Below are 57671 nucleotides of genomic sequence, written 5' to 3' on the forward strand. Positions count from 1 at the left end.
TTGACTTTTTAGGTTTGGTTGTCAAAATCGAATTTAGACCGTCAGATCAGGGCTTACCATGGCATTTCCGTCCATACAATCGTTGCCAATCTTCTCAAATGGGGTCCACTATGATCACTATCCGTATGAGCAGCTGAATGAATACCAAAGGGCAATATTTACCGACGCAACGTCGAGCCGTGGTCGGCTATGTTCATCGGTGAAGCAGATTACGCTTAAAAGTTTTGAGTGCTACCTCCAGATAACCCGTCAGCTGGCAACTCCGCGATCGCAATCGAAATTCCGAAAGGTGGCGGAAGGCTTCCTAGGTTTTTTATATTCAGAAAAACATATTGAAACGACTCCGCTACTTCGCGCCCAACGAGCGAAGTTTTTCATATCAATAATTCCTTTCCTATCAGAGAAATACCCCAGCAAGAAAGAGTATTCATTTCCCTTGACTATCGAAGCAATAAACAAATACATAAGTGTGCTGAATAGCTTAGAGCAATGCCCCAAAAAAATAGAATATTGGCGAGGATGGCCGTTGCTGAATGTTTCTGGAGGAATGCATTTTCTTCCCTTATGGGCGTTTTACCGAAAGCTTGGTGCCGACTTTACAAGGAAACTCTATTCTGAAACTCATATCTTCCTATCAGGAAGGCGTTATCGAGCAATGCCAATGCTATCGAATCTAGGAGATTTTATAGAGACTCAACCATCAGATATCACACCTACACACTTAACTTCAGACGTATTCATGAGCGAATTCTGGGATCGTTTTGTGAAGTATTACGTTACAACAGCATATGATAGCGGAAAAGGACAGAAACTAAGCACCATCGCATCGGCCTGGAACGTACAATTCTCAGCTTTCGTGCGCAACCAACTTATTCCAGCATCCCTACTAAGCGGGGGGTATGCTGGATTACCCGTGTTACCAAAGAGACTTTATACCGACGCGGCTTCAAGAATCAGCACTGGAAATGACGGAACACTCGTTCATTCAAAATTATTGCACGATATTCCACTAGAGATTACCGACCAAGCGGCTATCTACCACATCTTTGACAGCCTAAACTCATCCATGAACGACTTAACAACCTGGGCTAAAGCTGAAGTCGCAGATCTGCATGCCAGACTAAATCGTCGATTGCGAGAAGCACCGAATGGAACACTGCGCTGGATCGGTGGATCTGGAGAAAACGAGGGAGGCCAAATTCAATGGATGAGAGATCGGAATAATCCAGCGTGCTTTGCTAATGCAGCACGAAATATCGAAGAGCACTCCTATTCATATATAATGGAGCGAGCCGTCCAAATTTTTGCTCCGCCATTTGCAGAAACAGCATATGAGCTAGGATTAGCAACAACAAGCTCATTGTACCCACACTGTCTACTACTCGTTAGTCTGTATCCAAAAATCACCGTTGGTTTCTTGGAAAACTTGGAGATATATGATGAGCATGGGAAAAAAATTGGATTCATCCCAACCGACAACGGGTATCAATTAGTTGGATATAAACTTCGTAGAGGGCACCGTGAAGCTGAGCAGGTTATTAGCCTTTGCGAGTACGGTGCATATCTTGTTCAACAAATAATGGACGTCACCGACTACGGCAGACGATACCTACAATCTATTGGAGATGATAATTACAGATATTTATTATTATCCGCAGTTAGAAGCTTCGGCAAATTTCAGCGACCAAAGTTAGCTTCGGTTACCACATCACCCATCCCAATAGAAAGACTGGTATCCGGCTTAAAGAAATACACGAACCTAGATCATGCTGAAGCTACGTACCTCGCACAACGCGCTAATCTCTCCACAATTCGCGCGACCGCTGGAGTAATGATCTATTTAGAATCAAAAAGCGCAAAAAAAATGTCCGAAGCTCTTGGCCATAAATCATTTGATCCATCGTTGTTAGCGCGCTATCTCCCAGCACCCATTTGGGATTTCTTTCAAGATCGATGGATTAGAATTTTTCAAGCAGGAATAATTATCGAAGCGATGGATGGGAGCCCATACAAACTGAAGGCTTCAGGTTTTGACACCTTAGAACAGGTTGAGGAGTTTTTATTAAACCACTCGATACAACTCCCCCCTGAGGAATCAAACACTCGCTTTAGCGAGGTGCGGCCCGACAGCTCTATATTGGTATCACTGAATGAACAAATTTTTGAAGAACTATTAAAGCTTAATGATTCAAGGTACAAATCTAGCAGCCATATACAATCAAGTCTTTGGAAAGATCTGAGCTCTAAAATAATCACTCACGTTGACTCGTGCCTTAGTGATCGACCAGACATTCAGCTTGCACTCTCTAACGCTAAAAACAAACTAGGGATAACCATTTAAATGAACGCGAAAGAAAATATTCACGCGTTGGCCTTTCTGGAAGAAATGTTCCCCTCCCAGAAAACTCGGTTTGAAAGCGAATGGTTGACCTCGGACTTTGATTCCAACGTATGGTGCTTTGATTTCGCGCGCGGGTATAGATTTTGTGTAAATTTCAACGTGGAGCTCGAGGACGGGTCTAAACTTTCCGCCCCCAAAAACAAAAAATTATTGAAATTATTCAAAAACTGGATAACCGTTCAGAATACCCAGAATTTAAATCAAGGTGTAAAACCAGGTAGTATCACCGCGTACGCTAACACGCGAAGAGCGATAAACATCATTGACTACCTTTTGCTGAACAGTTCGCGCCTTAAGCTCGCTAGCCATGGATTAAACCTTCTAACAGAAAACGATGTCGCAGCGTTTTTTTATCAGTTGTCGAGTTCGGAAAAAATTGCTGAAGGGGTCTATAACTGGCGACAAACTGTGGTCGATTTCCTAAGAAGATCCAGTGAATGTAGCGATCAGATTGTCTCACGTTTCGCTGAAAAAAATCCCGATCTCTATTTTTTAATGATTCAAAATGAAACAGCATATGGCCTTTCGCCAAGCGAAACTCTTAAAGTCAAAATATGGCTACATGAGAACGATTATTATAGCCCCATTCTCAGCTCGGGGTACAGGTTAACGGTAAGCATCACCCGACTGGCATCACACATCTATAAAAATACCCTTGTGGGGGGCGCTATAAAAAGTGCTTTACCTGAGCTAAATCTGGCCCCTTATCCAGGGATGACAACTGAGTACAATGTCGTTGGCGTTCGTACGGCAAATGAAGACTCGATGTCAGATCGACAGTTTACCAAATATTATGCAACTTTTATGGCGATAAACAAACTGCCAGAATTAGGAATTGAAATTCCCAGTCATGCTTTTACTAAGCTCAGTTTGAGTGCTTTGAAAGCGCACCTAAATTTAGCGCAAACCATGCGTTTTAAGACATTGAGGCCGAGTATCCTATTACCTGCGCTGCAGAAGGCTATCGATTTTATTTACGAGTACGGAGAAGACATTTTCCAATCTGCTTCTGCTGTCATTGCTGCTCAAGCAAAGTATGGTGAGAGCGTAAACGATCCTGATTCGGATTGGTGGGTTCGCAAAGCTATCACACCTCGTTTAGCTGGGTTAGGAGTCCAATGCTGGAGTCTTAGCACCAAGATGCTGGCTGGCAAAAAACTCTCTAAAGAACTTAGAGAAAACAAAGTTCAGGAGTATTTTAACAGGCTCCGCAGTAACGAGGGGCTGTGGGAACTGTTACGAGTATATTATGGCGCAGCGCAATTGATCATCGGATTACTGATGGCGCGGCGCCAATCGGAACTTAAAAGCCTGATGCCGTTTGAGTGCCTTGATGACTCAAAGCGAAATTTAATATTTTTTAACGCAAAATCCGGATTTTTATCCAATAAACAAATTTTAAAAAGACCCATTCCAAGTATCGGCGTTCACATTATTGAAACATTGGAAAACTTCCAAAGCCTGCTGCTCAAAAATAAACTTATTATTGAGTATACATATTTGTTCGCCCCGCCTGACAGATATGCAAAAGGACTAAAAAAGAGCTTACATTCGCCTGCCTACAATAGAAGTATTGATTTTTTCTGCGACTACATTGAGGCACCTCGAAACAGCGAAGGATCAAGATTTTATTTCCGCCAGCACCAACTGAGGCGCGGCTTTTCGATGATATTTTTTTGGGGCAATTCATTTGGTGGCCTCGACACATTAAGATGGTTCTTGGGCCATGCGGATCTTGAACACCTCTATCATTACATTACTGAAGCCACTCCTGGAGAAGTACTTCGCGGGGTAAAAGCAGCTTATTTGGCAGACTCCTTAGCGGCTGGCGATAAAGAGGTATCCAATGAACTCGCGGCAGCTCTACTTTCACATTTTGGAACATCTGAATTTACCATACTGGATTCTCAAGAAGTAGAAATCTACTTGGAAACACTAATCGAAAACCACTCGCTAACTGTCGAGCTGCATTTTATCAAGATAGACGACGTAACTACCTATAGGCTGGTAACCAAGCTGATAAAATCAATATGAACAAAAAACTTCATTCGACTATCAACCTTTACAATTTACTTCTCGATATTGCCTCTCATCCACACAAATATCAGAAATCAGCGATAGGAGCTTTCTTAAAATCACAAGGCTCATTAGCTCGACACTCAGCTCCGGATAAAAACATCTATCCTTGCTCTTTAAATACGTTGAAGACCCGTGCTGATTGCTTTCTTGCAGGAGGCTTTGAGGCTATGGATCATGCAAGAATTTCGGCACTAAAAGCGTGTTCCCCAGTAGTGGTTCTGATTTCTGCTCAAGACAAACCTAGAACGTTAAAAGACGACGTCATTGCTCTTAAAAAAGAAATACAGTTTCTCAACGAAGAAATTCTTTGCTACACCATCGCATTAGAAACAAGCATGGAACAGGCAAGAACGTACGCCAAGAAGACAAACAATATAGTAAATATTCAACTCTGCGAGAAACAACAATCGGAAATTTATGCACTATTGAAATACCCCAGAGTAACGACCAATGACTAAACTTTATCGTTTGACATCAGCACACTTTCAGCTACCTTTAGCGCTACTTTCCGATCAAACATATATTTTCAACCCAGCTTCGTACATCCCGATGCTTCGCTATCCTAACGGCACATGGTGTCACTACTCTAATTGCTACATGCATTCTCTTTATAGAAAAGGATTGTCTCGCAATAACAAAGGCGGAACATTAAAAACCTATGCGGGCAACATAAGCCATTTACTGCGCTTTTGTTCGGATAACGCGATTGATGTTGCGCAAATGACCGACAGCCTCTTTATACTATTCATGCAGACGTTGCTTAACGACAAGAAATCACTGTCTACAACACACACACTTCGGTCGACAACTTCAATACTTACGATAGGGAAAAACTGTATCGACTTACTGGTCTATATCGGAAAAATCACCGGTAGAGATGAGTTTGTCGGTAAAGATGGAGTGATCAAAGCTGAAAAAAGAAAAGCTGAAATCGATATTGGGAACGGAAGAAAGCGCATCACCAAATACTATTGGCATCACCGTTCATTTCCTGAGCCATCTCCTGACAAAAAAAGATTCCCGATTACTGACGCTCATTCTAATGCCATTATCGAAGCAGCCGCTGGTACTGAGGACCTTTTTCTCAGAAAGCGTAGATTCGTGATGCTTAAACTACTTGCCCATACTGGTTGCCGACGTTCTGAATTGGTTTCGATAACGACGCATGATGTATATGCAGCGCTTCATGAGCCAACCATCGGCTTAAAATTGATGACGGCGAAAAAGCGCGGAAACTCAATCCATCATCGATACTTGCCCATCTCAATTCCGGATTTGAAATTCATCGCCTCTTATATTGAATTTAACCGACTCCCAAAAATTAGATCTCTGGGAGTTGAGGACGATGGCATGCTGTTTATCAGTGCACGCACTGGAAAGGGCCTTATGCCAAATACGATCACACAGGAGATCTCGGAGTTGGCGGGACTAGCTGGCATCAATGAGCGCTTATCTCCACACATGTACAGACATCGCTTCATCACTCAATATTTCATAAAATTGATTATTCAGCATGACTTTAATAATTCTGATGAGTTCAGGAACTTACTAATCAACACTGAATCCTTCAAACGTGAGGTGCAACAATGGACAGGTCACACAAACATTAATTCTTTAGACAACTACATACATCTTGCTTTCTCGGATATATCCAACAGAAAAGAAGTTGTGGAGGCGGCAATCCGCAGCGAGCACCTTTCATCGTTACTACAAACTGTCAAAATGGCCCAAGCAGAAATAAAAGCGGGATTTACCTCATCATCAGTTAATGAGCTGTTGAATACGATATCCGAATATCTAAATGAGCTTCAGCACTCGGCCTAACAAGCGTTATTTGGAATTATCAGTTTTCTACTAGCACACCAAAATCAAAAGTAAATGAGATCAGGGTTGATATTGTCGAGTGGCCGTTCACGTACTTTGCACAGCGATTAGCTGATCCGAATTGCTTGCCCCCTCCTTAACCATTGGCTTAAAATTCGAAGGTCGCATGCCGACCCTGAGGTTGGAGAGAATTGTCAGGCCTCCATATCTTCTGAAGATATGCATTTAGGTGAATGTTTGCTTGCACCAGCCAGGCCCCCAACTGGCTCAAAATCTCGGTCAAAGCTTGCTGCGCGTTCCAAGAATCTGCTCTGTTTGAGAGACCGCTTTTCCAGAACCGAGCGGGCTATCCGCCTGTATTCGACAATCTGCTTAAGCTTTAAACGTATCTTCTTTGGTCTTCTCATGATGATCCTGGGGGTATCGATGTAGGCGTTTATGGAACGACTTGCTATAGACGATGCGAATTGCAATCGGTATGCCTATCATGCACCACAGCAGCCTTAGAGACATTCCCTGAGCGGTTTATCAGCCTTGAGGAGCCTTATGCCTAGCCCAAATCTTTCTGAACTACTTGCTCAAGTAACAGAGATCGTTCAACACGCAGGCGCTCTCCTCGCGGCCGAGTGGAGTCTTCCAGAGGGTCCTCGAGGCATTGGTGACAAGGCCGCGATCGATGTCGAAATAGAATGTTTTTTGCGACCAGAACTTCTCAGCGTGTTCGACTGCGATTTTTGGGGCGAAGAGACCGGGCATGTTCTGACAGGACAGTCGTGGTGTTGGGTTGTAGACCCTAACGATGGCACCAGTGATTTTTTGAATGGCATGAAGGGATCAGCGATATCAGTGGGGCTACTGCATAACACCATTCCCGTGATGGGGGTCGTATACGCACCAGTGACTTCTGAGGGGCGCCCCGACTGCATCGGTTGGGCTGAGGGCACCCCCCATTTGATTCGCAACGGTCGAGCTGTGTCTGTACGCCTCGAAAATAAACAGCTTTCGAATCAAAGCACGATCATGGTGAGTGCAGCTGCGGTGACAAAGGCAGAACTCAATCGTGAACTGTGTGCTCCAGGACATTTCCATGCAATGCCATCGATCGCGTACAGACTGGCAAGAGTGGCTGTGGGTGACGGAATTTGCGGCATCTCTCTCTACGCTGTTTCAGCGCATGATGTTGTGGCTGGTCATGCGCTGTTGAGAGGTGCCGGAGGCGTCTTATTGGATGAAAATGGGTCCGAGATTCGCTATGCGACAGAGGCACAGATGACGGCTGTTTCGCAACGCTGCTTTGGTGGATCACCTTCAGCATGTCGCGAGTTGAAAGCTCGTGAATGGAATCTGGTGCTCGGGGGTTCAAACGCTATTGATTAGAAGCCTGACTATTGACCACCAGAATCGGTCAAAACCATGCTCTACGCGAGTAATTGAACTCCATCGGGTCACCCGATCGCGCCACACAGGACGGGGCGCTCTCCGAGCGGTATATGTCCAGTTATACCTGGACTAAGCGACGAGCTTCAGACGAGGAAAGATGGCCACAACATCGTCTGGGATGGTGGAAAGTATGGCCGTCACTTTCTCTTGTGGGAGACTGGTGGCCAGCATGGCTTCGAGTCTTTCAACTCGTTGGCGTATTGAGGCTGCACGATCCCACTGAATTGCGTATTTCTTTGCGACTTTCTGTTCGATGAGCACCAAGTTGCGACTACTGTCGTAGGTGTATCGCATCGCCACTTTCACAGGACAGTCGTTTTCATCGATCTCGAGAAAGGTGATCTCAAATATCACACCATTCGATGTCTTACGGGATGCTGATTCGACGTAAGCGTCTTCGAACAGGTTGTCGATGAGGTCGCTAGGCTGAACGCCTCGGCTGATATGGAGAGTCGTCAGTTCGTCAACGAGTAATTTGATAGATTCGAGGCTCATCTCAGCATTTTCCTCAGTTCAGCGATGACTACTTCCACGTGCGAGATCGACTCGGAAAGCGAGCTATTATCACGCTCAGCAACCTTGCCGTACTTCTTAGCAAGCTTGGTATTGATAAAGCTCACCAGTATACCGTCGTTGGGCGTATTCGGCTTTGCCATCGGAACGTGAGCTGCGAATTTCCGATAAAGAGTAGAGCTTTTATCGTCGACCCCTAAGTCGCTGAGCAGCGTGGCAACTTCATCTTGGGCCTTTTTTGTAAGAATCTCTCGAAGCTGCTTCCGCGCGATCTCTGGTCGCTTTTCCATGAGTGTCGGGTCGATGACCTGGGCGGCTTTCTTCATCTCGGCGTTTCGGATGACGTTCGTCAACTGTGCAAGCACGTCAGCGTCGTAACCCTCTATGCCCGGCAATTCTTTGACTTTCTGGGCCGCAAAAGCATCGATTTCAGCTCGCTTGTCAGAGAAAATCTTGTTGAAGTCCAAGTCTTCCAAATAGGAGTCCTGATCGCTCACAAACGCTTCGGAGGATCCAACACCCGCCAGGGACTCCTCTCTTCGAACGTATTCCTCGTCAGTGATTGTGTATTCCTTGGTGCGTTGATGTTTTGCTCGATCAACCTCCTTCTGAAACGAGCTCCACATCGCATCCAGACCGGTTTCCTCGTGGTAGATCACAACGGCGTTGTTATCAATCTCGAACGCAGTGATTTCCTCTGGGGGGATTGCGCGTAGCACCCGGCCGACGATTTGAGCGAAAGCATTCAGGCTTCGATAGGGCCGAAAAAGCGCAAGAACCGTAAGGTACCTGTGGTCATAGCCTTCCATCAGCATGTTCACTGAGATGACCACGTCGCACTGATTGTTATCGATCGTTCTAAAAGCTGCATCGATGTCCGGCTGTTCCATGTAGCTATGAACAATCGCCGCTCTTAAATTTTTGGCCTCGTACCAAGTACGTAAATCCTCGGCGTGGGCAATACTGCAGCCCACAGCAAGGATTTTGTGAGGCACTTCAGGTGATGATTTCTTCAGCTCCGTGAGGTTGTGAATGCTCTGGTCAATCACGTCCAATGAGCACTCTTTGGACAATGCAACGCTACGCTGGACCCACTCAGGGTCTTTGAAACCCAGCACTTCCTCCTTTGATAACCTAACGCCTGGCTGGTCAGCCAACGTGAAATAGAGCTCATGAGCATTGACCGTTTCTTTCCTGAGCCATTTGACGTAGCGGTCCCTCATCACCTCAGACAGTGGCGTTTTGTGAATCAGCTTTCCGGGCACTTCCTGGTTGTCACCACGAAATGGGGTTCCAGTTACAAAAAGTTTTTTAGCCTTGGCGAAGTAGCCAAGTGTCTTTTGCCAAGTGTCAGCCGGCGCGTGATGCCCTTCATCGACGATGATCAGGTCGAAGAAGTCGGGCGGGACTCGCCTGGTCAGGCACGTAGCGCGGTCGCTGTGAATTTGCTGAATATTGGAGTAAACGATATGGCTTTGCTCCAGGCTGCGCTGAAGCGTCAGCGAGCTGAATTCGCAGGTGACGGGCAGGTCATTTCCACTGAAGATCACATCAAAGTTAATCCAGAAATTGTCTTCCAAGAGGTCTTGGGTCTTCCGAATGCTCTGCTTGGTCACAAGACCAGGGGTGATGATCAAGACACGCCCTTTCGCCATTCCAAACGGCACGATGGAAATCAGCCCTGATTTGCCCGTGCCCGTAGGCAGCACGATCAGCGCATCCTGTTCAGGATTGCTTGCAAAATGCTCTTGGGCCTTCATGTAGGCTTCGATTTGAGGCGTCCGCAGCTTACTGTTGCCTAAAATGTTAACGGCAGTGTCGGTAAAGTAATTCATGAAAAACTCTCTGGCGTTTTTCGAGAATCCACGACAAAAACGCCGCTCGAACGAGCAGCATGCGCTTGCGCAGATTGCGATAGAAAAAGAACTGTCGACAGCAACGAAGCTGTGGCGGGCATCGAAAATCCTTATTTCTGAATCAACTGGATCAACAAAGGCGGTTTAGAGGGCTGAACACGCTTTTAATCATAATAGCCGAATGATATTGCTCAAGGTGCCTTGAATTTTCGAGCCTGCTCATGCCGACACTGCCGAAGACAGTTCATAGCCACGATACTCTTACTTTGAAGTCTCGCTTAGAAACATCAATTCGATCCGGACGTAATTTGGACCCCGGCTTTAGTAAGCAGCTCGTACAGGGTCGCAATTTTTGTTCGTGTGCCACGCGAGGCACAGTAAGTAAATATGACCCGCTGCTTGGCCCGGGTGAAAGCCACAAAAAATCCTGCTGTCGCCTCAATTTCATCCTGGGAAAAACTCCACCACGCGCCGTCATCCAGTCCGACAAAAATGACGGTGTGATACTCAAGGCCCTTGCTCTTGTGGATCGTCATCAATGGAACTGCGTGGACGCCTTCGTACATGTCGAGGGCGTAGGACCAGTCCGTACTGTGGAGCGAGGTGGACAGAAGATGTTCCGCGGTCGCGTCTAGCACTTTGTCTAGCCAGGTTCCCTGGTCATAGGCGGGGTTGGAGCGTATTACATGCTCTGGACCCACGAAATTTAGGATGTCGTCAACAAGTGCGCGTGAGGCCGCCTTGCTTTTTGGGGGATGCGAGTAACGTGCAGCAAGTTCGGTTGTATAGGTATCCAACTCACGAGCGAGCCTACTCTGCCTGATTGCGTCATCGACATCGATCCCTCTCATTGAAGCGAGCCAATTCTGGCAGCTCGACCAATAACCACCAGCTCGCGGAGTCATTGCGAGGCGGAGAACGGTGACCAGCAACTTTGAGATTTCCTCGGCCATCAGCTCTTGCAGCATTACTTTGCCGACCATTCCAGCTTCGTTACGCAGCGCCAGATTTTCGCTCGCGAAAGCAGGTTCTAAAAGTTCGGCATACTCTCCCGCCTTTTGTCGAACCAGGATGACGAAATCTCGAGGAGCCAGTTTCAGATCGGCAATGTATGTCGCTACTGATCGTGCCAACTGACGCGCTTCAATTTTCGGACTTGCGAAATCGAGAATTGAGCAACTTTCCCCGTCAATTGTGCCATCAGTCTGAGATACCGGCTGTACAGCTCGTGCGTCTAAGGCCTGGGCCAACACGTGCTGGATACGTACTAGCTCCGGCGAAGATCGGTAGTTGTTGAAGAGCGAAGTCCGGACACCTTCGAAATCGGCATCGAAGGCAGAAAAAGGATCATCCATCGCCATTGCCCAACGCATGATCTGCTGCTTGTTATCTCCGACAGCAGTCACGATGGTTTCTGTGCCTCGAAAAATCGTGCTGACCAGATCGTACTGAACCCTTGTGGTGTCCTGGAATTCGTCCATGAACAAATGCGAATAAGTGAGGCGCAGGGCATCCCGCGCCATCGGATTGACTCGCAACAGCAATTCAGCGAGACGGCCAATCATCGCGAAGGACAGCACACTTTTGCCGCCGTCGTGGAGCGACATTTTCCAGAACGCATCTGCCGCCCATTCTGCGACAGTTGGGGCTGGCCATCCGTCAACAGGCAGCGGTAAGCCGGCCAGGTGCCGGCGCTCAAATATTTTTGGCCCAATCTCACGCACGTCATTTTTCGTTCCAACTATCGAAGGCGGCGTTGGAAGGTCATGGAGAAACTCGCGAAAATCTCGTTCATTGTGAGTCGCGATCTCGTAGTCGGGTCTTGGCCGCCAGCGGTCAGGCAATGCCTGACCGAAGCGGTCGACCAATCCTTTTGCAAACGCATCAAACGTCATGGAGTCGAAGCGGCTCGCGTGGGTGTGGTGGCAGCGCTGACGTACGCGTGCTGCCAGATTTGACGCAGCATCGCGCTTGAAACTAATAGCTAGAATGCGCCGAGGAGATGGGGCCGCATCAGTTTGAAGGAGAAAGGCGGCGCGCTGCGCGAGCAGTTCTGTCTTGCCAGCACCCGGACCCGCAATAACGGACCGATTTTTTCGCGAACGAGCCACCTTCAGCGCATTCGCCTCTAGAGCTTTCACTCCTACGGGCTTCCAGTCCTCGGGACGTATTCGGCGTGACGAAACGGCCATGATTAGTCTCGCCTTAAGGAGTTGGCAATATGTCGAACAACTTCGGCTAGAACTGCTGGCATTTCTGCGATCAGACTCGCCTTGCTAATGCGTGTCAATGCCGCCAGATGTGTAGCTGGCTTGCTGTGGGTGAGAAAGTGGTACCGATAATTCGGAAACAATGGTGGGTAATTCTCATAGGGTCCCGTATATATCGAAAGTCCCGGACCTGACGTCCCCAGCACAACCTCCGCAGCCTTGTCAGCGGCCATACGTGGACCACCCCCTTTAGGGATCACGGCCGCATAGTCATCGGGGAAAGCATCTAGCATCGCCAGATCAAGGTCGAGCGGAGCCGAAAAGTAAACCCCGTATTCCTTCAGCCTATTGATCCAGCTCAACTGAGTGGAGTGATCTGATGAATTGTTCCAACCATGCATCCCGAGCAATGCTGCGTCGGTCAAAACGCCGGTGGTGGTTTGTAGCAATTTGGCCTTGGGTGCGCCGAATTCAATAAGCTTCTCAATCGCTGTTTTCACTCGCCCCCAACCACCACCATCGCGGCCGAGATCCAAGTCCAAGAGAGTTGCGTAAGGAATACCTAGACTCTTAAGTAAGCGCCAGAAATATTGGACGTGTCGTCCGCCGAGAGGGACGATCGCGACGAAAGCTGGGTCGATGAGAAGATCAAGTGCCTCGGCGAGATGAGGGAGGACGATCCTTTCCGAGTCACCCTCAACGAGCAGGACAAACCGCGCGAAGTAAAGCTCGGGATAGGCCAAGATGGCACCACGTACGAACTTGCTGGCTTCAACATCATCAGCCGGCAGCTCAATTCGCTTCACAGTAGATACGCGCGTCTTTGCGCTACAGCGACAGTAACGGACCTCGCTTGGCTCGACGCGGCTAAGGACTGCTGGCGAATGGCTCGTAATTATGGCCTGCGCCCCGCTGGCCTCAGTCAACGATCTAACCTGGCGGATGATTCGAGCAAGGAAGTAGGGTGAAAGATGGTTTTCAGGTTCCTCAAGAGCAAACAGTGTGAGCGCGGGAGTATGGAGTGCATCCTCTCTAAATCCGGCCACAGAACCTTCAACAACCTCGCGCTCTAGGTCAAAAACGGCGGCGGCCAATGCAAAATAAAATAGCGACTGCTGTCCGTCGCTGAGGGCTTCAATACCTCTTTCTCGCCCGTCAGGTCCCTGCTCAAATATGACCGCGATCTTATTGATCACTTCCTCAAACCGTCGGCTCACCAGACTGAGCCTAGGCTTGGTATTGGAAACGTCGTCATGCAGGTCTGCCCAGCGTGTTTGCAGAGCCTCGGTGATTGCGGTGATCGCAGACTCGCCTTCAAACGCAGCGGTCAGACTCTCAGTCGCCTCTTGCACTTTGTCTTCGGTTTCGGAGGACCATTCAATAGCCCTTAGGAGTCGGGCGGCCAGGGTACCGGCAGTTGCACGGATTTGGCCGGCGGCATCCCGGCTAGCTGGGGTGTAATAAAGTTGTATAAGACCCCGATCGGTTACAGCCACTGGTTGGCATTTGTCCTCTGCGGGCTCCTTATCCAGGCTATCGATCCAATAGAGATTCTGTGATACCTCTCCCTCAAGCGTACCATCGTCGTCCCATTGTGCTTCAAGCCGCATTCGGCAAACGGGCGCTTGGGCCGCTCTCGTAATCAGCATGTGCCGAAATGAAGGGGCGATGGTTTCTGGGGTTGCAGACCCGTCCAGCAACTCTGGAAAGGCAATAAGCGCCTCTATGTAGAGTTCTTTGGAATCGCGGCTCTCAGGATCCTCTCCGGGGGCGAGGTGGAAGTCCGAGAATGATACGGTGCGCTGCGCCCGCGTGACCCCAAACATCTTCGACATAGCCTGAAGAAGCGCAGTTTTACCCGCAGCGTTAGGACCAACGATTGTGGTGACCTCATCTGAGATTGGGATTGCAATCTCATTCGGGCCGAAACAGCGAAAGCCAGATACCGTGATCGACTCGATGCGCATAGGTTCCTTCCTCAATGCGGTAACGGGCACACATGCTCGTTACAATCCGGCGAGGTTAGCGCAGTATCCCTTCGCGCACAGCCCTCTAACCTCGAATTTTTGGGCCACTCTGGCCAATTAGGTACTCAGGCCATGGCTAACAGCTACGGGATAGCAGCAAGCTGATTTCAGCCCGCCAAACACCAGTGCAAGCATCCCCCTCGATCCATCGGCGAGCCTTGCGAAAATCGGTTCAGTGCTTCTTCGGAGAAGGGTCGATCTAGAGTTAGGGCTCTAACGACTGATGTATGGCAGCAGCGTGTGTGGTTGGCAATCCAGTTGGTATGCGATGCGGTAGAGCTTCTCGATCGTAAGGTTGACTTCGCCTCTCTCGATCCTACCGACATAACTGCGATCCATCATACATACGTGCGCTAAAGCATCTTGAGATAGGCCTACCGATATCCTTCGCTCACGGATGTTCTGCCCGAGATCCTTTGCCAACTGCTGCATAACCGCCTCGACTTACTCAAGGCGAAACTATCCGTCGTTTGCGGACTAGGTAGCGACGGATTATAATCCGCATTTGTATAGCTATTTGCATTCCTAGGTGCCTGCATGAAACCGGCTACATTTAAGTTAAACAGGCACATCTTCGAGTTACTCCAGGAAGGGAAACTCCAACGATTCACCACTCTCGACCTTCGTGATGCCTACGCTCAGAAAATAGCCCCATCAGATATCGGTCTCGGTGAGCTCTGGAAATATGTATATGAGCAGGTCCGTCGCTTGAAGCATGTCGGCTGGATTCGGCAGGACGAAGTGCGTCGAAAACGAGGACAGGTCTTTCACGTGCTAGACAAGCCAGAGCTTCTCTCAGTTGAACTCGTCGACTGCAATTTCATGAGTTGTTCCCCTCTGCTAGGGCAAAACCCTACCGCGGGTATTCTTAAACCGGTTGAAGCGCCTACCCAACGGCTTGAGACGCTAGCCAAAGAAATTCGGTTGGATTTGCTCACATCGATGGGCGAGGCTGAGCGGTATAAACAGCTCTTGAATGAAATGCCAGAACTGAAAGTCTGGGTTGAAGATAATTACGTTGAGGCCCGCGATCGAAGCTCTCGGCTTCTTGGTCACCTAAAGGCTGTCGAGAAGACCTTAAAGTCGCTAGCCGCATGAGTATTTCTCTGCGCGCCTGGCAGGCTGCATGCGTTGATGCTGCTTTGTCTCGTTATAAGCATTCTCCGCATTTCTTTTGCCAAGCAACCCCTGGTGCGGGAAAAAGTAGAATGGCGGCGGAGATCGCCCGTCAACTATTGCTCACCGGTGAGATTGATCTTGTGCTCTGTTTTGCCCCGTCCTGCCAAGTAGCAGAGGGATTGAGGAAAACATTTTCAGGCGTGTTAAACCGCCAGTTTGATGGCCTATTAGGCTCTGTTGGTGTCGCTACCACTTATCAAGGCATGCATCATCAAGGTGAGGAATTCTGGAGGTTGCTTGATAAATATCGAGTCTTCGCAGTCTTCGATGAGATCCACCACTGTGCGGGCCATGACCCCCTTTTAAGCAATTCTTGGGGGCAGATCATTTTACAGAGGATTCAAGACAGAGCTGCCTATACCCTTGCGTTGTCAGGCACACCTTGGCGGTCGGATGAGAGAGCCATCGCATTGGCAAGGTACTCAAATCCGGAGGGCCGCTTGATCTGTGACTTTCGCTACGGCATCGAAGAGGCGATATCAGACAAGGTATGCCGTCCCCCCCGTATCGTGCTGATCGATAACAATGCGATAAGGCTGACAGAGCAAGTGGGTAACAGCTCAACGGACGTTGTATATCCCAGTATTGCTCAACTCCTCACTGAGTCTCCCGTTAATTTTGAGGACTTACTCTCTAACGATGAGATCGTTCAGCAGACCATCGAATTGGGCAGTGAACGGCTAAATGAGATCCGGAAGGTCACCCCAAATGCCGCAGGCTTGGTGGTAGCGACTAACGTCCGGCATGCCAATCAGATTGCCTCTATTTTGAGGGCCCGCGGTGAAAGTTGTCTGGTCGTCACAAACCAGACTCCTGGGGCTCAAGGGCTTATTGATAAGTTTCGCAATAGCAATGATCGCTGGATCGTGGCCGTGGGAATGATTAGCGAGGGCACCGATATTCCAAGACTGCAGGTTTGCTGCTACCTCAGTAGGATTCGCACAGAACTACATTACCGGCAGGTGCTGGGTCGGGTGTTGAGACGCATGGGAGATATTGATGAGCATGCATGGCTATATGCGCTTGCAGAGCCCCTTTTGCAACAATTCTCCCAGCGGATTGCCGAGGATCTTCCAGAGGATCTGGCCGTTCTAGATTATGTTCAAGGCGCCAGCTCGCGTCTTGCATGGACAAAAAATAGTGAGCTCGACGCACCCTTCGATGGCTCAACTGAAATTTCGATACACCGGCGAGTTCCTCAAGTAGAGGGTGAAATATCGTTCGTAGGGGATGTAGAGAGAAAAGGCCTCTACGAACTGGATATCTCGTCAAGCTTTCGAACAGAGATTCTTGCTTATTATTGAATTCGGTACTTCACGATGATTGCTAGATCCTTCAGATCAGCCAGAGCTGCCTGGACCGGAACCCATAGCTGCCAGTCATTTGTGTCTACAGAGTCAGGGGCAATTCAATCAGAGGGCAGTTCAGCGGCACGCTCTGGGGCTCTGTAAATATTCTATAGGGAGGGATGGTGGTGCCATCGTACGTGTTTGTCGGTTCGTGAAGATACCTACGATGAGGAAGTATACCCGGCCTTCGAATGACTGACTGATGGCTTGCCGATTGCCTTCCTGACCGGCAGCTGTTGGCCGTTTGTTTTCTGTCGCGAAGGACGGCAACTGACCGTGAAGCGGTCAGTCATGACAGATAAAAAGCGACTAAGTGAAGTCGTTCGCTATGGGGATATGTAATTTCGAATAAGAGGCTCGTAGATACTCAATATGGAATTCGAGCGAGTTCTGATGCTGGTACGATACAACGTGCTCCGCCAAAAAATTAAACTCCTAAGAGTTGCGTTCACAAGTACAGGGGGAAAGGGGGAAAGGGGGAAAGGGGGAAAGCTTACACATAAGTAATATTCGCGGCAGCTTTCTGAAAGGCTTCAGTGGTTATGCTCTATTCAGAAGTTAGTGAGAACCAGGAGATAATCATGAAAACACTCAAAGCACTTTTTGCCGTCACTATTTTGACCTTGTCGTCATTGGCCATGGCTGAAGGCGGAGGTGACCGCGTTTACGGTCGGATGATGCAAGAAAACCAACAGGCGATGGAGCAATATGCCTTGAAAAATGGTAAGGCCATCCCTGAGATTGTTCATTATGAATATGGTATGAACCTCGATATTCAGAAGGTGGTCAGTGTCACGCAAGCCAACAAAACCTGTGGTGTTGCGCCTTCGCGCATGACCTATGAAGACACGGCGGGCAGGCTTAATACCGTTGAGTACAAGATTATGGGTACCAACTGCCCACACGGAAGCTAACCCCTAAAGGTCATATCTACGTCAGTCAGATCATTCATTAGGCTTTTTAAGCATGCTTACTGGTCGCTGACATAGAAGTAATTTTCAGGTCACGCTGGAGTTATCTTTTGTATGAAATTATGTCTGCCGGCACTTAGAGGAAATCTCTACGTGCCGGTGGCTTTTTTATAATGATAAAAATATTTCATAAAGAAACTCTGCCAAGCTAAAGCCTGGAGTGTTAAATGAACAATAAAAGCTTTTATGGTCTTTCTCTCATTGCCCTTGGCATGAGCATGGGGCAAGTTGCAGTGGCCGTTGAGCAAAAGCCTGAGGGGTTCATTGAAGGGAGCACCTTTAGTCTTCTCAATCGTAATCTCTATTTCAATCGTGACTATCGAAAGGGCCAGTCAAGTCCTACAGGCAATGGCTACGCTGAAGAATGGGCTCATGGGATTATTGGACGTTTTGAGTCGGGCTTTACCCAAGGCACCGTCGGGTTCGGCATTGATGCATTTGCAATGGTAGGACTCAAGCTTGATTCGGGTGATGGACGCTCGGGGGCTAGAAGCTCAGTGGATGTCATGCCCTATAACAGCAAAGGCCAACCTGAAGACTCTTACTCAAAAGTAGGCGGAGTCGCGAAGGCTCGCTTTATGGATACGGTGGTCAAAGTAGGTGACGTCTTTCCATCCACGCCTGTCGTGGCATATGGCGATTCTCGACTGCTGCCAGAGAGCTTTAGGGGGGCAACGGTTACCAATACAAGCATTAAAGACCTGACTATTCAGGGGGGCCGGCTGCATGCGATGAGCCAACCCAATTCGAGCAGCATGCGTGACGGCTTTTCGACTTTCTATGCCGGTGCTGTTGATGCTCCGTGGATTGCTTACCTAGGGGGCGATTACACCGTTAATGAGCATGTTGGTGTGAGTCTTTACTCCAGCCAATTTAAGGACGTTTGGAATCAGTATTACGCTGGCACTTCCTTTAGTTATCCGCTCTCAGACAACGTCGCGTTGATCGGTGGATTTAATTACTACCGCGCGGTCGACGAGGGTAAAAAACTCCTAGGCAGCTTTGATAACAATATCTGGAGCGGCAAAACCGGGGTCAAATTCGGCGTCCACACGGTGACCGTTGGCTATCAGCGCAGCAACGGCAATGACGACTTCGATTACCTGCGCCAATCGGACTCGATTTTTCTGGATAACTCCATCCAGTACAGCGACTTCAACTCACCGAAAGAGCAATCCTTGCAGCTACGCTACGACCTGGATATGCAAGCTTTCGGCATTCCGGGCCTAAGCTTCATGACTCGCTACGCGAAGGGGTGGGACGCTGATTATTCCAACGCGAACAGCGTGTACATGCGTCGCGGAGCAGATGGAGCGCCCTTGCAAGACCAAAAGCGTTGGGAGCGAGACATTGAGGCTAAGTACATCATCCAGTCAGGCTCTCTGAAGGACATGTCTCTGCGTGTTCGCCAAGCAACCACGCGTGCTACCGATTTCGAATCTGATTTGGATGAGGTCCGACTGATTGTCGAGTACCCACTGCAACTGCTTTAACCAGCGCAAACCTGCGGCACCAATTGTTCGATTACCAGATACACCCCGTCTCCTTGTTTCTCCTTTGGTTTGGGAGGCGGCTTAGGCGCCCTAGTGGCGCCTTTTTTTATGTGGATTGACATAAGGGCGGGACGTTCTGTTGTCAGTACTTGTGTTTGCCCCGCTTGGGAAATCTGCTAGCTAGGTTCTTTTGATCTGCTGATGGGTAATTGCACTGACTTGACCACCCGTTTGCATTTGACCTGACCAGCCATTTGCATCGGATTCGACCAGTACGTTTCTTGGCCATGGCCGGCAGAGAGCGACCAATTGCTGCCTTCGAGATTTTCACACAAGTCTTTGGACCGTCAAACTCGGTTGCCGCAGCCCGGCAGCACAAACCAGCGGTCGTTTGCGGCTCACTCGGGCACTTGGTAGCTAATGCCATTGGGGCCGGCCCCGACTTTATGGCTGGCCACCACTGTGCGACTGGCAGTATCGATCACAGAGAAGGTGCCGGCCTCGATATTGCTAACAAATACATAAGCGCCGTCGCTGCTGATGGCCACGCCGTGAGCGCCCTTACCGGTGGTCAGGGTGGCGACAACGCTCAAGGTCTGCGGGTCAATCACCGAGATGCGGTCATCCGGCTCACTGCTGCTGCCCTGATTGGCTACGTAGACCTGGCGACCATCTGCCGTGGCATACATCTGAATCGGCGTTCTGCCGACGGCAACTTTACCTATCAAGCGTTGTTTTTTCGTATCGATGATTCCGAGCTTGTTCTCCGCGCTCAGCGACACATAGGCCTGCTGTCCATCTGGGGCGAAGCCGACTTGCACGGGGCCGTTACCAACGGCAATTTGCGTGGCTTCTTTCAGCGTTGCGGTATCGATTACTGATACGCTGCCACTGCGCATATTGGCGACATACAGCATCTTGCCATCCGGGCTCAGGCGTAAACCATGGGGGAAACTACCGGTCTTGACAGTGCCGAGCTGAGTGCGTGCTTGTAGGTCAAACACCCGCACCAGATTAGCGGAAGAGTCGCTAACGAAAGCCCGCTGTCCGCTCAGGTCAGTCACCACGTGGGCAGGATGTTGCCCCGCCGGCAGGCTAAAGGCCGGTTTATCTAGCGTGGCAGTGCTGAACACCAACAACTCACCCGCCTTCATGGCTCCTGTTTGATGTTCAGCATGCGTAGGCATGCCCACCACCAGTAGCAAGCGTCCATCGGCGCTGATTTGTAAATTATGCGGTGCAATATTCAGGGCCAGCGTTTTGACCACACCCGTGTCGAGCCTGACTTGGCTGATCGAACTGTCGCGCTCATTGGCCGTGTACACGGTGCCAACTGGTGCTGCCAGCGCTACGTTTAAAGCCAGAGCGAGACTGGACGCCAAAAGCAGTTTGAACTTGAGCATGAGCGCTGATCCTTTTAGCAAAACAGTGACTATTGCGACTGTTGTTCGGCGAGCAATCGCCTGCCTACCATGCTGCGCCGTTGCAACCAGTCGCTCATTGATCATGATCAACTACTCGGCATTGAGCACTACGGAAAAAGTAGTTATTGCTTACGGTAAGACGAAGCGAAACAGCTCAGCCGACTTGCCGGGAAACGTCAGTCTGAGCCCAGCTTTGCTGCCTGCTGCGGCTTGGTAAGAGCCTTCGGCCAACATCGCGTTGTCGCCGGAGGGTTCCAGCGGCAAGACCTGCTTGGCACTGCCGTTTAAGAGCGTGACTTCGCCCAACGCACCGTTGCTGGTGATCGGGTTATAGGTAGCATCATGGCGCAAGCATTTTGGTTTGCTCGTCAGAAACGGACACATCGATCACGGTCCAGTCAGCTACCAGGCAATACGCTTTGCCCGGAAAATGCGCCTCAACAAACGACACCGCTTCGGCATCTCAGAACACTGCCGATCAAGCTGTTTCCTTTACCAACGAGTAAATCGATCAAGCCCGACATTTCCATACATTCCTCCGGGTTTGCCTAAGAAGAAATATGCCTTCGTTCTTACAACCTATCCGCATCGAGAAGGACTTATTAGCCTCCGGCGTCGATCTCTATCAGCTGTGTTTTGGCGCATTGCCGATAGAGTTCGATCCCGGATTGATTATAAGGCCCGTCCTCTGTCCAATCAGAAAGCCAGACCGCTGGATGATATTGCGCATGCAACCAGGAGCCGTGCAGCAGTGGCGGACACGATTACTTCATAGTCCGCTTCCTTGCGAGAGTTTAGATTCAACAGCGAGGCGCCGGCGGCGCATCAAGCGGTAAGCTGCCGGAATAACAAACAGGGACAGTAAGGGCGCGGTAACCATGCCACCGACCATGGGCGCGGCAATGCGGCTCATTACTTCGCTACCGGTACCGCTACCCAATAGGATCGGCAACAGGCCAGCAATGATGACGGCTACGGTCATGGCCTTGGGTCGAACACGCTGCACGGCTCCTTCGCTAATCGCTGCGATTAGTCCACGCTCAGTACTGTCGCCGGCCTCTACACGCTCGGCCCAGGCGTTTTTTAAGTAGAGCAGCATGATCACACCGAATTCGGCAGAAACACCCGCCAGAGCAATGAAACCGACGCCAGTAGCCACCGACAGGTTGAATCCCAGCAGGTAGAGGAACCACGCCCCACCGGTAAGGGCGAACGGCAAGGTGGCCATGATCAGCAAAGCCTCGTCGAATCGGGCAAACGTCAGGTACAGCAGTACGAAAATGATCAGCAGCGTGGCGGGCACCACCAGTTTGAGCCGTGCGTTGGCTCGTTCAAGAAACTCGAACTGTCCCGAGTAACTCAGGCTCATGCCTGGCTGCAGCTTGACCTGCTCACTCACAACCCGACGCAGATCGGCAACCACGGAAGCAATGTCCCGGCCACGCACGTCGATATACACCCATCCGGAAGGTCGGGCATTTTCGCTCTTGAGCATCGGCGGGCCTTCACTGACTTTGACCTTCGCCACGGTACCAAGAGTGATCTGACTCCCCAAAGGGGTGTAGATTGGCAATTGCTCCAGGGCGCCGAGCGAGTCACGCCACTCACGGGGATAACGTACGTTGATAGGGAAGCGTGCGAGCCCTTCAATGGTCTCGCCAACGTTCTCACCGCCAATAGCACCGGCCACGATCGACTGCACATCAGCGATATTCAATCCGTAGCGGGCAGCGGCTTTGCGGTCGATATCCACATCGACGTAACGCCCACCGGTTAATCGTTCGGCCAGTGCCGAACTGACACCGGGCACGTCCTTGGCCGCGCGCTGGACGGCCTGCGTGGCTGCATCGATCTCCATCAAGTTGCTGCCGGCAATTTTTACTCCGATCGGACTCTTGATCCCGGTGGCGAGCATGTCGATGCGGTTGCGGATCGGTGGTATCCAGATATTAGTCAGGCCAGGGACCCGTACCACTCGATCCAGCTCTTCCACCAATTTTTCCTGGGTCATACCAGGACGCCATTGCTCGCGAGGTTTGAACTGGATAGTGGTCTCGAACATCTCCAGCGGCGCGGGGTCGGTGGCAGTTTCAGCGCGGCCGGCCTTACCGAAGACGTGTTCAACTTCGGGTACTGTCTTGATCAGACGGTCAGTCTGTTGCAGCAACTGCGCTGCTTTCTGCGCCGACAATCCCGGCAGAGCCGAAGGCATATAGAGTAAATCGCCCTCGTCCAGCGCAGGGAGGAATTCGCCACCCAAACGGGAGATCGGCCACAACGCGCTAAGGAAGACCAATAAAGCGATCAACAGGGTGACTTTGGGCCGATGTAACACCGCATCCAGGGCCGGTTGATAGATCCTGATCAACCAGCGGTTCAGAGGATTCCGGTCCTCTTTGGGGATCCGTCCACGAATCCAGTAGCCCATCAGCACCGGCACCAGGGTTACCGATAGTCCTGCCGCCGCAGCCATGGCATAGGTCTTGGTGAAGGCCAATGGACCAAATAGACGACCCTCTTGGGCCTCTAGGGTGAACACTGGAATGAATGACAGGGTGATGATCAGCAGGCAGAAGAACAGCGCCGGTCCCACCTCCGCCGCCGCTTCGGTTATCACATGCCAGTGACGTTCGCCCTTCAACTCTTCCCCTGGATGGGCCACATGCCAGGCCTCAATCTTTTTGTGGGCGTTCTCGATCATTACCACGGCGGCATCGACCATGGCGCCGATGGCGATGGCGATCCCGCCCAAGGACATGATGTTGGCGTTGATCCCTTGGTAACGCATAACGATGAAGGCAATCAGCACCCCCACCGGTAAGGAGATGATTGCCACCAGGGATGAACGCAGATGCCAGAGGAATACTGCACAGACCAACGCGACGACGATGAACTCCTCGAGTAGCTTGTAGCTGAGGTTTTCGACGGCGCGATCGATCAGTTTGCTGCGGTCATAGGTGGTGACGATTTCCACCCCCGCCGGCAAACTGCTTTTCAGGTCGTCCAGTTTGGCCTTGACCGCCGCAATGGTCTCACGAGCGTTCTTGCCGCTACGCAGAATAACCACGCCGCCGACAGTCTCACCCTCGCCGTCGAGCTCGGTGATACCACGACGCATCTCCGGGCCCAACTGGATCGTTGCCACGTCGCCGAGGGTCACCGGCACCCCGCCGGCACCGAGCTTGAGCGGAATCGAACGAAAGTCATTGAGCGTCTTCAGGTAACCGGAAGCGCGCACCATAAACTCGGTCTCCGCCATCTCCAGTAACGCACCACCGGTTTCCTGATTGGCCTTGCCGATAGCCTCAGTCACCGCTGCTTGAGTGATGCCTAGGTTGGCCAGTTTCAGTGGGTCGAGCTGCACCTGATACTGCTTGACCATGCCGCCCACGGTGGCCACTTCCGCAACATTCGGTAGGGTCTTGAGTTCGAACTTGAGGAACCAGTCCTGCAAGGCGCGCAGTTGCGCCAAGTCGTGTCCGCCACTGCGATCCACCAGTGCGTACTGATAGATCCAGCCCACGCCTGTGGCGTCGGGTCCCAAGGACGGTTTGGCGGAAGCCGGTAGGCGGCTTTGGACCTGACTCAAGTATTCCAGCACCCGCGAGCGGGCCCAATATAAGTCCGTGCCGTCTTCGAACAACACGTACACGAAGCTGTCGCCGAAAAAGGAATAGCCGCGTACGGTCTTAGCCCCCGGCACCGAGAGCATGGTGGTGGCCAACGGATAGGTCACCTGGTTCTCAACTATCTGCGGCGCTTGTCCCGGATAAGGGGTGCGGATAATCACCTGAACATCGGAAAGGTCTGGCAATGCATCGATGGGTGTGCTCTGAACCGACCAGACGCCCCAAACCGTGACGAAGATCGTCGCCAGCAGCACCAGAAAGCGGTTTGCCACTGACCAGCGAATCAGGGCGGCGATCATGGCTGGCCCCCTAGTTTTTCCAGGTGTTCAACGCGCAAACCATCATCGGTTTGGCTAACCGAGACCCTAACCTTCTCGCCAGTCTTGAGACCTTGAATGAGAGCAGGGTCAGCCAATGGGAGGGTCATGGTCATACCCGGCATGCCCAGCGTCTTGAACGGACCAAGGGCAATTGTTACGTCTTGGTTGTTGATCTCGACGATCTTCCCATCCGCCTCATGAAAGCTGGAGGCTGCTGCGCTGGGTGGTGACATTTCCAGCGTGCTCGCAACAATGCCCTTGAGACTGGCCTCAGAGTCGAGCAGAAACTGTCCAGAGCTGACTACCTGCTGACCTTCTTCCAACCCCTTTAAAACCACCGTCTTGCCTTCGTTTTCCTGCCCGAGTTGCACTTCTATGGGGCGGTAGCGACCAGCGTCTTCGGCGAGCATCACCAAGACTCGTCGGCCGGTGCGAATGATTGCCTCGCTCGGCACCCACAGCACACTTTGTTCGGTCGAACGATTCAGGTGCACTTGGGCCGTCATACCCGGCCTGAGTCGCCCATCCAGGTTGGGCAGTTCGACCCGCACACGCACAGTTCGGCTGTCGGGATTGGTTTCGGGCAAAATCGCACTGACCGTGCCCTTAAGCACTGTGCCCGGAAAGGCTGGCAGACGTGCTTCGACCGCTTGCCCCATGATGATCGATCCAGTCTCCGACTCTGGAACGGCCACTGCCAGCCAGACGCTGCTCAAGCCATTGACTCGAGCCAGAGTCTCGCCGGCCGCCACGGTCATACCCGAACGTACATTCAACTCTTGCAGCACACCGCTTATGGGGCTGGTGAGCGTCAGGACCGGCTGGGTCTTGCCGCTTCGCTCCACTTGAGCAATCAACGTCGCTGGCATCCCGGTCAAGCGCAAGCGTTGGCGCGCTGCCGCCAGCAAGTCGGCATCGCCACTGCGTTTGAGTGCGAGAAACTCTTCCTGAGCAGCGGCCCACTCCGGGACCAGGATATCGGCTAAAGCCGCATGGGCTTTGAGCACATCGCCTGGAGCACGGGCATACACCCGCTCCACAAAGCCAGCAGTACGCGATTGAATCACCGCAACATCCCGCTCGTCGAATGCCAGCACACCGACCACGTCCAGGCTGGAAGCAAGCACGCCGCGAGTGACTGTGGCCAGTCGTAAGCCGAGATTCTGGGTCAGGCTGGGGTCAATACTGATGGCAGCACTGTCCGCTGCAGCATCAGCGTAGCGGGGCTTCAACTCCATATCCATAAAGGGAGATTTGCCTGGTTTATCGAATTTCTGTTGCGGCTGCATCGGGTCGTACCAATACAGTACTTTGCGTTCGTCTTGCGTTTTAGGGGCCTGTTCGGAGGTGGTCTCAGGCATTGCACTCATGCGCTGCTGAGCGAACCAATAACCGCCGGCAGCGCCCAAGGCAATCGAGAGGCCTGTCAGCAAAGCCCCTTTCCAGATTCGAGTGCTCATTGATTGGCGTCCCCATAAGCAAAATACAGGCGAGCACTGGTGAGGGCGCGCTGTTCTTCGAAGTCGATCTGTTTGAGGCGGGTCTCGATGAGTTCCCGTCGGGCCGCGATGACCGCCGCCAAGTCGCTTTTACCGGCGCGGTAGCTGGCCATGGTCAGCGCCACCTTTTCCTTGGCCAGGGGTAGCAGACTGTCCTGGCTGCGGCGCATGGCACGGTTTAGACGCTCGTACTCGGCCAAATCGTCCTCCAGTTGCTGGGTATGTTCACGTATGAGAGCCTCGCGCTCGGCCTCCAACTGATTCAGTTCGGCGTGTTTGGCGGCGATCTTCGGGTTTTGTCGGGAGTCGGGGAACAGTGGCAGGTCGAACGTGAACTGCACGCTGACCATGTCGCCGAACTGACGGCCGCGCCGCTGGTAATCAAGCTCCCAACTCCAGTCGGACTGCTTTTCCGCCTTGGCTTCACGGACCTTGGCCTGCGCTTCGCGAGTCATTGGAACGAACGCCGCCAGTGCGGGGTGATGTTGCAGCTTATGCGGGTAACCCGAAGCGTCGATGGGCCACTCGGGCAAGCTGCCGACGGGCTGGTCATTGGCGGCCGGACCTATCCAGCGTCTGAGAGCTGCTCTGGCTTGAGCCCGCAAACGGATCAGGTCGTCTTGTTGTTCCGCCAACTGAGCCGCCTCCTGTTTCGGCGTTACTGCATCGGCAGGCTGACCACGGCCTCCGGCGATCTGCGCCCGGACGGTATCAGCCAATAGACGGTTCTCCCGGTAAAAATCCTGAAAAAGCGCCTCTTTACGTTCGACGGAGTAGCTGCTGATCCAGGCTAATGCCGTGGCCTGACGAACGTTCAAGCGCTCGACACGGCTTTCGGCCGCGGCTCGATCTATTGACGCTTCCGCAACTTCAATGCGCGCCCTACGCTTGTCACGGTTGGGTACCTCCTGCATGACGCCGACCATCTGCATGGTCATGAAGTCCTGCTCGAGGCGCCAGCGGTCAGGGCCGCCGATGGGATAGTTTTGTACGCCCAGTAGGAGCTTCGGGTCGGGTAGTTCACCGGCTGGAATGGCGGCGCTGCTGGCGGCTTGCAGTTTGGCTGCTTGGGCGGTCAGTGATGGTGCATTGTTTTCAGCCAAGCGTAAGGCTTCGTCGAGTGTCAGGGGCGCAGCAAGACTTGGCAACGCCAGCACGCTTGCCGCCAGGGCCGCCACGAGGGGCCAACCGGTGCAGTAGCACTTGGAATTCATGTTCACGATTCCTGTGATGATCCACTGCGCGCCTCTCTAAACATGCGCACAGATATGCCATCCCGCGCCAGAGCAGGATGAGGCTCAGTGTGGTACAGGAATCAAGCGCGAGGCGGTCGCCACACCCCGGACGGGGTCTGAGTAGGCAGGGAGTCGCTGAAGATTGTCAGCATCTGAGGACTGGACAAACGGGTGGCAGGTTTCCCAAACGACACCTGTAGCAGACTGGCGCTCCTGCATTCCTGACCAGGTTTGCAGGGTTTGCCATGGTCGGAGGAGCTGCTCATCTCGACGCAGCAGTCCTGGTTCATATCAGCCATCATGGTCATGCCCGTCGTTTTCATCGGGCAAGGTTCTATCGGTGACTGAATACCCGCCATCCCGCTGAGGGGAAGCGCCAAGCTGATCAGGAAAATGAGGCAACACCGCAGATAGCGTTTCATGCGAAGGAGTTTAGTCGCAGGTAAAGGGATAAACCATTACGAATCTGTCAGGAGGAACCAGCCAGATAGCCCAGCAGGTCAACATGAGTCTCCTTGCCTAGAAACAAGGACTCGCTAAACAGCGAAGCCTGACTCCCTGAGCATGGAAGTAGTTAAAGCTCACAGAATACCGTTCGGATCACGTTTGATTGGTTTTACTATTAGTGTGGCCTCGGTAGCTGCCGTAGCTGCCGTAGCTGCCGTAGCTGCAAAGTAAGGGAGCCCACTAGCCTTTGTTTACACGGCCATGCTCAAAGGGTTCGATGAGCTGTCCAAGGTAATTTTTGGGGTAATCCTTTCCATGCAATCCGACCTCGGCTTGGCCTAGTTTCCCCAGACTGTCATAGAACGTGCCAAATATTCGGTCCCACACCATCAGAAACTCACCATAGTTGACCTGGGCGTCTTCAAAGTCGCGTTTGTGATGCCAGCGATGAATTTCGGCAACACCGATAATGTGGCGCAACCATCCCACCCGGTAGTCCAGGTTCGAATGCTGGAAGGCCAAGTGCACTGTTAGAACTCCAAACCAAGTGGCCACAACTGCGGAGGGTGCGCCTGATGCGAACAGGATCACCAGCCCCGGACTCGCCATAAGCACCGCGTGCAACGGATGTCGTCGCTCCCCGTTCATCCAATACAACCGCTCGGCGCTGTGATGTGGCATGTGAAAACGCCACAGCCAATGCACTCGGTGACTGATCCGGTGCATGACATATAGGCTCAGATCGAGTACGGCGATGACTAGTAGCAACTGCAGCCACAGCGGGCTCTCGATCGGAAAGAGACGAACCGAAGCTGGCACCGCATCACCAAGCTTGACCAGGACTCCAGCTGTGAATTGAATGACAGAAAGGTTCACCAACATGTGCAGCAGGTCTGTCGCGGTGTCGTGATGATCCTCAAGCCAAGCTTCTCGGAAAGGTTGGATGCGCTCCAAACCAGCAATGATCAAAAGTCCCACTGCAGCAACTAGGGGAGTCGTGGGCCAATACGGTACGCCGGTATACAGCGTCCAGATCATGAAGGCAGCAGAGCCGCCAAACACGAGTGGATAGCTCACCCACCGTAAGGCGAATCGTAGAAAGGAAGGCATTGCTCAGCTCCTAGATATGGAACCATCACAATATGTTAAGAGGTGAGCTTTCGACTTGAACGAAAGAGCTAAACCTCCTGGAGATGAACATCTGCCAAGGCGGATGACGGATCGATACCCAGTAGCGCCCGGAATGTCCGGGAGAAATGAGCCGAGTCTGAAAAGCCCGCCTCATGAGCCGCGTCGGTCAGCCGTGCACCTTTTGCCAAATGCTGCAGGGCTTGCGTGAGACGTAACCATCTCGCGTAACTGCGAAGCGGCAGCCCCGTCTGCTCCACGAACCAATGAGAAAACCGCGTGGGGGATAGATGCACCACCGCGGCCAACTCTTCGCGTCCCATTTGGCCTCTGCTCAGCGCCTCAATGACCTTGATCAAGCGAGGATCTGGGGGCGGGAGATCGGGCAGTCGCAGTGCCTGGCGCACCCCGGTCCTAACCTGGAGATCAGTGTGTCCTGGCTCGTGCAGTGCGTCGACTATCGGCGCTACGTCCGCCGGAGTGATCCAAATCACCCTCGCTTCTTCCGCACCCCGCAGAGCGCGGGCTTCCTCGGACAGCGCATCCACATAGATCGACAGAACGTGACCGGCGCTCAGTTGGTGTTTCATACCGGCCGGAATGAAGATGGCGCCCCCTGTTTGAATACCCATCGGGGTTTGAACCGATACAGTTGAGTCGAGGCCAACTGAGATCTGATGTGCTTGATGGAGGTGCCATTCTTGGTGACCGGCACGGCCATAAAAGACACCGATACCAGGGCCAACCCATGCATGACCCGCCCAGCGCACGGTCTCTGCTGTAACCCAGCTTTTCATTCTCTAGCTCGGCCTACTTCCACTTTTTTCCGTGCTGACTGCACACGTATAGTCATTCGGCATCTGACTGCGGCATCGTATTGATGCTGGGCCATGATGGGCTATTCGTGCGCCGACTCCCAATTTCTTTACCGTGCTTGCGCACCTGGATAGTTGAGAGTTTTTGCCGACGCCGGTTCGACCGCTTTGCCACCGTTCGGGTAATGAACTTTTGTGATTAGTTTGCCGGGTACTCAGCGATCACTTGGTCAGTACCTGCTTTGCTCAGACCGATGACCTGATACGCATCCTGCTTCCCACCAGCCTCCATACCAGGCGAGCCTGCCGGCATCCCCGGCACAGCAATCCCAATAAGGTCATCGCGTTTGCTCAAGGCAACTATTTGCTCAGCTGGTACGTGGCCTTCAACAAATTTTCCGTTGATCACTGCGGTGTGGCAGGACGAGAGTCGTGGAGCAACACCGAGATCCTGCTTGACCGCGCTCATGTTGGTTTCTACATGATCAACGACGGTGAAGCCGTTAGCTTCAAGGTGCTGGATCCACTTCTTGCAGCATCCACAGTTAGCGTCACGATGGACGTCGATCGTCAGCGACTCTGCTGCATGACCAACTGAACTGATAAACAGAGCCGCGAACGCAGCGAGGCGAAGTGCCCGACCGGGACGAAGAAAGTTATTTCGCATGGGTATGCTCCTTCCCATCAGCGTGGGTATGAGTTTTTGGCTGAACGGCCGGAGTTGCAGGAGCGTCATGTGAAGCCTCCAAAACCTGAGGATGGGCGTGTTTGGTACTTTCATCCTGAGAAGGCGCTGCGGCCGCCTCATGGGCATGGGCGCTGTTTCTCTCGCCATGATGGTCGCCTGCTTCGGCTATCTCTTCGGCTGCACCCGCATCATGATGCCCCGCGACAGCCCCTTTTTGGCCCTCATGCTGGCCTTCATGGTTATGCATTTTGCTCTCGCCGCCACCGTGTTGATGACCACCGCTGCTGGTTGCTAGAGCGTTGTATTGCTCTGCATCCAATGAAGGCAGCTGTTGGAGAAAAGCGACCATTCCCCATATGTAGGGATCGGCCATGCTTTTACCCCAAGCGGGCATGCCTGTGGATTTGATTCCATGCTTGATGATCCAGAAAGCTGCGGAAGGGTTTCCATCAACGCCCAGTTTTGAAAGATTCGGAGGTGCAGGGTAAAGGCTATTACTTAATTCGGTTCCTGCAATACCTGGAGCCAGATGGCAACCAATGCACATAGCGTTGTAGTTGCCAGCACCTGCGCGGATGAGAGCTTCTTCGCTCAGGTCGGGGACTTTAATATCGCGTGAGCGCACAGCAATCGAGCGATCCCGAGCAGTGGAAAGAAGTGAGTGAACGGGGCCGAAATGCGGATCATCCGCCCCAACATTGATCACACCAGAATACACCACGCCGGCACCTACTATTGCGGCGACCACCCCGGCAGCAGTCAATGTTTTCAATGTTCTTTTCATGTCAGGCCCTCAAAACCACATCCGAATACCGGCGACAAATCGCGCCTCGTTCGCATCCTCTCCTTCATCGCTGGCCAAGTCTGCCGTATTGCCGTAGGAGCGGCTCCAGCTAACACCAATATAAGGGGCAAATTGGCGAACAATCTCATAACGCAATCGGAGCCCTACTTCGGTGTTTGCCAATCCAGACCCAATGCCGCGTTGAGGATCATTTTTTCCGTAAAAATTGGCTTCGGCCGTCGGCTGCAAGATCAGGCGATTGGTCAGCAGAATGTCGTAGTCGCCTTCCAATCGAGCTGCGGTTTGACCGTTCTCACCGATGTAGGCAGTCGCTTCGGCTTCAAAGTTATAGAGGGCCATGCCCTGAATACCGAGCGCTCCCCAAGTTTGTGGTGACCCGGGCTTGAAGTCTTGTCGTACGCCGGTGACGACATCCCACCATGGACCGATGGAGTGCCCCCAAAGTGCTGAGAGTTCAGCGCTTTCCGTTACGCCATTGGTACGTTCGCCTTCCGAGCGCAACCACAGTCGATCAACGTCACCGCCGATCCATCCTTTTGCATCCCAAGCCAATGCACTACCGTTGTCAGCATCCTGGTACTCGAACTTATCCAGCAGCATGAAGGAGTTGAGTTTTTTGTCGTGGACACCATGACCAGCGACATCTGGAAAGGCGGCTGCACGGTCAGCGTCGGTAAGTACGGGGACTGGGGTTCGACTGGTGGTAGTCGCCCCTCCATCCATACTTTCCATTCCGTCCATTTTCCCGTCATCCATACTCATCTTGCTGTGATCCATAGCCCCCATCTTGCTATGGTCCATAGCTCCCATTGAGCCGTGGTCCATCTTGGAGTGATCCATCTCTTCAGCGGCGTGAGCCACGACAAAGAAAGCAGGACTGGTAGAAACTGCCAGTGCCATCAACGTTGGGCGTAAAAACTTCCTGGTCATGATCTCAATCTGCCTTTTTGGTTTTTTGGTCATGATCCATCGACTCATGGCTCATCTTGCTGTGGTCCATTGACCCGTGATCGGGCTTAGACTCGTTTGTCGCAGTTGCAGGCTTGCTCGTTGCTTTCGCAGGAGTAGCAGGTGAGTGATCACTACTATCTTCGACTGCCAGCGTCACGGACGAGAGTCCACCCATCAAGCCGACGGCAAAGAGGCAGCCGACCAGCGATTTACGATTTAGGTATGTGCTCACAGATCGTCTCCTTTACTCATCAACCCGTACTTCACGGAACATGCCCATTTCCATATGGAATAGCAGGTGGCAGTGATAGGCCCAGCGACCTAAGGCATCAGCAGTGACTCGGTAGCTGCGTTTGGTTCCAGGCGGCATGTCGATCGTGTGTTTGCGCACCATGAATTTGCCGTTCTCATCCTCAAGGTCGCTCCACATGCCGTGGAGGTGGATGGGGTGGGTCATCATGGTATCGTTCACCAGGGTGATGCGCAGACGCTCGCCATACTTGAGGCGCAACGGCTCGGCGTCAGAGAATTTGATGCCATTGAATGACCACGAGAACTTCTCCATGTGACCGGTCAGATGCAGCTCAATGGTGCGATTGGGTTCGCGGCCGTCAGGATCTTGGAAAGTGCTTTTCAGATCTGAGTAGGTGAGCACGCGACGGCCATTGTTCCGCAAGCCAATGCCAGGATCGTTTAGCTTCGGTGTCGGGCTCATGGCTTGCATGTCAACCAAGGGGTTATTGGTTTCGGAGGCTGGGTGAGTCTGCATTTCGCCACCCATGCCGCCCATGCCTGCCATCTTGCTGTGGTCCATGCCGGCCATGTTGGACATGTCGCCTTTGTCCATTCCCGCCATCTTGCTGTGGTCCATGCCGGCCATGTTGGGCGTGTCGCCTTTGTCCATGCCCGCCATCTTGCTGTGGTCCATACCGGCCATGTTAGTCATGTCACCGCTGTCCATGCCGGTCATCCCGGTCATGTTACTTTGGTCCATTCCGGCCATCTTGCTGTGGTCCATGCCAGCCATGCCTGACATGTCGCCGCCGCCCATACCAGCCATGCTGCCATGGTCCATGCCCGCCATACCGCCCATACCCATGTCATCCATGGTCAAAAGCGGCCGAGGATCAATCGCAGGTACCTGTGCCTTTAATCCTTCGCGAACTGCCAAGGTTCCACGTGCATAACCGGTTCTATCCATGGACTGGGCGAAGATTGTGTAAGCCTCTTCGCTGGCAGGTTCTACGATCACGTCATACGTTTCTGCCACGGCGATGCGGAATTCGTCGACGCTCACCGGTTTGACATGTTGGCCGTCGGCGGCCACAACGGTCATTTTCAAGCCAGGAATGCGGACGTCGAAATAGCTCATCGCCGAGCCGTTGATAAAGCGCAGGCGTAACTTCTCACCCGGTTTGAAAATACCGGTCCAGTTACCGTTAGGCGCCTGGCCATTCATGAGGTAGGTATAAGTATCCCCACTGACGTCTGCGAGATCAGTGGGGTTCATTTTCATTTCAGCCCACATCTTCCGGTCGGCTACGGCAGATGACCAGCCTTCCTTGCTGACATCGTCGATGAAATCGCCAACGGTACGTTTGTGATGGTTGTAGTAGTCAGATTGCTTCTTGAGCTTCGCCATGACGCGACTAGGATCTTCGTCGGTCCAGTCAGTCAACATCACCACGTAGTCGCGGTTGTATTGAAAAGGTTCAGGCTCTTTCGAGTCGATAACGATTGGCCCGTAAACACCGGCCTGCTCCTGTAAACCCGAGTGGCTGTGATACCAGTAGGTACCGTTCTGATGAACCTTGAATTTGTACTCGTACATGCCATCGGGTGCGATGCCATGGAAACTCAAGCCAGGTACACCGTCCATGTTGGCCGGCAGGATGATCCCGTGCCAATGGATTGAGGTGTCTTGGTCCAGGCGATTTTTCACACGCAGTGTGACCGTATCGCCTTCGCGCCAGCGCAGCAAAGGTCCGGGCAACGAACCATTGATGGTCATGGCTGTGCGCGGCGAGCCAGTTATGTTTACAGGGGTTTCACCAATAAACAGATCAAATTCGTTGCCGGTGAGAACGCTCGGCAGACCAGGACTGGTCACTGCCCATACAGGAGTGCGCCACAGACCAAGGCCGCCAAGAATGCCACCAGCGGCCAGGCCTTTAACGAATGTCCGCCTAGAGGTTTTGGAATGCATGCCGTTTATGTCCAATCAGTCAAAAGGGAAGCCGTACGAAACAACCAATGAGTTGCCCGGATGAGCTTCGCCCACCGTCACAAAAAACGAACTCTTACGGCAAGCGAGCTCAGAAATTGCCACATTTAAACCACCACAGTGATTACATTTCTGTCAGCTTGGGAATGTACCCAGCTATTTAGCAATTCTTGTGGTCCATCGCTTTGGCTTGGCTTTCTGCGACGGGAGGTTGGGAGCTTTGCGTTTGAGCTACTTGGTACGACTCCATCGAATTATTCCTAGCCACTTCCATACGTGCGAACGCCCGGTCACCACCGCCTTCAGCCATAGCCAAAGAAGAGACGGTCAGGGCTGCGATGACGAACAAAGTTTTGATGGGGTTCATTTGAATTTCCTCGGATGAGTATTGGTAACCCCTCGAATCCACATCAAGTGACAATTCTTAGGGGAGAGCTTAAGGCTCAATAGGACTATAAGACTCATACCCTGTCAGGAACCTTAGGCTCTGTACGTAAACCCAAGAAATACGATTTTCTGTAAAATACACCGCCATTAAAAGCCAGGAGGCCAAGATGGCAAAGCGGTATGAACTCCCCGACGCAGCCTGGGATCTGGTTGCAGATATCTTCACCAAAAATCAGCGCACCGGGCGCCCTCGGGCCGATGATCGCCTGATGCTAAACGGTATTCTCTGGGTGCTTTGCTCTGGCGCAGCCTGGCGAGACATGCCCGAACGATTCGGCCCTTGGTCAACGATCTATCAACGGTTCCGGGGATGGCGTGATTGCGGAGCTTTTGATCAGATGCTCAAGCGTCTTCATATCCGATTGAATGAGCAGGGTTTGATTGACTTGGAAACATGGATGATCGACTCCACTGCCGTACGAGCAACCCGGGCCTCATCAGGTGCCGGGAAAAAAGGGGATTTGAAGAACCGCAAGACCACGCGCTCGGGCGCAGCCGGGGTGGCCTGACGACCAAGATTCACATGCTGTGCGACGCCAATGGTGTGCCTCTGCGTTTCCTGTTGTCAGGCGGACAAGCCAGCGATATAGCCTATGCCCAACCGCTACTCGATCAGGCTTGCATACCCAGCCTGCGCGGTCGCCCACGCAAGCGTTGCCGCTGGTTGCTGGCTGACAAGGGTTACGACGCTGAAGCGCTGCGCCAGTATTGTGATCGTTATCGCATGCAGCCAGTCATTCCGTTGCGAAGCATGAAGCGCAAAACCAAGCCAGGATTGCCTCGACTTTTTGATCGCCCCAAATATCGGCAGCGCAACATCATCGAACGCATGTTTGGCTGGCTGAAGGAGAACCGTCGCATCGTGACGCGCTTCGACAAGCTCGCAACAAGTTTTGCGGCGATGGTCTCATTGGCCTGCGCTATGCGGTGCTTGCGACAATACTTTACGTACAGAGCCTAGTGGGAATTTCCAGCCCGCACCAACGTCGTCCAACTATCTTGATGATAGCCCTCGGATCATTTCGTCCGGTTGTCTAGCTTACTCACTTTCACGTGCCTACCACCTATGGCTCCTGTCTATCGGAATCCAAGCACTGATGACAAGCGTCATTAGTGTAAGCTACGTTAAACATCCGGACTGTCTAAAGATATGCAATCTACGCTTGTTTGAAATAGAAGATATTAGTGTTGCCTAGGATCACAAAGAAACGACTTGAAAGCTGATTTGAATTCGCTGACGAATTCATTTGTGATAGTGGATGCCTTAATGTGCGTAGGCAGAATTATGCTCCAGTTGATTGCTATGGGTGGTTCCAACGGACGTATTACCAGTGATGACGAATATCTTTCAGCAGTAAATGGATCTACGATAGATACACCGAAGCCGGCTGATACCATGCCGCAAGCTATCATCGACAGTGGTGTTTCTGCCTTAATACGACGGATGATTCCCCGATCCCTCATAATGCTGTCAACCATAACATGCATTACCGAGGGTTTTATGAGCGATATAAAGTCTTCAGACTCAAAGTCTTGAGGGGTTAAATAATCGCGTTCGGAAAGAGGATGGTTGAAAGGTACGACAGCGACCATTTCACATGGTTGGAGGTCTTCAGTTTTGACCCCAGCCATCTGAGTATTTTCTACAATGCCCACGTCACATTGACCACTCGTGACCCACTCAAGAACAAAATGGGAGTTCATGCCATGCAACGACATATTTAAGTTAGGTCTTACGCTGAGGAATCTAGCGGCAAATGAAGGTAGAAAGCCATTGGCTAGCCCTGGCAGTGCAGCGACCCGTAACGAACCACCTCGTCTTTCCCGCAGATCTCGTGCCACATCGCGTATACGTTCTAAGCCTTGGAATGATCTGTCCACCTCGCGATACAGTGCCATCGCATCACCGGTAGCGATAAGCCGCCCGCCCATGCGCTCGAACAGATTCAACTTCGTTTCATGCTCAAGATCCCTGATAAGCCGGCTGATCGCAGGCTGGGTGATGCCCATTATTCCCGCCGCAGTGGACATGGATCCACCGATGATGATTGCGCGAAAAGCCTCAATTTGACGATGTTTGAGCATCTGTTCTCTCCTAAGGCCATAACATTACGTTATAGAGCAGGCATTATAATGCATTTGACGGGCATCATCATACCGCATTTATTATAGGTCAAGGATGACGGAGTGATGTCACGGAAGCGGCTGGTAGCAGTCCAGGCGGAATGCAGATTTAAAGCAGGAATGTCGTAAATACAAAAAATACAATTTATTCCACAATCGGAATGTTGAGGACGCCTATAATGTTAAAGAAAGCGGTCAACCTCGCCTTGCTTATCGCAGTTACCTCTACAGCAGTATCTGCTGAAGAACTTAGCGGTACTCTCAAGAAAATCAAAGACAGCGGAATCGTTACGATTGGATTTCGCGACTCATCGTTGCCTTTTTCGTATTTGGATGAAAACCAAAAACCTGTTGGTTACGCAGTCGACATTTGCGTTAAGGTCGTCGACGAACTGAAAGAAAAGTTGCAGACTCCGCAGCTTCAAATAAAATTTAATCCTGTTACCTCAGCGTCTCGAATCCCGCTTATTGCAAACGGCACCGTCGATATGGAATGCGGTTCTACTTTCAATACGCTGGAGCGCCAGAATCAGGTTGCCTTTGCGAATACCTATTTCTTGACTGCAAACAGGTTTGTGTCCAAAAAATCTAGCAATCTGAATACCATCGCGGATCTGGCTGGTCAAACAGTGGTCTCTACATCTGGTACTGCGAATATTCAGGAGCTGAGTAGGACGAATGTTTCACGCAACCTTGGTATAAAAATCGTTGCAGCGAATGATCATGCAGAAGCTTTTTTGATGCTTGACACAGGTCGTGCTTCAGCCTTCGTTATGGATGATATTTTGCTGGCATCGCTGGTAGCCGGATCAAGAAAACCTTCTGAATATTCAATATCCTCCGAAGCATTTTCAGCACCTCAACCTTATGCGATCATGATTCGCCGAGGGGATCAGCAGTTCAAAAACTTTGTGAATGAAGCTACAGCAAAGCTTTTCCAAAGCGCCCAGATGCAACAAATTTATAATAAATGGTTCAACGAACCGATTCCCCCACGTGGATTGAATTTGAGTGTTCCGCTTAGCCCGGCACTCGCTAAAGCCTTCAAGACCCCGTCCGATTCTGCCGATTCGGCAACCTACCTGCCATAACACTGTTTGGTCATGACCAAGTTTTAGAAAACTTTTCCTTAAGGAGGATTGGTTTATGAACTATATGTGGAATTGGTCTGTATTTGCTCAAGAGTCGCTTGATGGATCAGGGACTTATCTGAACTTACTCTTGATGGGACTGCGGGTTACGATCACTACGGCTCTCTGCGCCTGGTTCCTTGCGCTCGTGTTAGGGTTGGTCGTAGGTGTCTTGCGAACGCTGCCATCGAAAGCTGGCCAAACTTTTGCCAGTGGCTATGTGGAGTTGTTCCGTAACATCCCCTTTTTGGTGCAAATATTCCTTTGGTACTTTGTCCTGCCCGAGCTCTTACCTCAAGAAATCGGCCGATGGCTAAAGAACCTACCTGACGCTCCATTCTGGACGACTGTATTTGCACTCGGGTTCTATATGTCAGTACGGGTAGCAGAGCAATTGCGGGCTGGCTTGGGCTCTCTGCCGAGAGGTCAGCGATTCGCAGGTACAGCGATAGGGCTGACGACTGCTCAGGTCTATAGGTATGTATTGCTACCGATGGCTTTTCGAATCATCTTGCCGCCGCTGACCTCAGAGTTCCTCAATACCGTCAAAAATACCTCTGTAGCTCTAACTATCGGTCTATTGGAGCTCACTGCTAGAACACGTGCGATGCAGGAATTCACTTTTCAAGTATTCGAAGCGTTCACGCTTGCGACTATCTTGTATTTGATCACCAACGTCTTGGTGGCTCTGGGTATGCGCGCAATTGAAAGAAAACTCGCGATACCAGGTTTTAGTGGGGGAAGATGATAATGTTTCAGAATTTTGATTTTGAAGTCATCACTCGCTCTCTGCCGTACTTGTTCTTAGAGGGCATGCAATTTACATTAATACTCACCATCCTGGCAACGATAGGTGGCTTGGCCTTAGGTACAGTTCTTGCTTTGATGCGCTTAAGCTCTCATCGCTCGCTGTCAACGTTCGCTGGGACTTACGTTAACTTGATGCGCTCGCTTCCGCTCATCCTTGTAATTTTTTGGTTCTATTTTTTAGTGCCATATCTGGGTGCGTGGTTGATCGGTTCGGAGCAGCCAATCGCGGTCGGTGCATTTACTTCCGCTTTAATTACATTCACACTTTTTGAAGCTGCATACTTCTCGGAAATTATGAGGGCGGGTATCCAGTCCGTATCGCGAGGGCAGACAGCTGCTGGGTATGCGGTTGGCTTGAGCTACACACAGGTGATGACCAATGTCGTGTTGCCGCAAGCCTTGAGAAACATGGTGCCGCTGATTCTCACTCAAACGATTGTGCTATTCCAAGATACGTCGCTTGTATATGTTATTTCATTGACTGACTTTCTTGGTGCGGCATCGAAAGTTGCGCAGCGCGATGTTCGTTTGGTAGAAATGTATATCTTCGCTGCCTTGGTCTATTTCTTCATTTCGTATGTGGCCTCACGCTTGGTAAAGCGTCTGGAAGCTCGTACTGCGATTATACGGTGATAAAAATGTCAGTTAACACTAAATTCCAGGTTGTAACCGATATGTCGCAGCAGCAGCCAGTAGGGCCGGCTATGATTGAGATAAATGGCATCAGTAAATGGTATGGCCCAAATTTCAAGGTTTTGTCTGACTGTACAACGAATGTTCGTAAAGGTGAGGTTGTAGTTGTTTGTGGGCCCTCCGGTTCGGGTAAGTCTACCCTTATCAAATGCGTTAACGCGTTAGAGCCAGTTCAGGCTGGAACTATCACCCTTGATGGAATACAAGTTACTGACAGTAAAACAAACCTCACCAAACTCCGCTCGCGTGTGGGAATGGTTTTTCAGCACTTTGAACTCTTTCCTCATCTGCGGATTTCTGAGAACTTGTGTTTGGGGCAAGTTAAGGTGTTGGGACGATCTCGTGACGAGGCGATGGCCAAGGCTCTGAAACTGCTTGAGCGAGTTGGCTTGAAGGATCATGCCAATAAATTCCCTGGTCAGCTCTCCGGTGGTCAGCAGCAGCGAGTGGCGATTGCACGCGCATTAGTGATGGATCCCATCTGCATGCTCTTTGACGAGCCTACCTCAGCACTCGATCCAGAGATGATCAATGAAGTATTGGATGTAATGGTCGAGCTTGCCCAGGAAGGGATGACCATGATGGTCGTAACTCATGAGATGGGATTTGCTAGAAAGGTCGCAGACCGGATCATTTTTATGGACAAGGGACAAATTGTGGAAGATGCTAAAAAAGATGACTTCTTTGGTACCCCTCGAAGCGAGCGGGCCCAGGCATTCCTTTCAAAAATTCTGTCACACTAACCCGGCCCCTGGCTGCGGTAACCTCGACCGCCTTCTTTGAAAGGCGGTCGTTATAACTACTTAACCTATGTTCACCACTCCTAGCTAGTGTGTGAGTCTAGGGCCCTATATGGGCAATAAAATAATTTGCATATTTCAGTCATAACATTTAGTCATCGAGCTGGCTTGAATTGGCATTTGACTACTCCAGCTACATGTCCAAATATTATGACAGGTGGCGCTCGCATCACCACAAGCTTCGATTTTCCCGCATGTGTTCGTTCCACATGCGCGGGAAGGTGCTTAACTACTACTTGGAATAACGATTATGATTACGCGTCGCGAAAAAACACCAATCATGCACCGTTCCGTCGCATTTAACGGCGTGGTTTACTTGGGTGGCGTAATTGCAGATGCCGCAAAAGATCTGGGCATGCGTGAGCAAATGCTTCAGGTGTGCAGCAAGCTGGATAAGATCTTGGCTGCCTCGGGAAGCGATAAAAGCCGTTTGCTCTCTGCCAGTCTATTCATTACAGACATGAATAATAAAGCCGAAATGAACGAGGTTTGGACGTCTTGGCTCAATGCGGAAACCCTACCGGCTCGAGCTACCATCGGCGTGTCTGATTTGGGTGACAATATTCTCGTTGAAGTCGTTGTAACTGCAGCTAAGTGCCAATAATGAATTCCACCCCATTCTAACTGCAGCGCTTCGCACTGCCGTTGAGAGAGCAATCATGAGTTCGACCGATAAGCATGTTGGAGTCATCGGAGCGGGAGTCGTCGGTGTTTGCACTGCGTTGATGCTTCAGCGTCGTGGTTTCAAAGTCACGATAATTGATCCAGATCCGCCAGGTGAAGGCGCGTCGTTCGGTAACGCTGGCTGCTTCAATGGATCATCTGTTGTTCCCATGTCTATGCCCGGGATGATTAAAAATGTCCCAAGCTGGCTCCTAGATCCGATGGGCCCACTTGCCGTTCGTTTCAACTACTTGCCAAATATAACACCTTGGCTTGTCAGATTTCTGCTCGCGGGTAAGCGCGCTAAAGTTTGGGAACAGTCCCAGGCGCTTAGAAGCCTCATCGGTTCTACCGTTCCTTTGATTAAGTCGTTGGCGAAAGAGGCGGGTGCTGAGCATCTTCTGCGACACGAAGGGCACCTCTATGTGTATCGATCCGAATCGGCCTTTGTCAAAGATCGCGGTGGTTGGGAGCTCAGGAACGCCAACGGAATATCAACTCAGACTTTGAGTGCCGAAGAGCTACGTGAGTTTGATCCAAGCATTTCCAGCGCTTATACCAAAGGCGTCCTTATTGCGGAAAACTCGCACACGACAAATCCACATGAGCTAGTAACTTCAATTTTTCGAAAAGTTCTAGAAAATGGCGGTCAATTTCTGTCCGCTCGTGCGACTGGCTTTGCTCTAAACGGGGAACAGTTAATAGGAATTGAAACCACCTCTGGCGTGGTGTCAGTTGACGCTGCGGTAGTCGCAGCCGGTGCACACTCCAAACCGCTCACTGAAATCCTGGGGGATAACATTCCGCTTGATACTGAGCGCGGTTACCATCTTCTCATTCGTGATCCTCTTGTGGTGCCCAAAATACCTACCACGGACGCCGAGGGAAAATTCATTGCTACACCAATGGATACCGGTTTGCGGATCGGGGGAACTGTGGAGTTTGCAGGGCTGCAGGCCCCACCCAATTGGAAGCGTGCGGACGTGCTGTATATGCATGCGCGAAATCTTTTTCCAGGGCTTTCTTCGACTAGACCGGAAAAAAATATTACCAAGTGGATGGGGTTCCGTCCGAGCATCCCCGATTCATTACCGGTAATCGGTCATTCCCGACGTTGCCAAAATGTCATCTATGCGTTTGGCCATGGGCACTTAGGAATGACGGGAGCGCCGATGACAGCGATGTTGGTTTCTGACCTTGTGGCAGGCGAAAAGACAACAATTGATATCTCACCTTTCTCACCTGCTCGCTTCAATCTGTTTGGAAGGATTCAGTCCCACCAAATGTATTGAGTTCCTCGTCTGCTCCGAGTCGGTGAAAGGTTAACTGTTTACGAAACATGAGGCATTCATGACTGATATTACAATTGTTAATACGAATAGCGCGCCTCAGCCTTTGGGGCATTACAGTCAGGCGGTCAAGGGTGGGGGGTTAATTCATATATCTGGCCAACTCCCCATAAAAGTTGATGCCCAAGGTATCTATGAAGCAGCTCCTTTTGCGGAGCAGGTTGACCAAGTACTGGGCAATCTTCTTGCGATTCTAAATGCGGCAGGTGCTAGCCCAGATAATGTGCTGAAGGTAACGGCTTATATTGTTGGGGTGGATCAGTGGGGTGTTTTCAACGCTGCATTTTCGAGAGCGTTTGGAAGCGCGAAACCTGCCCGCTCTGTAGTGCCCGTTCCAGAATTACACCATGGCTTCCTCATCGAACTGGACGCCGTTGCAATTGATCCGTCAAACCATATTTACAAATAGTCAAAAGCGGTGGAAGAGATGATTATTCCGACGATTCAAGACATGCTTGAAGCACGGGAACGGATCGCCCCGTATGTGCATAAGACTCCAGTTCTCACATCACGCTTTATCAACGATCTGGTAGGCGCAGAGCTGTTTTTTAAGTGCGAGAATTTGCAAAAAGCGGGAGCCTTCAAAGCTCGCGGTGCCTCGAATGCAGTCTTTGGGCTCTCCGATGAACAAGCAGCTAAAGGCGTGGCTACCCATTCTAGCGGCAACCACGGAACTTGCCTGTCTTATGCCGCAGGCCAGCGCGGGATTCCCTGTACTGTGGTAATGCCCCATACGGCACCCCAAGCCAAGAAGGATGCAGTCAAAGGTTATGGCGGTGTTGTTGTGGAATGCGAGCCCTCCACATCCTCGCGTGAGGCGGTTTTCGCTCAAGTGGTCGAGGAAAGTGGCGCGGAATTCGTGCATCCTTACAACGACTGGCGGGTGATAGCTGGACAAGCAACTTGTTCTGCAGAATTAATCGAGCAGGTTGAGAGGCTCGATTCGGTAATTGCCCCAATCGGCGGCGGCGGTATGGTCTCAGGTACATGTCTTACGCTTTCTCATCTCGCTCCCCAGATTAAAGTATACGCAGCTGAACCTTTGAATGCAGATGATGCAGCCCGTAGCTTTCGAGCAGGTAAGATTATCGCAGACGATGCACCTGTCACTGTTGCAGACGGTCTCAAAGTGCCATTGAAAGAACTTACATGGCATTTCGTTAGTAACCATGTTGTTGACATTCTCACAGCTACTGAACAAGAAATCATTGATGCAATGAAGCTTATTTGGAAGCGAATGAAAATCGTAGTGGAACCAAGCAGCGCTGTACCTTTAGCTGTCATCTTGAAAAATAAAGAAATTTTTGCTGGCCAACGAGTTGGAATCATCGTTACCGGTGGGAATGTTGATCTCGATAAGCTGCCTTGGAATTGAGGAGAAAATATTATGAATGCCCCTGCAAACATGAATGAGTTGCAAGTTGGTTACGATGTTCCTGCTCTTCCAGGGATGGATGAAAGTGAAATTCAGACACCGTGTCTGATCCTGGATCTGGACGCGCTTGAACGCAACATAAAAAAAATGGGTGATTACGCTAAAGCGCATGGTATGCGTCACCGCGCCCATGGCAAAATGCATAAATCTGTCGACGTACTTCGATTGCAGATCGAGCTTGGCGGCGCTGTTGGCGTTTGCTGCCAAAAAGTATCAGAAGCGGAGGTTTTTGCGCGTGGTGGCATTGTTGATATTTTGGTCACCAACGAAGTTCGGGATCCGCTGAAAATTGACCGCCTGGCCCGACTGCCAAAATTCGGATCTACCGTAACTGTCTGCGTAGACGACATCGATAACGTCGCTGACTTGTCTGCCGCTGCAAAAAAATATGGAACCCACCTTGGTGTTTTGGTTGAAATCGACTGCGGTGCTGGCCGTTGCGGTGTCACTACCTCCAGCGCGGTCGTAGAGATCGCCAAGGCAGTTGCTCGTGCCGAAAATCTTGAGTTCAAGGGCATCCAGGCATACCAGGGCGCAATGCAGCATATGGACAATTACGAGGATCGCAAAGCGAAACTCGCTGCTGCTATTGCGCAGGTGACTGAAGCGGTTGACGCACTGAAAGCCGAAGGTCTCAATCCTGAATTGGTATCCGGCGGGGGTACCGGTTCCTATTATTTTGAAAGTGAATCTGGAGTTTACAATGAGCTTCAGTGCGGTAGCTACGCTTTCATGGACGCGGATTATGGACGGATTCGTGACATCGAAGGTAAGCGTATCGACCAAGGTGAGTGGGAAAATGCGCTGTTCATTCTGACCAGCGTCATGTCCCATGCCAAACCCCATCTCGCAGTTGTGGACGCCGGACTCAAGGCGCAGTCTGTTGATAGTGGGCTTCCTTTTGTGCACGGTCGCGATGACGTAAAATACATTAAGTGCAGTGACGAGCACGGTGTTGTAGAAGACCCAGATCAAGTCCTACAGGTAAACGATAAGCTGAAACTGGTGAGCGGTCATTGCGATCCAACCTGCAACGTCCACGATTGGTATGTTGGGGTGCGAAACGGTAAGGTCGAGTCTCTATGGCCCGTCTCGGCTCGTGGGAAAGCCTTTTAAATGTAAGCCTCGGTGTGTTTGAAAAATTGGGTATGATTCGCCGTTTTTCCAGTATTGGTCTAGCTGCAATCAAGATTGCCCGCGAGCCCACCTAAATGGTGGGCTTTTTTACGACCCGTTCTGACATTCGGTCTGAGACCAGTCGCTGAGCCGTGAGGCCGATGACCTGCAGGTCGCCTACCTATTGGCGAATGCCTGCAACCTGGCGCAACGGTGTCCAGTGTCGCTATCAGCCACGGCATCAATGCCACCGTCATCCGCAAATGGCTGCCGCCCTATCGAGATCAGCCCGCAGCGGCTTCGCTGCCGGCATTCGTCCCGCTAAAAGCCGCGCCTAAGGTTGTACACGAGAGGCCATAACTGAGGTGCTTAGATTTCGACCTCCACCGAGGTACCGTCGCTATACCACCTTGAATTGTCGAATGCCGCTTCGCTCCAAACTCGAATACATGTGGAGGTTCAGTTAATGTCATCCTTGGGGAAAAACCTACTCCTGACTTGCTGAATTCCGCAGCAGCCGACTTCTTGGCAAAGCGGTTCCCTGCTCCGTCGGACTAACCAGTATTGAAAAGTTATACAAGAAAATTTTTTTGTATCGAAAATCGCGCCGATTGTCTGATACCCATATCTCTACCGCCTTAGTAATTGAACTGCCTCCTCGCTTTGGTAAGGTGAGGATTCCGTATAAGACTAAAGTCGAAGGAGAGCGGCATGCGTATTCGCGGTGAGGTTTTTTGGCAGTGGGCTGATCCAGTGCTTCATCATCGGACTCATGACGAGGAGCTTGATGACGGCACCACCATCGACGTCCAAGTGAGGCTCTCGCGGACAGGCCAAACGCAGATGTTTATCGGTGTGTATGCCGGTAGCGGCATGGCGATTCACGAAGAAACCTTCGACTCCCGACCAGGCGAGTCGATGACCCGAGCTTTGGCATGGGGCGTCGGAAGAGCGAGACGTTTCGCTACGAAGCAGCGATCTCCTGTGGCGCAGGTAGCTTAGAATCAGTCGCTAACCATTCAGCTGGTCGTACTATACGCATAGTACGGCCACCTCATTTGGGAATTGAGGTGCAGCTACAAGCTCGGCGCATCCTCACCGGCGAGCAATGCCCTGTTCGCCAATTTCGTCAGTCCAATCCACTGCTCTACACTGATCAGGCGTGATCGCTCCAACCGTTCAGCGTCCTGCCAACCTCATGGTGTCTGTCCTCACACAGAGTGCCATGCTGAAGAAAGCGATTTCGCCATACCAGCATTGCCTCAGAGCCTTCATTGCTCATCGATCAATTCCTGCATGACACGTTTCCGCTAGGATGGCGAAAATGCGGCGAGAGATTACCGGAATCAACGATCGACTACACATAGAATGCCGATGATTGGTATGCCAAATCGCTAGGCCTGACGGTATTACTCAGCGAGGAATGTGATCACTCTACCCCGTTCGCTGCAGAGCTCCTCTGAGGCTTCTAGCGTGCCACTTCAACGTTCTAGGCGGTGGTACGAAATCTTGGCTCAGCGCTCACTTTCCCTCCATCACCTGGTGATACTTTGGCTCGAAAGCTCAACGGCTAAGCGCTACGCTTATTCACTACTCAAAAATGCCCATGCTCACGGAGCGGAGGTTCGACTGCATGCGGTTGTCCACTTTCATCACTCAACACATGGAAGAAATTTTGCAGTCTTGGGAGGATTTCGCCCGCACGGTTGATCTTCCGAGAGAAGACCTGAATGCCACCGGTTTGAGAAATCACGCGTCCCATATTCTCTCGACCGTTGCCCGAGATATGCAGACCAAACAGACCCTGCAACAGGAAATCGACAAGTCCCAGGGACTTGCGCCATCCCTCGAAGGGGAAAGTGCCGCTGAGACCCACGCGGTCATGCGCTTGATAGATGGCTTCAGCCTGGATCAGATGGTCTCCGAGTATCGGGCACTTCGATCAAGCGTCCTGCGGCTGTGGCTTTCCCATCTACCCAGGCGACCTCGTGATAGTCGACCGCTCCATTGAGGCTGAGCCTGGCCACATTGTGATCGCCGCTGTGAACTGCGAGCCGCTGTGCAAGCGTCTTGCTCGGGACGGTAGCCAGGTGGTGCTCAAATCCGAGAACGCGCGCTACCCATCTCGGTACCTTCTCGAAGGGGAAGAACTGCAGGTCTGGGGTGTGGTTACCTACAGCGTGCGAAGCCATGACAAAGCCTGAGCGGGTTTTCGCCCTCATCGACTGCAACAGCTTCTATGCGAGCTGTGAACGGGTGTTCCGCCTTGACCTTCGCACCAAGCCCGTCGTGGTGCTCAGCAACAATGATCTGAGGGGTGGAAACCGTTAGTAAATCCTGTAGAGTCCGCGCCACCTTCTGAACTGCTCTGGGACAGCCGTTTCCAGCTTCACGAGGAAATCCATCAGCACTGGCTTAAGGCAGCGGTATGAGGCTTGTATTCGCAACAAAAGACCTAACCCTGGCAGGCAGATCCTTCGAAGGCTTTCCGTTGCTGATTGGGTCTGAGGGATGGCCAGTCGAGCCAGCGCAAACCTTTCTTTGGCAAGCACTCATTGAGTCAGGGGAGTCTTTGAGCGATTTGACGTGGGAAGCCTACGGACGCCGTCTATACGATTACTTCGCCTTCCTTGAGGCCAATGGCTTGGCCTGGAACGAGGAAAGCCCGGCCCACGGTCTCAGCGTTCTCTCCAGGTACAGGGATTGGTCTAGCGGAGAATTATCTCTTGATCCTGGCACGGTGAATAATCGCCTGGCTCTTGTCGTGAGGTTCTACCGATGGGCCAAACAGCGCGGCCTTATCACCATTCTTCCCTTTGGAGAGAAAAGGGTGAGAGCGGCTTCTCACCAGGGACTCCTTACGCACGTTGCGAGGCCTGGAGCCGAGAACACCAAAGCGTCGGTGATGGTGCGTGACCGTAAGCGACCGACAAAATTTTTGGTTCTTCACGGAATCTTGGGAAAGACAGAAACAAGAACGCCGGTTTGATGGATGATGTTCGTGCGAGCAAACACATCTACAAACCGGCGTTCTTGTGCACGATATTAATACGTTTCTGCCCTTTTGGGAGGGCTTTTCTGTCGCCTCAATCCGTCCCGACGGCAATGATCTAGTGATCGACCTGATTCCGCAGCCTACCAGGTTCCCCACCTGTAGCAGCTGCCATCACCCCAGCACCACCATCCACGAATACTGCCAGCGCTCGATCCGTGACCTGCCCATTCTAGGCCGCTCGGTGCGGTTGAGTGTGGAGCTGCGGCGCGTCGGCTGCAGCGCATGCGGCAAGCGAATGGAATCCGTCACATGGCTTGACCGCTATTCGCGGATGACCAAGCGCTTGGCCGAAGCCGTCATCCAGGCTTGCCAACGACTGCCCACCCTGCACGTCGCCGAGCTGTTTGGATTGCATTGGGACAGCGTGCGTTTGCTGGAGCGACGGGCGTTACAAGCCGCGCTGGAGAAGCTACCGAAGGCCCGACCCAGGCGCTTGGTGATGGACGAGTTTGCGCTTTTCAAAGGGCACCGCTACGCCAGTGTGGTGCTGGATGCTGATACCCGCCGGGTGCTGTGGATTGGCGAAGGGCGTAGCCGAGCTGCTGTCAAACCCTTCTTTGAAGAACTTGGGCCGGAGAGCTGTGCGCAGATCGAAGCAGTGGCAATGGACATGAACACCGCATTTGACCTGGAGGTGCGCCAACACTGCCCTCAGGCAAGAGTGGTCTATGACCTATTTCATGTGGTCGCCAAGTATGGACGAGAGGTGATTGACCGGGTACGGGTCGATGAAGCCAACCGCCTGCGGCATGACAAACCCGCTCGCAAGGTGATTAAGCAGGCGCGGTGGCTACTGCTGCGTAATCCAGAGAATTTGAAGCGCGAGGATCAACAGGTACATCTGCAGGATCTGCTGGCGGCTAACCAATCGCTGATGACGGTTTACCTGATGAAGGCGGAGCTTAAAGCATTGTGGTCACCCACTACCGCCTGGGGCTGGAGATCAGCCTGGAAGCAGTGGTTACGCCTGGCCAATGAAAGCGAAGTACCCGCGCTAAAGCAGTTCGCTAAACGACTGAAGAGCTACTGGCGCGGCATCCTGAGCAGGGTGCGATGGCCGATGCATACGGGGCAATTGGAAGGCATCAACAACCGGATCAAGGTGATCAAGCGGATGGCTTACGGCTACCGGGACAGCGAATTCTTTTTCATGAAGATCAAGAATGACTTTCCCGGCAATCCGTGAAGAACCAAATTTTTGACCAAAGATCAGGTCAAGGTATGCCTTGCAGCGGATACTGATCCTAGGCTCTGTACGTAAAGTATTGTCGCAAGCACCGCATAGCGCAGGCCAATGAGACCATCGCCGCAAAACTTGTTGCGAGCTTGTCGAAGCGCGTCACGATGCGACGGTTCTCCTTCAGCCAGCCAAACATGCGTTCGATGATGTTGCGCTGCCGATATTTGGGGCGATCAAAAAGTCGAGGCAATCCTGGCTTGGTTTTGCGCTTCATGCTTCGCAACGGAATGACTGGCTGCATGCGATAACGATCACAATACTGGCGCAGCGCTTCAGCGTCGTAACCCTTGTCAGCCAGCAACCAGCGGCAACGCTTGCGTGGGCGACCGCGCAGGCTGGGTATGCAAGCCTGATCGAGTAGCGGTTGGGCATAGGCTATATCGCTGGCTTGTCCGCCTGACAACAGGAAACGCAGAGGCACACCATTGGCGTCGCACAGCATGTGAATCTTGGTCGTCAGGCCACCCCGGCTGCGCCCGAGCGCGTGGTCTTGCGGTTCTTCAAATCCCCTTTTTTCCCGGCACCTGATGAGGCCCGGGTTGCTCGTACGGCAGTGGAGTCGATCATCCATGTTTCCAAGTCAATCAAACCCTGCTCATTCAATCGGATATGAAGACGCTTGAGCATCTGATCAAAAGCTCCGCAATCACGCCATCCCCGGAACCGTTGATAGATCGTTGACCAAGGGCCGAATCGTTCGGGCATGTCTCGCCAGGCTGCGCCAGAGCAAAGCACCCAGAGAATACCGTTTAGCATCAGGCGATCATCGGCCCGAGGGCGCCCGGTGCGCTGATTTTTGGTGAAGATATCTGCAACCAGATCCCAGGCTGCGTCGGGGAGTTCATACCGCTTTGCCATCTTGGCCTCCTGGCTTTAATGGCGGTGTATTTTACAGAAAATCGTATTTCTTGGGTTTACGTACAGAGCCTAGGCCAATATTACAGTTGTGTCAGGTTGCGATATTTCTCTTGAGGAACACGCTATTTAATCCGTAAGGTCTCGATCTTCCAACGTTACACCGCTATTAACTGAGTATCAGTTGAGGCGCTTAACATTGTAAGTGTCCGTTAGCTTTCAAGGTGCAGATGTTTTTTTAGTTTCTGCACTGGAACTGCATATGTGAGCCTGGATGCACCGCGTCAACACTTAAGTGTTCGATGCTCATGAAAAATAGCAACGCTACTGAGGGTGATTGAGTGTGAGTATTAATTTTGAGAAAGCGCTTGGCTCCGCAGAAAGAGCGTTAATTTTTCGTAGCCAAAGAGCTGAAATCTTGAGTAACAATATCGCAAACGCTGATACGCCGAACTTCAAGGCCCGAGATTTAGATTTTTCTACTGTGCTTTTGCAAAGCCAGACAAAAGAAACTCCTGCTACTCCGATTTCTTTGAAAACAACAAATGTAAAACACATTACCGGAAAAGAATCAGTAAATGATATTTACGGAGGTGCTTTGCTTTACAGCACACCAGCTCAACCTGCCATTGATCAAAATACTGTCGATCAGCAGGTCGAGATCGCAAAGTACACAGAAAATGGAATACGTTTCGACGCCGCTTTTACTAGGTTGAATGGAGCATTCAAAGGTTTGCTAAAAGCTCTCCGAGGTGATTAGTAGCGCAAGGGCTTGCGAGCGATAATTGTGGCCGACGTGGCTGCTTCGGTACTCCCTGAGGGTTAACCAAGGGGAGCCCCTGTATAAGGGGCTCTGACCATGGAAAGGTGCCAGCATTCAAGCGCTGATCTGGGAAGGAAAACCTAACGCCTCGACAGCTTTACGAATCTGCTCTGGGCTTTCGCTGCTTTCAACACTCACCTTACCGGCTGACCGATCCACGGAAACAGTAGCTTCGTTGTCCAGTGACTGAATCGCTTTGGTGATTTTGCTGACGCAACTGCCGCAACCAATGCCTGATACATCTAAGACGAACATGGTTATTCCTCTCGTGCTGAGCGGTCTCTTTTCACCGCACCCACAGCATCAACGTTGACACGACGGCAAGGTCAACAGTTATGTGTTCCGGGTTGTGAGCGTCATTGATGGGTAGTTGCGCAGACTTAACCACCCGTTTGCATTTGACCTGACCAACCATTTGCAGCGTATTCGACCAGTACGCTTCTTTTGGCCATGGCCAGCAGAGAACGGCCAGAGGCGGACATTCCAGCTCCTCTCGCTCCTCGCTCGCACTTGAAGCCTCTTTCCTGCCAGGGACTGTAGATGCTCTCTCCGCTCTCTGATCTTGCATAGGTATAGGGGGTATGCCTATCATGCGCAATACATAGGTAGGGGGGGGTATCCAATGGGCCATATTGCAGCAAACAAAGAAAATCTTCTCAAACGCGTAAAACGCATAGCCGGACAAATCCAAGCCGTTGAACGGGCATTGGAATCGGATCTCGATTGCGCAAAAACACTACACCTTGTTGCTGCCACTCGCGGAGCAATCAACGGCTTAATGGAGGAAATCATCGAGGACCACGCGCGGGAGCATGTCGCGAACCCTGCGCTCAGCGAAGAAGAGCGTAACAAGGGCGTCGAAGAGCTTCTTGAAGCCATTCGCCGTTACGCCAAGTGAACGCATCTAGGTACACACTCATGAGCAGCACCAACATCAATCACACACACGACCACGTGTTCCTTGGCTCAGCGCACGACGAAAATGCCAAGCGTACGCTTTGGGTTGTGGCACTGACGGTGGTGATGATGGTTGGCGAGATCACCGCCGGCTATATTACGGGTTCGATGGCGTTACTGGCCGATGGCTTCCACATGGCAACCCATGCCGGCGCATTGGGCATCGCGGCGGCCGCTTACGGATACGCAAAACGCCATGCTTCCAGCCAGCGCTACAGTTTCGGTACCGGAAAGGTTGGAGACTTGGGCGGATTCGCCTCGGCACTGATTCTCGGTATGGTCTCCCTGGGAATTGGCATTGAGTCTGTCATGCGCCTCTTGCAGCCAACGGAAGTTCAGTTCGGCACCGCTACGCTCATCGCGATTGCCGGTTTGATCGTCAACATTGTCAGTGCCTTGCTGCTGGGCCACGGGCACAGTCATGGGCACGATCACGATCACGATCACGATCACGGCCATGCCCATCACGGGAACGACAACAACCTGAAATCGGCCTACGTCCACGTCATCGCAGACGCGCTGACTTCGGTTCTGGCCATTGCTGCACTGCTCGCCGGCCGGTATCTCGGCTGGGTTTGGCTAGACCCGGTCATGGGCATTGTCGGCGCCATTGTTATCGCGCGCTGGGCATGGACCTTGATGGGGGCCACCGCAGGAGTACTGCTGGATCAGACAGACGCACACGTTGCCGAGGAAATCCGCGAACTGGTTGAGAAACCGGGGGATGCCACTATCACGGACTTGCACGTCTGGCGGATTGGACCGCAAGCCCATGCGGCCATCGTCAGCGTCCTTGGTGAGGCCACTGCGAACGCCGATAGAATTCGTGAACGTCTCAAGCCGGTCCACGAAATCAGCCATCTGACGGTCGAGTTTCGACCTGTCTGATTCAGCGCCTCCCCACCAATGTCTCCAAAGGAACCCGCAATGCCTCCAGGGAAACGTGAACTGGCACGAATCGAACGTCGGTTGATGACCACGCTCACCGAAGCGTGCGAAACAGCAAAAGGTGAAATCGAAGGCTTTACCTGGCTCACCCACATAGCTGACCTGAACGCATTGGCTGAAACCCTGAAGGTAATCTGGGTGTTCGAAACCCAAGCTGACAGAAAGCGCGCCCTGGTTAACGCTAAGGCGCGCATCTTTGAGTTGACGGCCCTAGCGTTGAATGAGGCCAACATCGAGCTGATCCCTTCAGACCTTAACGTCCGCTTCGACTCTGAGGGGGAGTGTCAGCGAACTCACGGAGGTGACTGGAACACCCGCCTGACTCAATCACGTGTTTCCAAAGGTGGCTGACAATGGCTAAAGAAATCGAGAATCCCTGCATCTCAGTTTGCCAACTCAGTGGTGATCTGTGTGTGAGCTGTGGGCGAAGCAAGGAAGACATCAGAAAATGGAAACGCATGAAGCGGCCTGAAAAAATGGCCGCTGTGCAAAGGGCGAATGTGCGCTTGAAGGGACTGAAGAAAGCACATGGGTAGTCACTTGCCCAGGTTTACCGCTTTGGGTCGTTATGAGCCCCTCAGCTTTGATGTCTGGTTGGTCAAATTCTCAATCGCTGATCAGTCAAATGCGAATGACTGGTCAGGTCGTATGCAAACGCATGGCAACTGCGCTGCAATTTTGAAGCTCAGTCAATTCGGGTATTCCTCAGTCTCAATGCATTGAAAACTACAGATGCAGAACTGACGCTCATGGCTATGGCAGCGATCATTGGCGACAGGAGATGTCCCGTCAGTGGATAGAGCAAGCCTGCGGCAAGAGGAATGCCCATTGAGTTGTAAAGAAAGGCGAAACCCAAATTTTGCCGCATGTTTTTTACTGTTGCGACCGAAAGAGCCCGTGCTCGTACAATCCCCATCAGGTCGCCTTTTACCAGCGTGAGTTGCGCGCTATTCATCGCCACGTCAGTCCCTGTCCCCATGGCTATGCCCACATCTGCTCGCGCCAGGGCCGGTGCATCGTTGATACCGTCACCAGCCATGGCAACCTTCCTGCCATATTGCTGGAGGTCTGCGACCAGACGTTCCTTGTCCTGAGGTTTCACTTCACCGTGGACTTCTTCAATCCCCATCTCCCTGGCGACAGCCCGAGCGGTGGTGAGCCCGTCGCCAGTAGCCATGATAATTTTGATGTCATCAGCCTTGAGCTTGGTGACTGCTTCTTTGGAGGTCGGCTTAATTGGATCTGATACTGCCAACAACCCTGCCAATACCCCGTCGACTGCGAGGTAGATGATGCTGATGCCATCAAGTCGCAACAACTCTGCACGCTCTTGTAGGGGCTTAGTGCTCACGCCTGCGGCTTCCATCAACGCGGTGTTCCCCAGCTGGATCTTCTTGCCATCAACGATGCCACTGACCCCGATACCTGAACCAGACTCAAAGGATTCTGGCTTGGTGAGCTTAATGTTCTCGGTTCGGGCGTGATCGACGATTGCATGAGCCAAGGGATGTTCGCTGCCCTGATCAAGGCTGGCAGCCAAATGAAGAACATCGCGGGGATTGAAACTGGGAGTGGCCTCCACACTGTGAAACACTGGCCGTCCCTCTGTCAGGGTGCCTGTCTTATCGACAATCAGCGTGTCGATCTTGCAAAGGTTTTCGATGGCACTGGCATCCCTGAACAGCACGCCCATGCTGGCTGCTTTACCTGTCGAAACCATGATCGACATGGGCGTAGCAAGACCCAGCGCACAGGGGCAAGCGATGATCAGCACGGCGACAGCGTTGATCAGACCAAACACCCAACTGGGCTCAGGGCCAAAAAGCCCCCAACCGACAAATGTCAGTATCGCAATCGCGATAACACCCATCACAAAGTAGCCGGCAATCGAGTCGGCCATTCGTTGCATTGGTGCTTTGGAGCGCTGAGCCCGAGCGACCATCTGTACGATCTGTGACAGCATGGTCTCGGCGCCGACTTTCTGCGCCTCCATTACCAAGCTCCCATGTGTATTCAGCGTGGCGCCGATCAGGCTATCTCCAGCTCTCTTCATTACTGGCACTGGCTCGCCAGTGAGCATGGACTCATCCACCGCACTTTCACCCTCCAGTACTGAGCCATCAACGGGCACCTTTTCACCTGGTCTGACCCGCAAGTGGTCTCCTAGGTGAACATGGGTGAGAGGAATGTCTTCCTCTTGGCCATCGGCATTGATCCGGCGTGCGGTTTTGGGTGATAGACCGAGAAGGGACTTAATGGCGGCGGAAGTTTGCGATCGGGCTTTGAGCTCAAGAATCTGCCCAAGCAAGGTGAGCGAGATGATAACCGCGGCGGCTTCGAAGTAGACGCCGATACGTCCATCTTGCATAAAGGTAGCGGGAAAGCTTTGGGGTAAGAACGTAGCCATGACGCTGTAAAGGTAGGCTGCGGCGGTACCCAAACCAATCAAAGTCCACATGTTTGGACTGCGATTTCTAATAGAGGCTATGCCCCTTACAAAAAAGGGCCAACCTGCCCATAAAGTCACCGGTGTCGCCAGAGCGAACTCGATCCAGTTTTGGGTCGAGCCATGGAGGAGTTGTAGCGAGTGTCCCGCCATGGCGAGCACGGTCACTATCACGGTTAATGGCAGCGACCACCAAAAGCGGCGGGCGAATTCCCGGAGTTCGGGATTTTCTTCTTCATCAAGCGCGGGCATGACCGGCTCTAATGTCATGCCACATTTAGGGCAGTTGCCGGGTCCGGACTGGCGTATTTCCGGGTGCATCGGACAGGTAAACTCAGTGCTTGTTTGTACCGCAGACTCTGGAGTGGTGACGCGGGATTCGGCGCTCGAAACATTACCGCTGAAGCGTTCAGGATCAGCTCGAAACTTCTCCTGGCATTTCAGGCTACAGAATTGATACGTCTGTCCCTGATAAGCCTCACCAAATTTACTTGATGAAGTGACTGCCATTCCGCACACCGGGTCACGTAGATCATCGTCATTGAGCGGAGCAGCATGGGCGTGACTGTGGTCGTGGTGGCTCGATATGTTAGGCATGGCTATTTCCCTTCTTTGTCCTTGTGGGTTGCTGCCTGATCGCCATGGCTATGTCCGCCATGTCCATGTCCAAAAAAATGCATCAATGGACAGATCAACAGAATCAGATAAGGCCAAAATGGATAAACGTGGCTGAAATGCTCCCGCAACACGTAGAAGGCACCAATCGCAATGAGCATGATTAGTACAACGCCTGTTTTGCGCCTCCAAAATGGTGCGGTGGTGTTTCCATCCGGATGTTGATGTTTATTCATGATCTAAACTCCACTGTGTAAGTGTTGCTGTGATCTCTGCGACAGAGCGTAGCCAACTCGTGCGTCGAAGCGGTGTAGCAGCCAGATCCGGATTACTTCAGGTCAAACGGACCAACCATCCCTGACTGATAATGCCCTGGCACGTTGCAGGCAAACTGAAGGCCTGTGCTGTTGTTGAAGGTCCAGATCAGCTCTTGGGTTGCGCCAGGCTCAATCAGGACGCTGTTCGGGTCGTTGTGCTCCATTCCGACCATCTTCATCCCACCCATGCTGTGGCCCATACCGCTCATCGTTTTCCCGGTACCGGTGGGGTTAAGCGTCCCGTTCTGGAACATGCTTGCCATTTCTTTTTGGTGTGCTGCATGAGCAGCGGCTTTTCCGATGTTGAACTCGTGCAGCAGCGAACCCTTATTGCGGAGAACAAATCGAATAGTTTCACCAGGCTTTACGTCGATGCTTTCAGGTTTGAAGAAAATATCGCCCATTTCGACCTCCACCGTACGGGTAACCTCAGAGGCGACGCCAGGCTGGCCGATGTCCTCTTTCCCATGCCCTGCGCTGGCCATAGCCGTAGCACCGAAGAGTAGAGTGATTGCTGCGATGACAGGGGTAACGAGCTTAGCTTTCATAGTGACCTCGAGAGTAAGAGTGGGAACACTGGCTATGCTAAAGACACGGAGCTGCCAGTTAACTGACCTGAACACTACATCTCTGTCAGTTTTCAAAAAAACACGGCGTCCAAAGACGCCGTAGTCAACTGAACTGTTCAAAAAGCCCTTTGGAAGCCGGTTTTCACTGATGATTCTCTGAAAGCATCAGCTTGTGCTCACGTTGCATTTGGCTCAAAACGTCGTCGACAATTTTGTCGTGCTTTTCCATCCAGGCCAGGTGCTGTTGGGGTGACATTGAGGCGTCTGGATGATCTTTATGGAGTTGGCTCATGATGTCGCCGAGCATCTTCATATGCTCGGCCATGTGGACATGACGCTGTCCTTCAGGGGCTTTTTCAGCTTGGATCAGTACGGCTTCAGCCCTGTCGCGTAGGCCTTCCATACGCTCTATCACCCGGTCTCCGCCACTTTCAGCCCATACAGAAGCTGAGACGAGTATTGAGCTCACAAAAAACAGCATTTTCAGGCGATTCATGGGGCAACTCCTTATGGAATTGTTTTCCGGCTCCCAAACGTTTCATGCTGAAGAGTCGGTTTGAGCACCAGGAAGTACTCATGCTTGAACCCTAGACAGCGCTTGCTGACATCTACCTGAAGCCAATATTACTTTTCTGTCAGTTGCTGGTTGGCTGGCGTGTTTCGTTGCAGACTGCGCTTCATCATTATCCGAGAGCCACCCTCATGAGACTTCTGGTTGCTGAAGACGAACCCAAAATAGGTATCTATTTGGAGCAAGGACTCACGGAGGCGG

The 57671-nt window shown here is 51.8% G+C and carries 55 protein-coding genes and 4 pseudogenes (1 of these 59 running past the window's edge); 32 read left to right on the top strand and 27 right to left on the bottom strand.

The window, feature by feature from the left end; all coding sequences use genetic code 11:
• The first annotated feature begins 58 nt into the window (after positions 1-58).
• The 5 genes from ACX3YD_RS32955 to ACX3YD_RS32975 all read left to right on the top strand — a co-directional run bounded on the left by ACX3YD_RS32955 (position 59) and on the right by ACX3YD_RS32975 (position 7681).
• On the top strand, positions 59-2341 hold the full coding sequence (locus ACX3YD_RS32955; RefSeq protein WP_143513850.1) for a hypothetical protein: 2283 nt from the start codon (positions 59-61) through the stop codon (positions 2339-2341).
• Positions 2342-4435, top strand: a complete 2094-nt coding sequence (locus tag ACX3YD_RS32960; protein ID WP_458962165.1) for a hypothetical protein — start codon at positions 2342-2344, stop codon at positions 4433-4435.
• Positions 4432-4938 carry a hypothetical protein gene (locus ACX3YD_RS32965; protein WP_143513849.1) on the top strand — a complete coding sequence of 169 codons (507 nt, stop codon included), beginning with the start codon at positions 4432-4434 and terminating at the stop codon, positions 4936-4938. Before ACX3YD_RS32960 ends, ACX3YD_RS32965 begins: the two co-directional genes overlap by 4 nt.
• On the top strand, positions 4931-6304 hold the full coding sequence (locus ACX3YD_RS32970; protein ID WP_244176249.1) for a tyrosine-type recombinase/integrase: 1374 nt from the start codon (positions 4931-4933) through the stop codon (positions 6302-6304). Before ACX3YD_RS32965 ends, ACX3YD_RS32970 begins: the two co-directional genes overlap by 8 nt.
• Positions 6305-6850: 546 nt before the next feature.
• The gene (locus ACX3YD_RS32975; RefSeq protein WP_090401485.1) at positions 6851-7681 is read left to right on the top strand and encodes an inositol monophosphatase family protein; all 831 of its coding nucleotides are present in this window, start codon (positions 6851-6853) and stop codon (positions 7679-7681) included.
• A 132-nt stretch (positions 7682-7813) separates the two neighbouring features.
• On the opposite strand, the gene ACX3YD_RS32980 is transcribed toward ACX3YD_RS32975, so the two are convergent.
• Both ACX3YD_RS32980 and ACX3YD_RS32985 read right to left on the bottom strand, forming a co-directional pair.
• The gene (locus tag ACX3YD_RS32980) at positions 7814-8239 is read right to left on the bottom strand and encodes a hypothetical protein (protein WP_090401484.1); all 426 of its coding nucleotides are present in this window, start codon (positions 8237-8239) and stop codon (positions 7814-7816) included.
• Positions 8236-10092, bottom strand: a complete 1857-nt coding sequence (locus ACX3YD_RS32985; RefSeq protein WP_090401483.1) for a DEAD/DEAH box helicase — start codon at positions 10090-10092, stop codon at positions 8236-8238. The genes ACX3YD_RS32980 and ACX3YD_RS32985 overlap by 4 nt, the downstream gene beginning before the upstream one ends.
• Here ACX3YD_RS32985 and ACX3YD_RS32990 point away from each other — a divergent pair.
• Complete coding sequence (locus ACX3YD_RS32990; protein WP_159440118.1) at positions 10091-10261, top strand: hypothetical protein; 171 nt, start codon at positions 10091-10093, stop codon at positions 10259-10261. The genes ACX3YD_RS32985 and ACX3YD_RS32990 overlap by 2 nt on opposite strands.
• Positions 10262-10400: 139 nt before the next feature.
• Here ACX3YD_RS32990 and ACX3YD_RS32995 read toward each other — a convergent pair whose 3' ends face one another.
• From ACX3YD_RS32995 to ACX3YD_RS33005, 3 genes are all read right to left on the bottom strand, one after another.
• A complete protein-coding gene (locus tag ACX3YD_RS32995) occupies positions 10401-12254 on the bottom strand; it encodes an ATP-dependent helicase (protein WP_315899135.1) in 1854 nt (617 codons plus the stop codon).
• Positions 12255-12307: 53 nt separating this feature from the next.
• Positions 12308-14290 carry an ATP-dependent nuclease gene (locus ACX3YD_RS33000; protein ID WP_090401481.1) on the bottom strand — a complete coding sequence of 661 codons (1983 nt, stop codon included), beginning with the start codon at positions 14288-14290 and terminating at the stop codon, positions 12308-12310.
• A 273-nt stretch (positions 14291-14563) separates the two neighbouring features.
• Complete coding sequence (locus ACX3YD_RS33005) at positions 14564-14782, bottom strand: helix-turn-helix domain-containing protein (protein WP_017846214.1); 219 nt, start codon at positions 14780-14782, stop codon at positions 14564-14566.
• Positions 14783-14887: 105 nt separating this feature from the next.
• On the opposite strand from ACX3YD_RS33005, the gene ACX3YD_RS33010 reads away from it, so the two are divergent.
• The 4 genes from ACX3YD_RS33010 (at position 14888) to ACX3YD_RS33025 (ending at position 19342) form a co-directional block, all read left to right on the top strand.
• Positions 14888-15448, top strand: coding sequence for a hypothetical protein (locus ACX3YD_RS33010; RefSeq protein WP_090401480.1), 561 nt, complete (start codon positions 14888-14890; stop codon positions 15446-15448).
• Entirely contained in the window at positions 15445-16833 is a 1389-nt protein-coding gene (locus ACX3YD_RS33015) for a DEAD/DEAH box helicase (RefSeq protein WP_090401479.1), read from the top strand. The genes ACX3YD_RS33010 and ACX3YD_RS33015 overlap by 4 nt, the downstream gene beginning before the upstream one ends.
• A 626-nt stretch (positions 16834-17459) precedes the next feature.
• Positions 17460-17792: a DUF2790 domain-containing protein gene (locus ACX3YD_RS33020; RefSeq protein ID WP_090409838.1), complete on the top strand. Its 333-nt coding sequence runs from the start codon at positions 17460-17462 to the stop codon at positions 17790-17792.
• A 224-nt stretch (positions 17793-18016) separates the two neighbouring features.
• Complete coding sequence (locus ACX3YD_RS33025) at positions 18017-19342, top strand: OprD family porin (RefSeq protein ID WP_090401478.1); 1326 nt, start codon at positions 18017-18019, stop codon at positions 19340-19342.
• A gap of 398 nt (positions 19343-19740) precedes the next feature.
• On the opposite strand, the gene ACX3YD_RS33030 is transcribed toward ACX3YD_RS33025, so the two are convergent.
• The 15 genes from ACX3YD_RS33030 to ACX3YD_RS33100 form a co-directional block, all read right to left on the bottom strand.
• Positions 19741-20745 (bottom strand): YVTN family beta-propeller repeat protein, encoded by a 1005-nt coding sequence (locus ACX3YD_RS33030; protein WP_090401477.1) that lies wholly within the window; start codon positions 20743-20745, stop codon positions 19741-19743.
• A gap of 150 nt (positions 20746-20895) precedes the next feature.
• On the bottom strand, positions 20896-21150 hold the full coding sequence (locus tag ACX3YD_RS33035; protein ID WP_090401476.1) for a hypothetical protein: 255 nt from the start codon (positions 21148-21150) through the stop codon (positions 20896-20898).
• On the bottom strand, positions 21107-21217 hold the full coding sequence (locus ACX3YD_RS33040) for a DUF6957 family protein (protein WP_390620690.1): 111 nt from the start codon (positions 21215-21217) through the stop codon (positions 21107-21109). Before ACX3YD_RS33040 ends, ACX3YD_RS33035 begins: the two co-directional genes overlap by 44 nt.
• Positions 21218-21535: 318 nt before the next feature.
• Positions 21536-24694 carry an efflux RND transporter permease subunit gene (locus tag ACX3YD_RS33045; RefSeq protein ID WP_052966030.1) on the bottom strand — a complete coding sequence of 1053 codons (3159 nt, stop codon included), beginning with the start codon at positions 24692-24694 and terminating at the stop codon, positions 21536-21538.
• Complete coding sequence (locus ACX3YD_RS33050) at positions 24691-26175, bottom strand: efflux RND transporter periplasmic adaptor subunit (RefSeq protein ID WP_090401474.1); 1485 nt, start codon at positions 26173-26175, stop codon at positions 24691-24693. The genes ACX3YD_RS33045 and ACX3YD_RS33050 overlap by 4 nt, the downstream gene beginning before the upstream one ends.
• Positions 26172-27428, bottom strand: a complete 1257-nt coding sequence (locus tag ACX3YD_RS33055; RefSeq protein ID WP_172689356.1) for a TolC family protein — start codon at positions 27426-27428, stop codon at positions 26172-26174. Before ACX3YD_RS33055 ends, ACX3YD_RS33050 begins: the two co-directional genes overlap by 4 nt.
• A gap of 101 nt (positions 27429-27529) precedes the next feature.
• Entirely contained in the window at positions 27530-27871 is a 342-nt protein-coding gene (locus ACX3YD_RS33060; protein WP_090401472.1) for a hypothetical protein, read from the bottom strand.
• 265 nt (positions 27872-28136) lie between these two features.
• Positions 28137-29006 carry a sterol desaturase family protein gene (locus tag ACX3YD_RS33065; RefSeq protein ID WP_050683301.1) on the bottom strand — a complete coding sequence of 290 codons (870 nt, stop codon included), beginning with the start codon at positions 29004-29006 and terminating at the stop codon, positions 28137-28139.
• A gap of 68 nt (positions 29007-29074) precedes the next feature.
• Positions 29075-29821, bottom strand: coding sequence for a helix-turn-helix transcriptional regulator (locus ACX3YD_RS33070; RefSeq protein WP_282410470.1), 747 nt, complete (start codon positions 29819-29821; stop codon positions 29075-29077).
• A gap of 217 nt (positions 29822-30038) precedes the next feature.
• On the bottom strand, positions 30039-30506 hold the full coding sequence (locus tag ACX3YD_RS33075; protein WP_052966109.1) for a DUF411 domain-containing protein: 468 nt from the start codon (positions 30504-30506) through the stop codon (positions 30039-30041).
• Positions 30496-31311: a c-type cytochrome gene (locus tag ACX3YD_RS33080; protein WP_282410471.1), complete on the bottom strand. Its 816-nt coding sequence runs from the start codon at positions 31309-31311 to the stop codon at positions 30496-30498. The genes ACX3YD_RS33075 and ACX3YD_RS33080 overlap by 11 nt, the downstream gene beginning before the upstream one ends.
• Before the next feature lie 9 nt (positions 31312-31320).
• Positions 31321-32295, bottom strand: a complete 975-nt coding sequence (locus tag ACX3YD_RS33085) for a copper resistance protein B (RefSeq protein ID WP_050683289.1) — start codon at positions 32293-32295, stop codon at positions 31321-31323.
• Positions 32267-32515: a hypothetical protein gene (locus tag ACX3YD_RS33090; protein WP_177346273.1), complete on the bottom strand. Its 249-nt coding sequence runs from the start codon at positions 32513-32515 to the stop codon at positions 32267-32269. Before ACX3YD_RS33090 ends, ACX3YD_RS33085 begins: the two co-directional genes overlap by 29 nt.
• Positions 32516-32527: 12 nt before the next feature.
• A complete protein-coding gene (locus tag ACX3YD_RS33095; RefSeq protein ID WP_050683288.1) occupies positions 32528-34489 on the bottom strand; it encodes a copper resistance system multicopper oxidase in 1962 nt (653 codons plus the stop codon).
• 178 nt (positions 34490-34667) lie between these two features.
• Positions 34668-34874, bottom strand: a complete 207-nt coding sequence (locus ACX3YD_RS33100; protein WP_050683287.1) for a co-regulatory protein PtrA N-terminal domain-containing protein — start codon at positions 34872-34874, stop codon at positions 34668-34670.
• Positions 34875-35061: 187 nt separating this feature from the next.
• Between ACX3YD_RS33100 and ACX3YD_RS33105 the strand changes: the two genes are divergently transcribed.
• Positions 35062-35915, top strand: a protein-coding gene (locus ACX3YD_RS33105) for an IS5 family transposase (RefSeq protein WP_086005488.1) whose coding sequence is annotated in 2 segments (ribosomal slippage) — positions 35062-35403 and positions 35406-35915 — 852 coding nt in all. Because the reading frame shifts where the segments join, the coding sequence is not laid out codon by codon here.
• Between the two features lie 221 nt (positions 35916-36136).
• Here the strand turns inward: ACX3YD_RS33105 and ACX3YD_RS33110 are convergent.
• On the bottom strand, positions 36137-37039 hold the full coding sequence (locus ACX3YD_RS33110; RefSeq protein WP_326427897.1) for a LysR substrate-binding domain-containing protein: 903 nt from the start codon (positions 37037-37039) through the stop codon (positions 36137-36139).
• A 218-nt stretch (positions 37040-37257) separates the two neighbouring features.
• Between ACX3YD_RS33110 and ACX3YD_RS33115 the strand changes: the two genes are divergently transcribed.
• The 15 genes and pseudogenes from ACX3YD_RS33115 to ACX3YD_RS33185 all read left to right on the top strand — a co-directional run bounded on the left by ACX3YD_RS33115 (position 37258) and on the right by ACX3YD_RS33185 (position 49315).
• Positions 37258-38169 (top strand): amino acid ABC transporter substrate-binding protein, encoded by a 912-nt coding sequence (locus ACX3YD_RS33115; protein ID WP_279158017.1) that lies wholly within the window; start codon positions 37258-37260, stop codon positions 38167-38169.
• A gap of 55 nt (positions 38170-38224) precedes the next feature.
• Complete coding sequence (locus ACX3YD_RS33120; protein WP_279158016.1) at positions 38225-38956, top strand: amino acid ABC transporter permease; 732 nt, start codon at positions 38225-38227, stop codon at positions 38954-38956.
• A 2-nt stretch (positions 38957-38958) separates the two neighbouring features.
• Positions 38959-39651: an amino acid ABC transporter permease gene (locus ACX3YD_RS33125; protein WP_326427898.1), complete on the top strand. Its 693-nt coding sequence runs from the start codon at positions 38959-38961 to the stop codon at positions 39649-39651.
• A 71-nt stretch (positions 39652-39722) separates the two neighbouring features.
• Positions 39723-40454, top strand: a complete 732-nt coding sequence (locus tag ACX3YD_RS33130) for an amino acid ABC transporter ATP-binding protein (protein ID WP_279158040.1) — start codon at positions 39723-39725, stop codon at positions 40452-40454.
• Positions 40455-40761: 307 nt separating this feature from the next.
• The gene (locus ACX3YD_RS33135; protein WP_279158014.1) at positions 40762-41115 is read left to right on the top strand and encodes a RidA family protein; all 354 of its coding nucleotides are present in this window, start codon (positions 40762-40764) and stop codon (positions 41113-41115) included.
• Between the two features lie 55 nt (positions 41116-41170).
• A complete protein-coding gene (locus tag ACX3YD_RS33140) occupies positions 41171-42466 on the top strand; it encodes an NAD(P)/FAD-dependent oxidoreductase (RefSeq protein ID WP_104882138.1) in 1296 nt (431 codons plus the stop codon).
• 58 nt (positions 42467-42524) lie between these two features.
• Positions 42525-42932: a RidA family protein gene (locus ACX3YD_RS33145; protein ID WP_218277891.1), complete on the top strand. Its 408-nt coding sequence runs from the start codon at positions 42525-42527 to the stop codon at positions 42930-42932.
• A gap of 18 nt (positions 42933-42950) precedes the next feature.
• A complete protein-coding gene (gene bhcB, locus ACX3YD_RS33150) occupies positions 42951-43898 on the top strand; it encodes a beta-hydroxyaspartate dehydratase BhcB (RefSeq protein WP_279158013.1) in 948 nt (315 codons plus the stop codon).
• 12 nt (positions 43899-43910) lie between these two features.
• Positions 43911-45074: a 3-hydroxy-D-aspartate aldolase BhcC gene (bhcC, locus tag ACX3YD_RS33155; RefSeq protein ID WP_279158012.1), complete on the top strand. Its 1164-nt coding sequence runs from the start codon at positions 43911-43913 to the stop codon at positions 45072-45074.
• A gap of 711 nt (positions 45075-45785) precedes the next feature.
• Positions 45786-46076 carry a hypothetical protein gene (locus ACX3YD_RS33160; protein ID WP_279158011.1) on the top strand — a complete coding sequence of 97 codons (291 nt, stop codon included), beginning with the start codon at positions 45786-45788 and terminating at the stop codon, positions 46074-46076.
• 631 nt (positions 46077-46707) lie between these two features.
• Complete coding sequence (locus ACX3YD_RS33165) at positions 46708-47085, top strand: RsbRD N-terminal domain-containing protein (RefSeq protein ID WP_432780041.1); 378 nt, start codon at positions 46708-46710, stop codon at positions 47083-47085.
• Positions 47036-47278 (top strand): annotated as a pseudogene (locus ACX3YD_RS33170) (LexA family protein); the annotation flags it as partial. The gene ACX3YD_RS33165 and the pseudogene ACX3YD_RS33170, both read left to right, overlap by 50 nt.
• A pseudogene (locus ACX3YD_RS33175) lies at positions 47265-47384 on the top strand (Y-family DNA polymerase); the annotation flags it as partial. The pseudogenes ACX3YD_RS33170 and ACX3YD_RS33175, both read left to right, overlap by 14 nt.
• A 118-nt stretch (positions 47385-47502) precedes the next feature.
• Positions 47503-48015 (top strand): annotated as a pseudogene (locus tag ACX3YD_RS33180) (site-specific integrase); the annotation flags it as partial.
• A 94-nt stretch (positions 48016-48109) separates the two neighbouring features.
• Positions 48110-49315 carry an ISL3 family transposase gene (locus ACX3YD_RS33185; protein WP_458962166.1) on the top strand — a complete coding sequence of 402 codons (1206 nt, stop codon included), beginning with the start codon at positions 48110-48112 and terminating at the stop codon, positions 49313-49315.
• Between the two features lie 58 nt (positions 49316-49373).
• Here the strand turns inward: ACX3YD_RS33185 and ACX3YD_RS33190 are convergent.
• A pseudogene (locus ACX3YD_RS33190) lies at positions 49374-50227 on the bottom strand (IS5 family transposase).
• A gap of 340 nt (positions 50228-50567) precedes the next feature.
• Between ACX3YD_RS33190 and flgB the strand changes: the two are divergent.
• Positions 50568-50984, top strand: coding sequence for a flagellar basal body rod protein FlgB (gene flgB, locus ACX3YD_RS33195; protein WP_077750531.1), 417 nt, complete (start codon positions 50568-50570; stop codon positions 50982-50984).
• A gap of 117 nt (positions 50985-51101) precedes the next feature.
• Here flgB and ACX3YD_RS33200 read toward each other — a convergent pair whose 3' ends face one another.
• Positions 51102-51302 carry a heavy-metal-associated domain-containing protein gene (locus ACX3YD_RS33200; protein ID WP_019821359.1) on the bottom strand — a complete coding sequence of 67 codons (201 nt, stop codon included), beginning with the start codon at positions 51300-51302 and terminating at the stop codon, positions 51102-51104.
• Between the two features lie 367 nt (positions 51303-51669).
• On the opposite strand from ACX3YD_RS33200, the gene ACX3YD_RS33205 reads away from it, so the two are divergent.
• From ACX3YD_RS33205 to ACX3YD_RS33220, 4 genes are read left to right on the top strand one after another with little or no spacing between them, the layout of a single operon-like run.
• Positions 51670-51945, top strand: a complete 276-nt coding sequence (locus ACX3YD_RS33205) for a metal/formaldehyde-sensitive transcriptional repressor (protein ID WP_050683285.1) — start codon at positions 51670-51672, stop codon at positions 51943-51945.
• A 20-nt stretch (positions 51946-51965) separates the two neighbouring features.
• Positions 51966-52892 carry a CDF family Co(II)/Ni(II) efflux transporter DmeF gene (dmeF, locus tag ACX3YD_RS33210; RefSeq protein WP_090401465.1) on the top strand — a complete coding sequence of 309 codons (927 nt, stop codon included), beginning with the start codon at positions 51966-51968 and terminating at the stop codon, positions 52890-52892.
• Between the two features lie 39 nt (positions 52893-52931).
• Positions 52932-53303 (top strand): hypothetical protein, encoded by a 372-nt coding sequence (locus tag ACX3YD_RS33215; protein WP_090401464.1) that lies wholly within the window; start codon positions 52932-52934, stop codon positions 53301-53303.
• A gap of 2 nt (positions 53304-53305) precedes the next feature.
• Positions 53306-53488 carry a DUF1289 domain-containing protein gene (locus tag ACX3YD_RS33220; RefSeq protein ID WP_050683282.1) on the top strand — a complete coding sequence of 61 codons (183 nt, stop codon included), beginning with the start codon at positions 53306-53308 and terminating at the stop codon, positions 53486-53488.
• A 149-nt stretch (positions 53489-53637) separates the two neighbouring features.
• On the opposite strand, the gene ACX3YD_RS33225 is transcribed toward ACX3YD_RS33220, so the two are convergent.
• From ACX3YD_RS33225 to ACX3YD_RS33240, 4 genes are all read right to left on the bottom strand, one after another.
• Complete coding sequence (locus ACX3YD_RS33225) at positions 53638-55995, bottom strand: heavy metal translocating P-type ATPase (protein WP_090401463.1); 2358 nt, start codon at positions 55993-55995, stop codon at positions 53638-53640.
• A gap of 2 nt (positions 55996-55997) precedes the next feature.
• Positions 55998-56249 (bottom strand): DUF2933 domain-containing protein, encoded by a 252-nt coding sequence (locus ACX3YD_RS33230; RefSeq protein WP_090401462.1) that lies wholly within the window; start codon positions 56247-56249, stop codon positions 55998-56000.
• A 92-nt stretch (positions 56250-56341) separates the two neighbouring features.
• Complete coding sequence (locus ACX3YD_RS33235; RefSeq protein ID WP_090401461.1) at positions 56342-56878, bottom strand: cupredoxin domain-containing protein; 537 nt, start codon at positions 56876-56878, stop codon at positions 56342-56344.
• Positions 56879-57041: 163 nt separating this feature from the next.
• Positions 57042-57395, bottom strand: coding sequence for a co-regulatory protein PtrA N-terminal domain-containing protein (locus ACX3YD_RS33240; protein ID WP_024078227.1), 354 nt, complete (start codon positions 57393-57395; stop codon positions 57042-57044).
• A gap of 206 nt (positions 57396-57601) precedes the next feature.
• On the opposite strand from ACX3YD_RS33240, the gene ACX3YD_RS33245 reads away from it, so the two are divergent.
• Positions 57602-57671, top strand: the 5' portion of a protein-coding gene (locus ACX3YD_RS33245) for a heavy metal response regulator transcription factor (RefSeq protein WP_020795035.1). It continues 620 nt past the right edge of the window; 70 of the gene's 690 nt are visible here — the first part of the coding sequence; the start codon lies at positions 57602-57604; its stop codon lies beyond the right edge, outside the window.

The organism is Pseudomonas fluorescens group sp. PF-1 (assembly GCF_054481335.1).

Bases quoted from the DNA above. Each gene is read 5' to 3' on its own strand.
- ACX3YD_RS33145 (WP_218277891.1), top strand. From the start codon at position 42,525: ATGACTGATATTACAATTGTTAATACGAATAGCGCGCCTCAGCCTTTG.
- ACX3YD_RS33015 (WP_090401479.1), top strand. From the start codon at position 15,445: ATGAGTATTTCTCTGCGCGCCTGGCAGGCTGCATGCGTTGATGCTGCT.
- ACX3YD_RS33025 (WP_090401478.1), top strand. From the start codon at position 18,017: ATGAACAATAAAAGCTTTTATGGTCTTTCTCTCATTGCCCTTGGCATG.
- ACX3YD_RS33200 (WP_019821359.1), bottom strand. From the start codon at position 51,302: ATGTTCGTCTTAGATGTATCAGGCATTGGTTGCGGCAGTTGCGTCAGC.
- ACX3YD_RS33055 (WP_172689356.1), bottom strand. From the start codon at position 27,428: ATGAATTCCAAGTGCTACTGCACCGGTTGGCCCCTCGTGGCGGCCCTG.
- ACX3YD_RS33225 (WP_090401463.1), bottom strand. From the start codon at position 55,995: ATGCCTAACATATCGAGCCACCACGACCACAGTCACGCCCATGCTGCT.
- ACX3YD_RS32980 (WP_090401484.1), bottom strand. From the start codon at position 8,239: ATGAGCCTCGAATCTATCAAATTACTCGTTGACGAACTGACGACTCTC.
- ACX3YD_RS33060 (WP_090401472.1), bottom strand. From the start codon at position 27,871: ATGAAACGCTATCTGCGGTGTTGCCTCATTTTCCTGATCAGCTTGGCG.
- ACX3YD_RS32970 (WP_244176249.1), top strand. From the start codon at position 4,931: ATGACTAAACTTTATCGTTTGACATCAGCACACTTTCAGCTACCTTTA.
- ACX3YD_RS33240 (WP_024078227.1), bottom strand. From the start codon at position 57,395: ATGAATCGCCTGAAAATGCTGTTTTTTGTGAGCTCAATACTCGTCTCA.
- ACX3YD_RS33085 (WP_050683289.1), bottom strand. From the start codon at position 32,295: ATGACCAAAAAACCAAAAAGGCAGATTGAGATCATGACCAGGAAGTTT.
- ACX3YD_RS33080 (WP_282410471.1), bottom strand. From the start codon at position 31,311: ATGAAAAGAACATTGAAAACATTGACTGCTGCCGGGGTGGTCGCCGCA.
- ACX3YD_RS33115 (WP_279158017.1), top strand. From the start codon at position 37,258: ATGTTAAAGAAAGCGGTCAACCTCGCCTTGCTTATCGCAGTTACCTCT.
- ACX3YD_RS33070 (WP_282410470.1), bottom strand. From the start codon at position 29,821: ATGAAAAGCTGGGTTACAGCAGAGACCGTGCGCTGGGCGGGTCATGCA.
- ACX3YD_RS33110 (WP_326427897.1), bottom strand. From the start codon at position 37,039: ATGCTCAAACATCGTCAAATTGAGGCTTTTCGCGCAATCATCATCGGT.
- ACX3YD_RS32990 (WP_159440118.1), top strand. From the start codon at position 10,091: ATGAAAAACTCTCTGGCGTTTTTCGAGAATCCACGACAAAAACGCCGC.
- ACX3YD_RS33030 (WP_090401477.1), bottom strand. From the start codon at position 20,745: ATGCTCAAGTTCAAACTGCTTTTGGCGTCCAGTCTCGCTCTGGCTTTA.
- ACX3YD_RS33065 (WP_050683301.1), bottom strand. From the start codon at position 29,006: ATGCCTTCCTTTCTACGATTCGCCTTACGGTGGGTGAGCTATCCACTC.
- ACX3YD_RS33045 (WP_052966030.1), bottom strand. From the start codon at position 24,694: ATGATCGCCGCCCTGATTCGCTGGTCAGTGGCAAACCGCTTTCTGGTG.
- bhcC (WP_279158012.1), top strand. From the start codon at position 43,911: ATGAATGCCCCTGCAAACATGAATGAGTTGCAAGTTGGTTACGATGTT.
- ACX3YD_RS33230 (WP_090401462.1), bottom strand. From the start codon at position 56,249: ATGAATAAACATCAACATCCGGATGGAAACACCACCGCACCATTTTGG.
- ACX3YD_RS33035 (WP_090401476.1), bottom strand. From the start codon at position 21,150: ATGTGTCCGTTTCTGACGAGCAAACCAAAATGCTTGCGCCATGATGCT.
- ACX3YD_RS33235 (WP_090401461.1), bottom strand. From the start codon at position 56,878: ATGAAAGCTAAGCTCGTTACCCCTGTCATCGCAGCAATCACTCTACTC.
- ACX3YD_RS32955 (WP_143513850.1), top strand. From the start codon at position 59: ATGGCATTTCCGTCCATACAATCGTTGCCAATCTTCTCAAATGGGGTC.
- ACX3YD_RS33100 (WP_050683287.1), bottom strand. From the start codon at position 34,874: ATGAACCCCATCAAAACTTTGTTCGTCATCGCAGCCCTGACCGTCTCT.
- ACX3YD_RS33125 (WP_326427898.1), top strand. From the start codon at position 38,959: ATGTTTCAGAATTTTGATTTTGAAGTCATCACTCGCTCTCTGCCGTAC.
- ACX3YD_RS32965 (WP_143513849.1), top strand. From the start codon at position 4,432: ATGAACAAAAAACTTCATTCGACTATCAACCTTTACAATTTACTTCTC.
- ACX3YD_RS33130 (WP_279158040.1), top strand. From the start codon at position 39,723: ATGATTGAGATAAATGGCATCAGTAAATGGTATGGCCCAAATTTCAAG.
- ACX3YD_RS33050 (WP_090401474.1), bottom strand. From the start codon at position 26,175: ATGAGCACTCGAATCTGGAAAGGGGCTTTGCTGACAGGCCTCTCGATT.
- ACX3YD_RS33000 (WP_090401481.1), bottom strand. From the start codon at position 14,290: ATGCGCATCGAGTCGATCACGGTATCTGGCTTTCGCTGTTTCGGCCCG.
- ACX3YD_RS33160 (WP_279158011.1), top strand. From the start codon at position 45,786: ATGCGTATTCGCGGTGAGGTTTTTTGGCAGTGGGCTGATCCAGTGCTT.
- ACX3YD_RS33215 (WP_090401464.1), top strand. From the start codon at position 52,932: ATGCCTCCAGGGAAACGTGAACTGGCACGAATCGAACGTCGGTTGATG.
- ACX3YD_RS33005 (WP_017846214.1), bottom strand. From the start codon at position 14,782: ATGCAGCAGTTGGCAAAGGATCTCGGGCAGAACATCCGTGAGCGAAGG.
- ACX3YD_RS32975 (WP_090401485.1), top strand. From the start codon at position 6,851: ATGCCTAGCCCAAATCTTTCTGAACTACTTGCTCAAGTAACAGAGATC.
- ACX3YD_RS33220 (WP_050683282.1), top strand. From the start codon at position 53,306: ATGGCTAAAGAAATCGAGAATCCCTGCATCTCAGTTTGCCAACTCAGT.
- ACX3YD_RS33010 (WP_090401480.1), top strand. From the start codon at position 14,888: ATGAAACCGGCTACATTTAAGTTAAACAGGCACATCTTCGAGTTACTC.
- ACX3YD_RS33120 (WP_279158016.1), top strand. From the start codon at position 38,225: ATGAACTATATGTGGAATTGGTCTGTATTTGCTCAAGAGTCGCTTGAT.
- ACX3YD_RS33020 (WP_090409838.1), top strand. From the start codon at position 17,460: ATGAAAACACTCAAAGCACTTTTTGCCGTCACTATTTTGACCTTGTCG.
- ACX3YD_RS32985 (WP_090401483.1), bottom strand. From the start codon at position 10,092: ATGAATTACTTTACCGACACTGCCGTTAACATTTTAGGCAACAGTAAG.
- ACX3YD_RS33135 (WP_279158014.1), top strand. From the start codon at position 40,762: ATGATTACGCGTCGCGAAAAAACACCAATCATGCACCGTTCCGTCGCA.
- ACX3YD_RS33205 (WP_050683285.1), top strand. From the start codon at position 51,670: ATGGGCCATATTGCAGCAAACAAAGAAAATCTTCTCAAACGCGTAAAA.
- ACX3YD_RS33075 (WP_052966109.1), bottom strand. From the start codon at position 30,506: ATGCGAAATAACTTTCTTCGTCCCGGTCGGGCACTTCGCCTCGCTGCG.
- ACX3YD_RS33140 (WP_104882138.1), top strand. From the start codon at position 41,171: ATGAGTTCGACCGATAAGCATGTTGGAGTCATCGGAGCGGGAGTCGTC.
- bhcB (WP_279158013.1), top strand. From the start codon at position 42,951: ATGATTATTCCGACGATTCAAGACATGCTTGAAGCACGGGAACGGATC.
- ACX3YD_RS33165 (WP_432780041.1), top strand. From the start codon at position 46,708: ATGCGGTTGTCCACTTTCATCACTCAACACATGGAAGAAATTTTGCAG.
- ACX3YD_RS33095 (WP_050683288.1), bottom strand. From the start codon at position 34,489: ATGCATTCCAAAACCTCTAGGCGGACATTCGTTAAAGGCCTGGCCGCT.
- dmeF (WP_090401465.1), top strand. From the start codon at position 51,966: ATGAGCAGCACCAACATCAATCACACACACGACCACGTGTTCCTTGGC.
- ACX3YD_RS32960 (WP_458962165.1), top strand. From the start codon at position 2,342: ATGAACGCGAAAGAAAATATTCACGCGTTGGCCTTTCTGGAAGAAATG.